Origin of the sequence: Micromonospora sp. CPCC 205546, assembly GCF_036902715.1 — a bacterium.
Lineage (GTDB): Bacteria > Actinomycetota > Actinomycetes > Mycobacteriales > Micromonosporaceae > Micromonospora.
On sequence record NZ_JBAKHL010000006.1, the window covers coordinates 1 to 57,671 of the forward strand.

Below are 57,671 nucleotides of genomic sequence, written 5' to 3' on the forward strand. Positions count from 1 at the left end.
TTGGCCGCGACGTCCGTGCCGGCCGCCGTCGGCGCCTGCCCCGCCCCCGTGCCGCCGGTGCCCGTACCCGCCGATCGTCCGCCGACCCGCGACGCCCGTGGGGCGCACCCGGCGCCGCTGCGGCGACTCGCCGCCGTGCCCCGGACCACCGCCGTACCCCCGCTCGCCGCCGTGGCGGCGGCGATTTCCACGCTCGGTCCGGCAACCGCTGTCCCCGCCGGACCCGTGGACGCCGGCCGGGCGCCCGGCTCGGGCGGGGCGTCCGGCCGTGGCCGCGTGTCGTCCGTGCCCGGGGCACGCGGGTCGGCGCGGCGGCGGGGGCGCGGGCAGCGACCGAGATGGGTCCTGCCGCGCGGCACGCCGATCGCGGCGTGAGCGGGCGTGTGCCGGAGGCGGCGGGGGTGTGGGGCGGACAGGCGGATCTCCCCCACGATCCAAGCTAACAGGCACCCGATCCGGGCGGTATCGGGCGGCCGACCGAGTGCGCGGGTCGGCGCCGACTGACTAGGTTCGCCCGATGCCTGTCGAACAGATCACCGCCCCGGCCGCCGGCACCTGGACGCTCGGCGACCGCACCGTGTACCGGATGGGCTTCGGCTCCATGCGGCTCACCGTCGACCCGGACCGGGCGCGCGCCGTCCGCGTCCTGCGCCGGGCCGTCGAGCTGGGCGTCAACCACATCGACACCGCCGTCTTCTACGTCTCGCCGGGTGGACCGCTCGGCGTCGGCACCGGCTCGCCCCGGTACGCCATCGACCTGATCCGGGAGGCCCTCGCGCCGTACCCGGACGACCTGGTCATCACGACCAAGGTCGGGCCGTCCATCGACGAGGCGAGCCGGCACCGCGAACTGAATCCGGCGGAGCTGCGCCGGGAGGTGGAGGAGAACCTGCGCCGGCTGGGCCGGGACCACCTGGACGTGGTGAACCTGCGGATCGTCCGGCGGCCCGGGCGGGACTCGGTGGCGGAGCGGTTCGCCGCCCTCGCCGAGCTGCGCGACGCCGGGCTGATCCGGCATCTCGGCCTGTCCAACGTGCGGGTGGACCACCTGGACGAGGCGCGGGACATCGCGCCGGTGGTGTGCGTGCAGAACGCGTACGCCCTCGAGGTGAACCGGTGGGCCGACGAGCTGCTGCGCGTCTGCGGCGAGCGGGGGATCGCCTTCGTGCCGTTCTTCGCGATCGCGGGCGCCGGGCGGGAGGCGGGTGCGGGCGACGAGCACGACGAGGCCCTACGGGAGGTGGCGCACGCCCACGGCGCGACCCCGCACCAGATCCGCCTGGCCTGGACGTTGCATCAGGGGCCGCACGTGCTGGCCATCCCCGGCACCGGCGACCCGGAGCACCTGGCGCAGAACGTGGCGGCCGGGGCGATCCGGCTCACCCCCGGGGACCTGGACCGCCTCCGCTGACGGCAGGGCGTCCCGGCCCGCGGCGGGCCGGGGCGCCGGGTCAGCGCAGCGACTCCAGTCGCCGCACCAGCTCGCTCGGCCCCGGCATGGCGGCGATCTCGGCGCTGACCCGCCGCGCCGCGTCGCGCAGCGCGGTGTCGGTGACGAGGCGGGTGAGGGTGTCGGCGGTGATGTCGCGGTTGCGGACCGCGATGCCGGCTCCGCGCGCCGCGACGAGTTCGGCGTTGTGCCGCCGGTCGCCGGCCCCGACGGTGGCCAGCTGCGGCACCCCGGCGATCAGCGCGCTGAGCACGCTGCCGGCGCCGCCGTGGTGGACCAGCGCCGCGCTCGCGGGCAGGGCCGCGGGGATCGGGATCCAGTCGACCGTACGCACGTTGCCGGGCAGCGCCCGGCGGGCCAGCCGCGTCTGCGGGCGGACCAGCACGAACTCGGCGTCGACCCGGTCGGCGACGGCGACGACGGCCCGCATCGGTCCGGCGCTGCCGGGGCCGACGAGGGTGCTGCGGCTGACCAGCACCCGTGGCCGCTCCCCCGGCTCGCGCAGCCAGTCCGGCAGCTCGCCACCGGCCTCGGTGGCGTAGCGCATCGGCCAGCCGTCCTGGCGCAGCACGCTGGGCGGGGCGACGGCGATCGCGGCGGCTGGCGGCGGCAGCTCGGTCAGGCCGTGCCGGCGCAGGGCCGGGCCAAGCCGCGCCAGGGTGGCCCGGGCCAGCTCGCGGCCGTCGAAGAGGGCGTTCTCCTGGCGTACGGCGGGCACGCCGAGCGTCGCGGCGGCGAGCGCCCCCGCCACCGCGAACGGCTCGTGGACGACGAGGTCGGGTCGCCACTGCCCGGCGACGGCGACCACCCCGTCGGCGAGCTGGTCGTTGACCGCGCCGAAGAGCAGCCCGGCGCCCCGGGTGCCGGCGGCACCGGCCAGCTCGGCCCGGGCGATCAGCGGGTGGCGCAGCAGCACCCGGCGGGCGACGCGTCCGAAGTCGAATCCGGGCGCGACGTCGCGCGCCGGCACCCCGGGCCCAGCCGCGCGCAGCCCGTCGGCGGCGGTGGCGACGAGCACCTCGTGCCCGGCGGCGCGCAGCGCGGCGACCAGCGGCAGCAGCGGGGCGACGTGCCCGATCAACGGCGCGGACACCACCAGTACTCGCACCGCGCCGATGCTAGCCGCAGCCGGACCCGTCATGGGGGCACCGGTCCGCGGGCCCGGACGGGCGACGGCTCCCCCGGCGGCGGAGCCCGGACGGCAGCGGGTTCAGCCGGCGGCCGGGGGCAGGGTGCGGCTGCGGCCCCGGAACTCCGCCACCACCGCGCCGTCGTCCCGGGTGACGGTGACGTCGTAGATGCCGCTGCGGCCGTACCGGGTGCGCTCGGTGGCGTGCGCCGTCAGCAGGTCACCCTCTCGGGCGGGACGGACGAAGGTGATCTCGCCGCCGGCGGCGACGGTGGCCGGGCCGTGGCTGTTGCAGGCCAGCGCGAAGGCGGTGTCGGCGAGCAGGAACACGAACCCGCCGTGGGCGATGGCATGGCCGTTGACCATCGCGGCGCTCACCCGCATCCGGGCCACCGCCGCGCCGCCGGCGGCCTCCACCAGCTCGATGCCGAGTCCCCGGGAGGCGACGTCGGCGGCGAACATGTCGTACGCGGCGTTGCGTCCGGCCACCTCAGCCGTCCCGCCGCTGCTCGCCGATCCGCCCCGTCCCGCCCATCGACCGCTCCACGCCCGTCCGGGGCGGCCCCCTCGACCGCCGACCCCGGTACCGTACGCCGGCGCGCACGCAGGGCTCCGACGGCACCCGTCACGGGTTCTCCGGGTCCAGGTCGCGCTCGCGCAGCAGCGCGTCCAGCTTCGCCTCGACCCGCTCGTCGGACTCGCGGGACTGCGAGGAACCCCAGTGGTAGAACAGTGCCAGGCCCGCCGCCTGCCAGATCAACTGGAGGAACTCGGACTGCCAGTTCTCGAAGGAGGCGGCGAGGAACTGCGGCAGGAAGTCGGCCCAGGCGAAGGTCTGGCCGTGCTGGCTCGCCTCGTTGCCCGCCGCGGCGGCCTGGAAGACGAACTGCGCGATCCAGGAGAGCAGGAACAGCGCCCCGGTCACCAGCGCGAAGGCGTACGCCCTGGGCCACCTCGGCCTGCGGAACGGCGGCCCCTGCTCCCGGCGGGACCGCCCGCCCCGGGACGTGGTCCCGGCCGGACGCGCTCCGGAGGTCGTCGTGTCGGACATCGCGCTCCCCTCTCGACGGATCCCCAGGCAGGGGGCCTATGCCCCCGGTCCGGCACGACAAAACGGCCGGGCCGGCGTGGCGCGGCGACGCGCCGCGCGTGCCCGGCCCGGGGTGGACCCCGCCGGTCTCCGGACACCTGTCCGCGCTGACCGCCGCGGGCTTCGCCGAGGTGGCACGGTGTGGCGGGACGACCCCGACGCCGCCGTCGCCGACGTCCCCCGGGACACCCCGACGACCGTCGCGCCGGACGCTAGGCTGACGCCGCGCACACCGGTTCCCCACCCGTGGCACCGGTGGGGAGGGCGAGGTGACCGGACCAAATCCGCGGGTCGACCCCGACGTCGACCTGCGCGTACCCGCCGACCGGGGCGAGCTGGCCGCCCGCCCCGGGGCGCTGCTCGGCGCCGTCGCGGCCGGCGGCGCGCTCGGCGCCCTGGCCAGGGCCGGCCTCCAGCACGCCGTCCCGCACGCCCCGACGGGCTTTCCGTGGGCCACCTTCGCCGTCAACCTGACCGGGTGCCTGCTGATCGGCGTCCTGATGGCGGCGCTGGAGCGCTCCGCTGACCGCCGACCGCTGCTGCGCCCGTTCCTCGGCGTGGGCGTCCTCGGCGGCTACACCACCTTCGCCACGTACGCGGTGGACGTCCGCCTGGCGCTCGACGCCGGCGCGCCGGAGGTGGCCCTGGGCCACCTGGCCGCGACCCTGCTCGGCGCGCTGGTCGCGGTCTGGCTCGGCGACACCGTCACCGGCCGGCTGCTCGACGCCGCCCGTCACGGCCGGCCGGGGCGCGGGGCCGCCCGGTGACCGTCCTGCTGATCGCGCTCGGCGCGGCCGTCGGCGCGCCCCTGCGCTACCTCACCGACCGGGCGGTACAGGCCCGGCTCGGCAGCGCCTACCCGTGGGGCACGCTGACCGTCAACGTGGCCGGGTCGCTGCTGCTCGGCCTGCTGGTCGGGCTGCCCGTCGGCCCGACCGCCGGCGCCCTGCTCGGCACCGGCTTCTGCGGCGCGCTGAGCACGTACTCCACCTTCGGGTACGAGACGCTGCGGCTGGCGCGCCGGGGCCGGCGGTTTCTCGCGCTGGTCAACGTGCTGTCCAGCGTGGCCGCCGGCCTCGGCGCCGCCGCCGCAGGCTTCGCCCTGGCCCGGGCCGTCACCGGCTGAGCCGCCGGCCGCACCACCCGGACCCCGGTCGGTCAGCGGTCCGGGTCCGACGGCCCGTCGGGCAGACGCAGGTCGACCACCGGGCCGAGGACGAAGACGGCCGGCGGGCCGATCCGCTCCCGGGTGGCCACCGCGCCGATCTCGTCCAGCCGGGTGGTCAGGGCGCGCTGGTCGGGATGCCCGGCGTCCTGCACCGCGAGGACCGGGGTGTCCGGGGCCCGGCCGTGCTCCACCAGCACCGCGGCGATCTTGTCTACGGTGTCCACGGCCATCAGCAGCACCAGCGTGCCCCGGGCCCGGCCCAGCGCCGCCCAGTCGACCAGCGAGTCGGGGTGCCCGGGCGGCAGGTGCCCGGAGACGACGGTGACGTCGTGCGCGACGCCCCGGTGGGTGACCGGCACCCCGGCCAGGGCCGCCGCGGCGAGGGCGCTGCTCACCCCGGGGACCACGGTCACGTCCACCCCGGCCGCGGCGCAGGCCTGCACCTCCTCGTGGCCGCGCCCGAAGACGTACGGGTCGCCGCCCTTGAGCCGGACCACCCGCCGCCCGGCGCGGGCGTGCGCGACGAGGGTGGCGTTGATCGCGTCCTGTCCCATGGAGGGTCCCCGGGGCACCTTCGCCGCGTCGATCACCTCCACCCCGGGGCGCAGCCCGGCGAGCAGTCCCCGCGGGGCGAGGCGGTCGACGACCACCACGTCCGCCGCGTCCAGCAGCGCCCTGCCCAGTACGGTGATCAGGTCGTCCGGCCCGGGCCCGCCACCGACCACGGCGACGTGGCCCCGGCGCGGACCGGGATCGTGGTGGTGGCCGTGGTCGCGCCCGTGGTGGTCATGATGGTGGTGACCGTGATGGTGGTGCCCGTGGTGGCCGTGGCCGCCGACCGGGTCGTCGGGGTGGTCGTGCGGGGTCTGCGGCCGGCCGACCTTGTCGGCGAAGCCCGGCATCAGCACCCGGTACGCGCAGGTGTCGCAGTTCATCCGGATGTCCCCGCGACGCGCCTCGGCGTGCCGTTCGAGGACCAGGTCGGCGAGCGCGTCGCAGTCGCCGATCAGGTCGGCCACCCGCACGTCCAGGTCGGGGTGGGCGGCGGCGAACGCGGCCGACTGCGCGACGATCCGGTCCGGCAGCACCCCGGCGAAGAGGAAGTACGGCGCGACGACGATCCGCCGGGCGCCGAGCCGCCGCAGCCGGTCCAGCACCGCCGGCACCGAGGGCTCGGCGAGCGAGACGAAGCCCGGCTCGACGCCGGCGTAGCCGCGCCCCTCCCAGAGCAGCCGGGCCACCTTGGCGACCTCGGCGTTGGCGTCCGGGTCGGTGGAGCCGCGACCGATCAGCGCCACCCAGGTGCCGGCCCGGTCGTCGCCGGCGAGGGCGTCGTCGACGCGCTGCTCCAGCGCGGTGTGCAGCAGCGGGTGCGGGCCCAGCGGCCGGCCGTAGACGTAGCTGAGGCCGGGATGGCGCTCCCGCTCGCGGGCCAGCGCGGCGGGGATGTCGCCCTTGCCGTGCCCGGCGGCGGTCAGCACCAGCGGCAGGGCGACCAGCGAGCGGTGCCCCCGGTCGACGAGCGCGCCGACCGCGTCGGTCAGCGGCGGCCGGGACAGCTCGATGAAGCCGCCCTCTACGTCGCCGAGGGTGCCGGCGGCGCGGCGACGCACCCGATCGACGAACGCGACGAACTGCTCGACCCCGGCCGCGCTGCGCGTGCCGTGCCCGACGATGACCAGAGCGGTCACTGCTCCTCCTCCACGTACAGCAGGGCGTTGAGGGCGGCGGCGGCGACCGCCGAGCCGCCCTTCTCGCCCCGGTTGGACACCCCCGGCAGGCCGCTGGCCCGCAGCGCCGCCTTCGACTCGGCGGCCCCGACGAAGCCGACCGGCAGCCCGACGACCAGCGCCGGCCGCGCGTCCAGGGTGATCAGTTGCTCCAGCGCGGTCGGCGCGCAGCCGACCACCCAGACCGCACCGGGGCCCACCCGCTCCAGGGCGATGCGCACCGCCGCCGCCGAGCGGGTGATGCCGGCCGCGCGGGCCAGCTCGGCGGCGGCGGGCTCGGCGACCGGGCAGACCGTGTCGCGGCCGGTGACGCCCGCCGCGACCATCGCCACGTCGGTGACCACCGGCGCGCCGGCGCGCAGGGCGGCCAGCCCGCCGGCCAGCGCGGCCTCGTCGCAGACCAGGTCGGTGACGTAGTCGAGGTCGGCGCTGGCGTGCACCACCCGCTCGGTGACGGCCCGGGTCAGCGGCGGCAGGTGCGCCAGGTCGACCCGGGAACGCAGGATCCGGTAGGACTCCCGCTCGATGGGGTGCACGACCCGGCTGGCGGCCGCACCCGCGTCGACGCGGCGCCGCGGCGCTGGTCGTAGCGAACTCATCGGGTTCCTCCACGTGCGTCGGTGTCCGTGGCGCGGATCGCGTCCACCGGGCAGATCTCCAGGCATTCCAGGCAGCCCGTGCAGCGGTCGGCGCGCACGGCGAGGCCGCCGGGCACCGGCCGGATCGCGTGCGTCGGGCAGGTGAGCAGGCAGGCGCCGCAGCCCTGGCAGGCGCCGATGGTCACGGCCGCCACCGGTACCCCCTCGGGGTGACCATCCGGCCGGCGACGATCCGGGTCTGGCTGCTGCCCACCACCACGACGCTGTACATGTCGACCAGCGCCGCGTCGAGGGTCGCCAGGGTGGCCAGGTGCACCCGCTCGCCGGGCCGGCTGGCGTTGCGCACCACCCCGACCGGGGTGTCGGGCGGCCGGTGCGCGGCGAAGACCTCCAGCGCCGCGCCGAGCTGCCAGTCGCGGGCCCGGCTGCGCGGGTTGTAGAGCAGCGCCACGAAGTCGCCCTCGGCGGCGGCGGCCACCCGGCGGGCGATGACCTCCCACGGCGTGTGCAGGTCGGACAGGCTCAGGTAGGCGTGGTCGTGGCCGAGCGGCGCGCCGAGCAGGGCCCCGGCGGCCAGCGCGGCGGTCACCCCGGGCACGCCGAGCACGTCGATCCGTTCGTCGGCGTACTCCAGGGCGGGGCTGGCCATCGCGTACACGCCGGCGTCACCGGAGCCCACCAGCGCCACGGCGTGACCGGCGGTGGCCTCGGCGACGGCGGCGCGGGCCCGTTCCTCCTCGGCGCCGAGCCCGCTGGCGAGCACCCGGGTGCCGGGGCGCAGCAGGTCGCGCACCTGGTCGACGTACTGGTCGAGGCCGACGACCACGGCGGCGCGGCGCAGCTCGGTCACCGCGCGGGCGGTGCGCAGGTCCGCCGCGCCGGGGCCGAGGCCGACGATCGCCAGCCGGCCGCGCGGGGCGTGCCGGGCGACGGCGACGGTGGCCATCGCCGTCGCGGTCTTCGGCACCAGCAGGTCGGCGTCGCCGCCGAGCAGCGCCGCCGCCTCGGCGACGCTGGGGGTGCCGACGGCGGCGCGCACCACCTCGCTGGGGTGCGGCACGTCGACCGCCGCCAGCTCCGCCGCCGGATGCGTCACCAGCGGTACGCCGAGCGCGTCGGCGGTCGCCCGGATGCCCGCCTCGTCGGCCTTGACGTCGGCGCTGGCCAGGTGCCGCAGGCTGGCCGGGCTGAGGCCGGCCTCGGCGAGCACCCGGTCCAGCAGGCCGCGCACCTGGGCGGCGGGCACGCCCCGGCTGGACCCGACGCCGACGACCAGCGACGGGGGCCGCAGCACGGCGGTCCGGTCGTCGAGCGGCACCACCCGGTCGGTGACCAGCAGCCGGTACCCGCCGCCGACCGCCGGCCCGGAACCGACGTCACCCCGGCCGGGGGCCGACGGACCGGCGGTCGCGGGGGCCGACGACCCGACGGGCGCAGGGGCCGACGACCCGACGGGCGCGAAGCGCACGTTGTCGGGCAGGGCGGGCAGCGGCCACGTGGCGTCGGCGACGAGGGTCACCGGCTCGCCGTCGAGGATGGCGCGGCTGACGGCGGCGAGGGCGCCCTCGACGGGCCACCCGAGGGTGTCCAGGCCGGGCAGGCCGGCGGCGTCGGTGGCGGTGGTGACCACCGGTTGCGCGTCGAGCAGCGCGCCGACCCGCCCGGCGAGGTCGTTGCCGCCCCCGGCGTGGCCGCCGAGCAGCGCGACCGCGTGCCGGGCCGCCTCGTCGACCACCACCACGGCCGGGTCGGTGCGCTTGTCGCCGAGCAGCGGCGCGAGGATGCGCACCACCGCGCCGGTGGCCAGGAACGCCACCACGGCGTCGCACCCGGTCCAGGCGGCGCGCAGCGCGTCCGCGACGGTGTCCGCCGTGACGAGGCGGGCGTGCGGCAAGGCGTCGGCGAGGGTGCGGGCGTGGCGCCGGCCGGCGGCGGTAGCGGCCACGAGCCCGATGCGGGTCGGCTGGTCCGTGGCGGCGGGCGGGTGGTTCACGGGCGCTCCCCGGTGAGGACGACCACCGGGTTGGTGGCCGCGAGTCGGACGGAACCGCCGGGCAGGTCGGCGAGGCGGGCGGCGGAGAGTTGGACGCCCTGCACGGCGTAGCCGGCGGCGCGCAGCAGCCCGACGGCGGGGGCGACCCGGTCGACGGCGGCGAGGGCGGCCACCACCCGGTCGGGCCGGCGGTGCGCCACGGCGGCGAGCACGTCGGTGCCGCCGCCGCCGACGAAGACGGCGTCGGGATCGGGCAGCGGACGCAGCGCCCCGGGGGCGGCGCCGGTCACCACCCGCACGTCGACGCCGTGCCGGGCGGCGTTGACGCCGACGGTGGCCCGAGGATCGTGGTCGACGGCGATCACGGCCGCGCCGAGCAGGGCGCACTCGATGCCGACCGAGCCGCTGCCCGCGCCGACGTCCCAGACCAGCCGGCCGAGGCGGGGACGCAGCCGGGCGACGGCGAGGGCGCGTACCTCCGACTTGGTGATCATCGAGTCGCGGTGCGCGTACGCGGACTCGGGCAGCGCCCAGCCGCCGGGCGGCGCGGCGGCCGGCTGGTTGTCCGCCCGCATCCCGCCCGCGCCGGGCTCGCCGGCGAGGCTGAGCAGCACGTGCGGGTCAGCCCAGACGCGGCCGGCGGCCTGCTCGGGAGTGGTCTCGGTGAGCCGCTCGGCGTCGGTGCCGAGGTGCTCGGCGACGATCAGGCGGCGCGTCCAGCCGACCAGCCCGGCGCCCAGCTCGGCGGCCCCGGCGCCCGGAGCGGTGAGCACCGCGACGGCGGGCAGCGCCCGGCAGGCGTTCAGCGCGGGCCCGGGGTCGCGGCCGTGCGCGGTGACCACGGCCGCGCCGTCCCAGGGCAGGCCCGCGCGGGCGAACGCGGCGGCCACGCTGGACACGGCCGGCAGCACCCGCAGCGGCAGCCCGGCCGCCCGCAACGCCCGCACCACCCCGAACAGCCCCGGATCGCCGCTGGCCAGGACGACGGCGGGACTCCCGGCGGCGACGGCGTCGGCCAGCCGCCCCAGGGCGGGCGCCAGCGGCCCGAGGGCGACGGTGCCGGCGTCGGCCGGCAGCCGTACGGCGGCCAGGTGCCGCGCCGCGCCGACCACCAGCCGGGCCCCGGCGAGCGCGGGCGCGGCGGCGGGGTGCGCGGGCCCGCCCGAGGCGTCGATCCCCACCACGGTCACCGCCGGCCCGCCGGCCCCGGCGGTCACGCCGCCCACCGGCCGGAGAACGCGACCACCCGGTCGCCGGCGAAGTCGACCATGGCGACGTCGGCGGTGACGGCGTGGCCGGCGAACCTGAGCAGCACCTGCCGCACCCGCTGGCAGAGCAGGTCGCCGGCGGGGCCGAGCAGCCCGGCGGCCTCCCACAGCTCGTACGCGTGCCGCCCGGTGTTGGCCGCGACGACCGCCGCCACCAGCGCGGGGTCGCCGCCCGCCTCGGCGGTGACCGTCCCGAGCAGCGACAGGTCGACCTTGGACCGGGTGTAGTGGGTCATCAGGATGCCGGCGGCGAGCTTGGCCAGCTTGCCGGCCATCCCGACGAAGACCACGCCGGGCATCCCGTCGCCCACGGCGGCGGTGACGGCCGCGCCGGTGAAGTCGCCGACCTCCACGAAGCAGACCTCGGGCAGCTCCGGCAGCAGCGCGCGGGCGGCCCGCTCGGTGCGCCCGCCGGTGCAGAGCACCACGGTCCGCTCCCCCTGGGCGGCCATCACGTGCACCGCCTGCACCACGCTGGCCCGCCAGGAGGCGGTGGAGAACGGGCGCACGACGCCGGTGGTGCCGAGGATGGAGATGCCGCCGAGGATGCCGAGCCGGCGGTTGGTGGTCTTGCGGGCCATGATCTCGCCGCGCGGCACGCTGACCACCACCCGCACGCCCACCTCGCTCAGGTCGACGACCTCGGCGACGGCCTGGCCGATCATGCGGCGCGGGGTGTCGTTGATGGCCGGCCCGCCGACGGCCAGGCCGAGGCCCGGCCGGGTGACCGTGCCGACGCCCGGCCCGCCGTCGAGGCACAGCCCGGGCACGTCCCGCCAGCTCACGGTGGCGGTCAGCTCGGCGCCGTGCGTGACGTCCGGGTCGTCGCCGGCGTCCTTGACCACCACCGCCTCCGCCCGCGCGCGGCCCTCGACCTCGCAGCGGGCCACCGGGAAGCTGACCCGCCGCCCGGCGGGCAGCCCGATCTCCACCTCCCGCTGCGGTACGCCGGTGACCAGGGCCGTCAGCGCCGCCTTGGTCGCCGCCGTCGCGCAGGCGCCGGTGGTCCACCCGGTGCGCAGCGCGGTCGGCCGGACCTTCGCCGTACGCGGCAGGTCCGGCTCGCGCAGCGGCGGCTCGGCGTACGTCATCAGGCGCGCCCGTCCCCCGGTGTCGCGCCGCCCGCGCGGGCGCGGCGCAGGTCGGCGCGGGCGGCCGGCTCGGCCCGGCGGAAGGTGTGGAAGTGCCCCGGGTGGTAGAGATACGAGCGGGTGCCGGCGGCGGCGAGCGCCGGGCCGACCAGGAAGAGGGTGTGCTTCCAGAGCTTGTGCTCCTTGACGGTGGCCTCCAGGTCGCCGAGCGCGCACCGCACCACCAGCTCGTCGGGCCAGGTCGCCTGGTACGCCACCACGACCGGCGTGTCGGCCGGGTACCCGCCGGCCAGCAGCTCGGCCTGCGCCTGCCCGGAGCGGGCGGCGGAGAGGAACAGCGCCATGGTGGTGCCGTGCCGGGCGAACTCGCGGACCCGCTCCCCCGGCGGCATCGGGGTCTTCCCGCCCTCCAACCGGGTGAGGATCACCGACTGGGCGACCTCGGGGATGGTGAGCTCCCGGCCGACGATCGCCGCGACGGCCGTGAACGACGAGACGCCGGGGACGATCTCCACGGCCAGGCCGAGCGCCCGGCACAGGTCGAGCTGCTCCTGCACCGCGCCCCACAGGGCCGGGTCGCCGGAGTGGATCCGCGCCACGGTCAGCCCGTCGGCGGCGGCCCGCTGGTAGAGCGGCAGCACGCCCTCGATCGGCAGCCGCGACGAGTCGACGATCTCCGCGTCGCCGCGGGCGTGGGCGAGCACGTCGGCGTGCACCAGGCTGGCCGCCCAGACCACCACGTCGGCCGCGCCGATCACCCGGGCGGCGCGCAGCGTCAGCAGGTCCGCCGCGCCGGGGCCGGCCCCGACGAACCACACCTTGCCCGTACCGGTCGGCGCATCCCCGTCTGCGTGCCCCGCGATCGGCGTGGTGCTCACAGTTTTCCTCCCCTTTCGCCCCGGCGGGCCGGGACGAGCAGCGTCGACAGGTACGGCAGGTCGTCGGCCGCGTCGGTGACCTGGCCGATCCGCTCGCCGGGCAACCCGAGGCCCCGGCCCAGCACGGCGTCGCCGAGGCGGCCCTGCCGGCGCAGCTCGGCGACCAGCTCGGCATGCCGCCGCCAGCCCTTGTAGGCCACGACGGTGCCCGGGCCGGCGAGCGCGTCGGCGAAGAGGGCCAGCCCGGCGGTGGCCGGCAGCAGGGTGAGCGGCTCCCGGCCCTCGCAGAGCGGCACGCCGCTGCGCGCCGCGAGGTCCTGCATGGCGGTGATCCCGGGGACCGTGCGCACCTCGACCGCCGGGCGCAGGGCGCGGACGCCCTGCGCGAGGTAGCCGAAGGTGGAGTAGACGTTGGGGTCGCCGATGGTGGCGAAGACGATCGCGCGGGCGCCGCGGTCGACCGCGTCGAGCACCGCCCGCGCGGCGTCGTCCCAGGCGCGTTCCCGGCGGGCGGTCACCCCGCCCCGGTCGTCGAGGGCGAACGGCAGCCGGCGCAGCCGGTCCGGCGCGACGTGCGCGGCCACTGTGGCCTCGGCCCGGCCCGGGGGCGCGGCGCCGGCCGCCGCGGGCCGGTCCAGCACGGGTACGAACACCACGTCGGCCTCGGCCAGCAACCGGGCCGCCCGCAGGGTGAGCAGCTCGGGGTCGCCGGGACCGACGCCGATCCCGGTCAGCGTCGCGGCGTCCTCGCGCCCGGCCACCGGGTCGCGACTCTCGTGCCCGGTCACCGGGTCGCGGCCCTCGGCCGCGGGCATGCCGCCGTCGTGCCCACTCGCCGGCACGCGGCCGTGGCGCCCGGTCACCGGCTCGCCGCCTCGACCAGTCGGCGGGCGGCGTGCGGGTGGCCGGCCCAGTGGGTGTGCAGGTAGGAGGCGTGCACTCCGCCGACCACGAAGCCGTGCTCGGCGCCGTCCCAGCGCCACGCCGGCCGGTCGCCGTGCCCCGGGTCGGTGGCGGTGCGGTGGAACTCGTGGCCGCGTACCGGGTCGCCGGGGCGGTGCAGCGGGGAGCCGGTGACGGCCACGGCGTCGCGGTAGCCGAGGGTCAGCCGGCCGGTCATCCGGGCGGTCAGGTCGAGCCGGCCGCACATGGGCACCCCGTCGAGGTGCCGGCCGAGGTAGAGCAGGCCGGCGCACTCGGCGACCACCGGGCCGTCGAAGTCGGCCAGCTCGGCGCGGAGCGTGGCGTTGTCGGCGAGCTGCGGCGCGTACGCCTCGGGGAAGCCGCCGCCGACGACCACCGCGCGGGTGCCGGCGGGCAGGGCGGGGTCGCGCAGCGGGTCGAAGGGGGCCACCGTGGCGCCGGCCGCCGCGAGCAGCTCGGCGGTCTCGGCGTACGAGAAGGTGAACGCCGGCCCGGCCGCGACCGCGACCACGGGACGACCGGCACCGGCCGGTCCGCCGACCGCGGCCACCGGATCCCAGGCCGGCGCACGCAGCGGGCCGGCGGTGCGGGCCAGATCGAGCACGGCGTCCAGGTCCACGGTGGCCGCGACGAGGTCGGCGAGGGCGGCCACGATCGCCACGGACTCCGGTGCCCGCTCGGCGACCGGCACCAGCCCGAGGTGACGCGCCGGGGCGGCGACCTCGACGGCGCGGGCGAGCGCCCCGAGCACCGGCACGCCCACCTCGGCGAGCGCGTCGCGCAGCAGCGCCTCGTGCCGGGGCGAGCCGACCCGGTTGAGGATCACCCCGCCGATCCGCACGCCCGGGTCGAACGCGGCCATGCCCAGGGCGAGCGCGGCGGCGGAGCGGCCCTGCCCGGTGGTGTCGAGCACCAGCAGGACCGGGGCGTCGAGCAGGCGGGCGACGTGCGCGGTGGAGGCGTACCCCCGACGGCCGACCGCGCCGTCGTGCAGCCCCATCACGCCCTCCACGACGGCGACGTCGGCGGGCGTCGGGGTGCCGGCGCCGTGCCGCAGCAGCGGCGCGATCCGCTCCTCGCCGACCAGCCACGGGTCGAGGTTGCGGCCGGGTCGGCCGGCGGCGAGCGCGTGGTAGCCGGGATCGATGTAGTCGGGGCCGACCTTGTGCGGGCTGACGACCAGGCCACGGCGGCGCAGCGCGGCGAGCAGCCCGGTGGCGACGGTGGTCTTGCCGTGCCCGCTGGCGGGCGCGGCGACCACCACGCGGGGCAGCGCCCACACGCCGCCGTCGTCGCCGGTCGCGTCTGCGCTCCGGACGCCGCCGGTCGGGTCGGCGTCGGTGGGCGGTGGGCCGCCGGTCGGGTGTCCGGCCGGCGCGGTGGGGCCGTCGGGACCGCGCGGGTCGGTACGGCGGCCGGGGCCGGTCACCATTCGATGCCCTTCTGGCCCTTCTGGCCGGCGTCCATCGGGTGCTTGACCTTGGTCAGCTCGGCGACCAGGTCGGCGGCCTCCACCAGACGCGGGTCGGCGTCCCGGCCGGTGATCACGACGTGCTGGAAGCCGGGGCGGTTCGCCAGGGTGTCGACCACCTCGGCCACGTCCACCCAGCCCCACTTCATCGGGTAGGTGAACTCGTCGAGCACGTAGAGGCCGTAGCGCTGCGCGGCCAGGTCGCGCTGGATCTGCCGCCAGCCCTCCAGGGCGTCGGCGGCGTGGTCGGCCTCGCCGCCGCGCTGGATCCAGGACCAGCCCTCGCCCATCTTGTGCCACGCGACCGGGGCGCCCTGCCCGGTGCGCTCGTGCACCTCGCCGAGGGCGCGGAAGGCGTTCTCCTCCCCCACCCGCCACTTGGCGCTCTTGACGAACTGGAACACCCCGACCGGCAGCCCGGCCGTCCAGGCGCGCAGGGCCAGTCCGAACGCTGCGGTCGACTTCCCCTTCATCTGTCCGGTATGGACGATCAGCAGCGGCCGGTGGCGCCGCTGCCGCGTGGTCAGCCCGTCGGCGGGCACGTGGGACGGCTTCCCCTGCGGCATCAGGCGACGCTCCTCTTCTGCACGACGGAGGTGGTGGCGGTGGCGGTGGCGGTGGCGATCTTGGAAGGGGAGGGCCCGCGTGGGGGCCGTTCCCTGCCAAGATCTGCGGCGGACCGGTCGTGCGGGCCGGGACGGGGCTTCGACGCGGGTGCCGTACGGCCTGCGGCGAGGGTGGTGAGGGGGGCGGTGGCCACCTCGTCGAGGCGGTGGTGGGTCGCGTCCAGTTGGGCGGCGAGGCGGCGGGCCAGGCCCAGGCGGACGGGGCCGCTCTCGCAGTCGACGACGACGCAGGGCGCGCCGGTGGCCGCGAGCACGCCCGCCGCGCGGGCCGCCCGGTCGAGCGGGCGCTCGCCGGCGGTGGCCCGACCGTCGGTGACGACCAGCACCAGGGGACGGCGGCGGGGGTCGCGCAGCCGCTCCAGCCGCAGCAGGTCGGCGGCGGCGAGCAGCCCCTCGGCCAGCGGGGTGCGCCCGCCGGTGGGCAGGTCCGCCAGCCGGACGGAGGCGGCGAGCACCGACGAGGTGGCCGGCAGCAGAAGCTGCGCGGCGGCGCCCCGGAAGGCGAGCACCGCGACCTTGTCCCGGCGCTGGTAGGCGTCGGTGAGCAGGGCGAGCACGGCGCCCTTGACGGCGGCCATCCGCTCCCGGGACCCCATCGAGCCGCTGGCGTCGACGACGAAGAGCACCAGGTTTCCCTCGCGTCCCTCGCGGACGGCCTCCCGGACGTCGTCCGGGCGTAGCCGCAGCGGGCCGGCGACCCGGCCACGGGCGGCCTGCTGCCCGGCGGCGGCCCGGATGGTCGCCGGCAGGTGCAGCACGCCGGGCCGCCCGGTCGGCACCCGCGCGCCGGTGGTCCGGCCACGTCCGGTGCGGGCCCGGGAGCGGCGGCCGGGGACGCCGTCGCCGACCCCGGGCGTGGTGAGCAGCCGGGCCTTGAGTCCCTGCCGGGGTACGGCCACGGCCTGCCCGCCACCGGGCCGGCCGTCCGCCGGCCGGGTCCGGCCGGGGGTGCCGTCGCCGCCCGGGTCGCCGTCGCCGGCGTCGGGCGGGCCGGTCGAGGCGTCGGTCGAGCGCCCGGTGGTGTCGTCGTCACCGCCGGCCCGCTCCGGCCACGTGCCCTCGCCGCCGTCCCGGCCGGTGTCGCCGTCGCGCCCGAGGTCCGGCGCGTCCCCGCCGGCCGGCGTTGTCCCGTCGGCGACGCCGGAGTCCGGGCCGCCGCCGGCCCCGGCCGGGCCACCGTACGGGCCACCGGGCCCTCGGCCACCGGGCCCGCCGCCGTCCGGGCCGGAGTCCGGGCCGTCGCCGGGACCGCCGGGGTCGTCGTCGGGGTCGTCGTCGCCGGCCCGGTCGAGCGCCTCGTCCAGGCGCTTCTCGTCGAGCCCGGGGGCATCGAACGGGTCCCGGCGACGCCGGTGCGGCAGGGCCAGCCGGGCGGCGACCCGCACGTCCTCCACCGTCACCGCGTCCCGGCCGTGCCAGGCGGCGTGCGCCAGCGCGGTACGGGCGGTGACGATGTCGGCGCGCATGCCGTCCACGTCGAACGCGGCACACACCTCGGCGATCCGGCGCAGCGCGGCATCGGGCAGCGACACGTGCGCCAGCCGCTGCCTGGCGGCGGCGACCCGGCGGGCGACCTGCGCGTCGGCGTCGGCCCAGCGGGCCGCGAACCCGGCCGGGTCGGCGTCGGCGGCGAGTCGCCGACGGACCACCTCGACGCGTACGGCCGGGTCGCGGCTCGCCCCGACCTCCACGGTCAGCCCGAACCGGTCCAGCAGCTGCGGACGCAGCTCCCCCTCCTCCGGGTTCATCGTGCCGACCAGCAGGAAGCGCGACGCGTGGCTGACCGAGACGCCCTCGCGCTCCACGTGGCAGCGGCCCATCGCGGCGGCGTCGAGAAGCAGGTCGACCAGGTGGTCGTGCAGCAGGTTGACCTCGTCGACGTAGAGCACCCCGCGGTGGGCGGCGGCGAGCAGGCCGGGCTCGAAGGCGCGTACGCCCTCGCCGAGCGCCTTCTCCAGGTCGAGCGAGCCGACCACCCGGTCCTCGGCCGCGCCGACCGGCAGTTCCACCAGCCGGGCGGGAGACCGCTCGGCGGGCGGGGCGGCCGGGTGCGGACCGTCCGGGCAGGACGGGTCGGGGGCGGCGGGATCGCAGGCGAAGCGGCAGCCGACGACCCGGTCGACCGGCGGCAGCAGTGCCGCCAGGGCGCGTACGGCCGTCGACTTGGCGGTGCCCTTCTCGCCGCGTACGAGCACCCCGCCGATCGCCGGGGAGACGGCGTTGAGCAGCAGGGCCAGCCGCATGTCGTCCATGCCCAGCACCGCGCTGAACGGGTAGGTGGTCACCGTGCCGCCTTCCGTTCGCGACTGCGGGGCTCGCAGGACCGGCTCACTCCTCGCGCTCACTGCCGCTCCTCCAGGTCGCCCTCGCTGGCCAGGTACGTCTCGCGGAGCCGGTCCAGGGTGGCCGGCTCGGGTTCGGCCCACAGGCCCCGGTCGGCCGCCTCCAGCAGCCGCTCGGTGATGCCGCGCAGCGCCCACGGGTTGGACCGCTCCAGGAACTCCCGGGTGGTGTCGTCGAAGACGTACGCGGCGGCCAGGTGCTCGTACATCCAGTCGTCCACCACGCCGGCGGTGGCGTCGTAGCCGAACAGGTAGTCGACGGTGGCGGCCAGCTCGAAGGCGCCCTTGTAGCCGTGCCGGCGCATCGCGGCGATCCACTTCGGGTTGACCACCCGGGCCCGGAACACCCGCCGGGTCTCCTCGCCGAGGGTGCGGGTGCGCACGTCGTGCGGCATCGCCGAGTCCCCCACGTACGCGGCCGGGGCGGCGCCGGTCAGGTGGCGGACCATCGCCACCATCCCGCCGTGGTACTGGAAGTAGTCGTCGGAGTCGACGATGTCGTGCTCGCGGGTGTCCTGGTTCTTCACGGCCACGGCGATCCGGGCGAAGGAGCGTTCCATGTCGGCGCGCGCCTCCCGCCCGTCCAGCCCCCGGCCGTAGGCGTAGCCGCCCCAGACGGCGTACACCTCGGCGAGGTCGGCGTCGCTGCGCCAGTTGCGGGCGTCGATCAGCGGCAGCAGCCCGGCACCGTACGCGCCCGGCTTCGAGCCGAAGACGCGGGCGGTGGCCCGCCGCTCGTCGCCGTGCTCGGCGAGGTCGGCGGCGACGTGCGCCCGCACGAAGTTCTCCTCGGCGGGCTCGTCGAGGGCGGCCACCAGCCGTACGGCGTCGTCGATGAGCGCGACCACGTGCGGGAAGGCGTCGCGGAAGAAGCCGGAGATACGCACGGTCACGTCGATGCGGGGCCGGCCCAGCTCCGCCGTCGGCACCACCTCGACGCCGGTGACCCGGCGGGACCGGTCGTCCCACGTCGGGCGGCAGCCGAGCAGGGCGAGCACCTCGGCGATGTCGTCGCCCTGGGTGCGCATGGCGCTGGTGCCCCAGACGGTGAGCCCCACCGAGCGCGGGTACTCCCCGGTGTCGGCGAGGTGCCGGGCGAGCAGCGAGTCGGCCAGGGCCACGCCGACGTCCCAGGCGTTGCGGCTCGGGACGGCCTTCGGGTCGACGGAGTAGAAGTTGCGGCCGGTGGGGAGCACGTTGACCAGCCCCCGGGTGGGCGAGCCGGACGGGCCGGGCGGCACGAACCGCCCGTCGAGCGCGCCCACCACCCGGTCGATCTCGTCGGTCGTACGGTCCAGCCGGGGCACCAGCTCGGTGGCGGCGAAGCGGAGCACCGCGGCGGCATCCGGCACGGCCCGCCCGGCCACCTCCTCGACCACCGCGTCGACCGCGTCGGCGTCCCAGCCGAGGGTCTCCATGCCGACGACCAGCCGACGGGCCAGGGCCTCGATCAGGTCGACCGCGTCGGCGGCGGTCACGCCCGGCCCGTCCACGGTCTCGGTCAGCGCCTCGGGCACGGTGAGCCGCCGGCCCGGCTCGGCGAGCAGCGCCTGCTCGTCCAGCCCGTACGCGCCGGCCAGCGCCTGCCGCAGGCCGGGCAGCGCGCGGGCGCCGCCCCAGACCTGCGGGGCGCGCAGCACGGCGAGCACGAGGTTGACCCGGGCCTCGCCGGTGGGCGCGGCGGCGAGCACGTGCAGGCCGTCGCGGATCTGCACGTCCTTGACCTCGCACAGGTAGCCGTCGAGGTGCAGCACGAAGTCGTCGAAGTCGTCGGCGTCGGGCATCCGCTCGGCGTGCAGGTCGTGGTGCAGCTCGGCGGCGCGTACCAGCTCCCAGATCTGGGCCCGCAGGGTCGGCACCTTGGCCGGGTCGAGGGCCTGCACGGTGGCGTACTCGTCGAGCAGCTGCTCCAGCTTCGCCAGCTCGCCGTACGTCTCGGCGCGGGCCATCGGCGGCACCAGGTGGTCGACGACCACGGCGTGCGCGCGCCGCTTGGCCTGCGTGCCCTCCCCGGGGTCGTTGACGATGAACGGGTAGACCAGCGGCAGGTCGCCGAGGACGGCGTCGGGGGCGCAGCCGGCGGCCAGCCCGAGGCCCTTGCCGGGCAGCCACTCCAGGGTGCCGTGCTTGCCCAGGTGCACCACGGCGTCCGCGCCGAACCCGCCGTCGTCCACGGGCGCGGCCAGCCAGCGGTACGCGGCCAGGTAGTGATGGCTGGGCGGCAGGTCCGGGTCGTGGTAGATCGCGATCGGGTTCTCCCCGAAGCCGCGTGGCGGCTGGATCAGCAGCACCACGTTGCCGAAGCGCAGCCCGGCGAGCACGATGTCGCCGCCGTCGGTGTAGAGCCCGCCGGGCGGCTCGCCCCAGTGGGCGAGCATCCGTTCCCGCAGCTCCGCCGGCACCTGCGCGAACCAGCGCCGGTACGTCTCGCCCGGCACCCGCGCCTCGGCGGCGCCGAGCTGTTCCTGGGTGAGCCACTCGACGTCGTGGCCGCCGGCGGCGATGAGGGCGTGGATGAGCGCGTCGCCGTCGTCGGGTGCCGGGGCGTCGCCGAGGTCGTAGCCGGCCTTCGCGAGGGCGGCGAGCAGCCGCACCGCCGAGGCGGGGGTGTCCAGGCCGACGGCGTTGCCGACCCGGGAGTGCTTCGTCGGGTAGGAGCTGAGCACCACGGCGAGCCGCTTGTCGGCCTGCGGCACGTGCCGCAGCCGGGCGTGCCGCACGGCGATGCCGGCCACCCGGGCGGCCCGCTCCGGGTCGGCCGCGTAGGTGGAGAGCCCGTCGGCGTCGATCTTCTTGAACGAGAACGGCACGGTGACGATCCGGCCGTCGAACTCGGGGATCGCCACCTGCATCGCGGCGTCCAGCGGGGAGAGCCCGGCGTCGCTGCCGGCCCACTGCTCCCGGGTGCTGGTCAGGCAGAGCGCCTGGATCACCGGCACGTCCAGGGCGGCGAGCGCGCCCACGTCCCAGGCGTCCTCGTCGCCTCCGCCGGAGGCGTCGGCGGCGACCGTGCCGCCGGCGGCGAGCACGGTGACCAGCAGGGCGTCGCAGCGGGCGAAGAGCCCGAGCGGCCCCGCGCCGGCGGTCAGGCCGCGCAGCGAGCCGCAGTAGATGGGCAGCGGGTCGCCGCCGGCCGCGTCGACCGCGTCGGCGAGGACGTCGACGAACCCGGTGTTCCCGGCCAGGGCGTGCGCCCGGTAGAAGACGATGCCGACGGTCGGCCGGTCCGGCCGCGCGGTTCGCTCCCCGTGGATGCCGTACGTCGGGGTGCGCGTGGGCGCGTCGAATCCCTCACCGGTGAGCAGCACCGTGTCGGAGAGGAACCGGGCGAGCTGGGCGAGGTTCTCCGGCCCGCCCTCGACCAGGTAGGTCAGGGCCTGGGTCGCCACCCCGGAGGCCACGGTGGAGGCCGCCATCAGCTCCGCGTCCGGCACGTTCTCGCCGCCGAGCACGACCGTCGGCACGCCGGAGGCCAGCACCGCGGCCAGCCCGTCCGGCCACGCCTGCCGGCCGCCGAGCAGGCGTACGACGGCGAGGTCGACGCCGTCGAGCAGGCCCGGCACGGCGTCAGCGGCGACGCGGGCGGGGTTCGCCAGCCGGTAGTCGGCGTCGCTGGCGCGGGCGGCCAGCAGGTCGGTGTCGGCGGTGGAGAGCAGCAGGATGCGCACGGACGGCTCCGGAGAGTGACGCCCGGGTCGACGCGGGGACGACCGGGCGATGCGGGGATGGGCGCGGTTCAGCGGGTACGACGCGCCGGTGGCCGGCTCACCGGCTCACCGGCGGGGTCGGGCGGCGCGGCGCTGGCGTCAGCGGCAGGCGGCGAGGGCGCGCCCGGGAGCGACCCGGCCGGTCACGGTGCGGGAGCGCCCGGGTGCCGGGCGACCGACGGCGGGCGCGGTTCGGGCCGTGGGGTGCGTGGCGGGCCGGCCGACCGGCGGTGCGGGGATGCGGCCGCCTGCGGAGCGGCCGCCGGGCGCGCAGCCGCCGTCACGGCCGGGCACGATGCGACGATGATCGTCGATGGGGGAGACGCGGTGCGTCATCGGGTCCTCCTCGGGTGTCCACGCCCTGGGGTCACTCCGACGGCCGAAGTATCCTGGCTCCCGGATCGACGCTCTCCCCCGGCCTTCCAACCGCGCACGCACGGTCGTGACTCACGAGGGGGGATCGCTCCCCGGTGACAGTGGCGGGACCGCGCCGGAATCGCACCGGCTTCCTTCACTGCCGTCAGGCCGCGAATGCTGCCACACCCCGGGCCGCCGGTCAACGCCACCCCACCCCGACCCACGACGCCTCGCATCGATCGACGAGGAACGATCAGGCCGTTCATTCGGGAACGCCTTTCACATTGTCGTCGGCCAATGTCATGTCCGGGCCGCCGAATACGGCGACGGTGGCCCCGGAACGCGCACGCGCCGGGCGTCCCGGCACGTGCGCGCACCCCGGCGCCCGCGCGCCGTTCCGCTCCCCAGCAGGCAGGCTACGGCGGCCGGGAACCGTCCCCGCCCGCCCGACGTGATGACGGGGACCTCGACCACGGTCGACGTCGGCTCACCGGTCGGCGAGCCCCGATTCGTAGCCCGCGGTGACCAGTTGCGCCCGGTCGGGGGCGGCCAGCTTCGTCAGCAACCGGCCGATGTGCGTCCTCACGGTGCCCCCGGCTGAGGTGCGGGTGCCGCTCGATCTCGGCGCTGGACATCCCCCGGGTGATCAACGTCAACACCTCCCGCTCCCGCCGGGTCACCCCGTCGACGCTGGGGTCCACCGCCGTGCTCGTGGCGCGGCTCGTCCGACTCGGGCGCCGCGAGCGCGCCTGACGGCGGGCGTCCTCCCCCTGTCAGGCCGGGTCACCCGACGCGGCGGGGCGGGACGCGACGTACCAGGCGGCGGTCGCGGCGACCGCCACCGTCGCGCTGAACAGGAAGGGTGCCCGCATGCCCAGGCCGGCGGCCAGCGCCCCGCCGGCGAGCGCCCCGAGCGCGGCGCAGCCGTAGGAGAGCATCCGGGAGGCGGCGACCACCCGACCGAGCAGGTCGCCGGGCACGAGGCGTTGCCGGACCGACAGCGCGGCCACGTTGAGGACCGCGAACGACGCGCTGGTGGTGACGACGACCGCCACCGCGGCGATCCGGTGCGGCGCGACGGCCAGGAGGGCCGGCGTCCCGGCCGTGACCGCCATCGACCAGGTCAGCACGGCACGGTGCCGGAGCCGGCCGATCAGCCGGTCGGCGACGAGGGAGCCGGCGAGCCCGCCGGCCGCGCCGGTCGCCAGCAGCAGGCCGAAGCCGAGCGCGCCGAGACCGAGGCTCTGCCGCGCGTACAGCACGAAGATCGCGAACCAGGCGCTGTCCGCGGCGGCGACCGCCGCGCCGACGACCACCAGCGTACGGAGCACGGGCTGCCGGGCCAGCCACCGCAGCCCGGCGAGCGCCCCGCGCCTGGCCGGGTCGACGGCGGCGCTCCTCCCGTCCCTGTCGGCGCCCGACCGTCCCGGGCCCGGGCCAGGGCGGGCCAGACTCAGCGGCAGGGACAGCACGAGCATGACGGCCAGCGCGAGCGAGGCGCCGTTGACGGCGAAGGGCAGCGCCGCGCCGACGACGAACAGCATCGCCCCGACCGGCGGACCGACGAACTCGTTGCCCACGATCTCACCCGCCACCAGCCGGCCGTTGGCTCGCTCCAGCTGCGCGTCGTCCACCAGTCGGGGGATCGCGGTCTGGGCGGCGGTGTCGCGCAGGGTCTCGCCGACACCGAGCAGGAAGGCGGCGGCGACCACGAGCGCCACCGAGGCCACGCCTGTCACCACGGCCACGGCCACCACCGCCAGCACCACGACGCGGCCGGCGTCGGCGGCGGCGATCAGCGCACGGGCCGCCCGACGGTCGGCCAGCGCGCCGGCCAGCAGGCCGGTGACCAGCCACGGCAGGAACTGCGCCGCGGCCACCGCGGCCACCGCCACCGGGTTGTCGCTCAGCGCGGCGGCGAGCAGTGGAAAGGCGGCCACCCGGATGCCGTCGCCCAGGTTGGCCAGCGCCGCGGCGGTCCAGAAGGTCCAGAAGGGACGGCCCAGCGACCGGGACCGATCAGCCATCGGGGCACCTTACCGCGCCGGGTCCGACGGAGCGGCCCCGTGACGCCCGGCGGGCCGCGGGCCGGAGTGCTCTCGGGCGGTACCGGTCGAGGGGGCGTGACGCCCCGGCAGGTCAGCGGGCATGACGCTTTGCCCGGTCAGCGGGCATGACGCCCCGGCAGGTCAGCGGGCGTGTGCCCGGCCGGTCAGCGGGCGTGGCGCTCCGGGTGGGCCCGGTTCCAGGCCCCGGCGGACCGCCGACCGGGCGGCGGCGCCCAGCGGACCGGCGGACGGACGGGGGTGGCGCCCAGCGCGTCGACGGGCGGCTGGCGCTCAGCGGGCCGGCGGACGGGTGGCCGGCACCAGGGCGAGGGTGGGCAGGAGCAGCAGCGGCACCACGAGCAGGGCGTGCAGCGTACCGACCCGGTCGCCGAGCAGACCGAGCAGCGGCGGACCGGCGAGGAAGGCGGTGTAGCCGATCACGGCGACCACACTGACCCGGGCCGGCGCCCGGTGCTCCTCGTCGGCCGCCGCGCTCATCCCGACCGGGAAGCCCAGCGACGCGCCGATCCCCCACAGCGCCACGCCGGCGATCGCCACCGGCCCGGAGCCGGCGAGCACCGCCACGCCCGCACCGAGCGTGGCGAGCAGGATCGTGCCGGACAGCACGGGCACCCGACCCCACCGGTCGAGCGCGACGGTGCCCACCGTGCGGCCCAGGGTCATGCCGACGACGAAGACGCCGAAGACGGCTGCGCCGGCCGCCTCGCTGAGGTCGTACCCGTCGATGAAGGCGACGGCCAGCCAGTCGTTGGCGCTGCCCTCGGCGAACGCCGCCACCAGCACCAGCAGCCCGATGAGCAGGGTGCGCGGCTCCCGCCAGGCGGCGAGCAGGTCGCGGCGCCGGTCGGCCGGGGCGGCCGACGCCGAGGAGGTGCCGCCCTCGGCCGCCGGCAGGAACGACCGGACGGCCAGCAGCGTGCCGAGCAGCACCACCACGGCCAGGGCGGCGAGGTGCGCGGCGACCGGCACGCCGAGGCGGGCGGAGCCGGCACCGAGCCCGGCGCCGGCCACGGAACCGAGGCTCCACGCCGCGTGGAAGCGGGGCATGACCGTACGTCCCAGCCGCCGCTCGACCACCGCGCCCTCGACGTTCATCGCCACGTCGCAGATGCCGGAGCCGTAGCCGAGGGCGCACAGCCCGACCGCGACCCCCGGCAGGGAGCCGGCCGGGGCGGCGACCCCGGCCACGGTCAGCCCGGCCGCGACGAGCGCGCTGCCGAGGGCCACCGTGCGGGCCGTGCCGAGGCGCTGCGCCACGAGCCCGGCGGTGGGCATCGCCAGCAGCGAGCCGACGGACATGGCGAGCAGGAGCAGCCCGAGCCGGCCCGCGCTGAGCCCGAGCGCGTCGCGGACGGCGGGCACCCGGGAGAACCAGGTGGCCACGGCCAGGCCGTTGAGCGCGAAGACCACGGCCACGGCGGTGCGGGCGGCCAGCACCACCCGGGGTACGGCCGGGGGCGGCGCGGTGGGCGGGGCGGCGGTGCGGCTCACGGTGGCGGTCCTCTCGCCTCGGGTGCTCTGCCGCCCGATCCCACACCCGAGAGCGCTCTCGGGACAACCCGGGTGCGCCCCTTGCCGTCGACGCTCCGGGACGGGATGATCCGGTCGACCGTCCACGCCACGAGGACCGGTCCCGGGGAGGACCGGGATGACGAGGACGCACCCGCCGTGCCGGTGGGACTGACCGTCGGGCTGGCGGGTAACCGCCTGCGCATGGCCGCCGACGACGAACAGCGGTGATCGACGTGGTCGAGCCCGCGCCCCCGCACCGGCAGCCGGAGGAGAGCCCCCGGCACGGCCGGCTCACCGCGCGTCCGGCGCCGCCGACCGCCCTGGCCGCCGCCGGGCCCGCGTCGCTGGCCGGCCCCGGGGGCGCCCCGCCGGCGCTGCTGTACGCCCCGGAACCGGTCGACGGTCCGCCGTACCGGCTGGTGCTGCTCCTGCACGGCGCCGGCGGCTCGGCCCGGCAGGGGCTGGACCTGCTGCTGCCCGTGGCCGACGCGCACCGGCTGCTGCTGGTGGCCCCGCAGTCGGTGGCGAGCAGTTGGGACCTGATCGGCGGCGAGGGCTTCGGGACCGACGTACGGCGCATCGACGACCTGCTCGCCACGGCCTTCGCCGGCTATCCCGTGGCGGGGGTCGCGTTCGGCGGGTTCTCCGACGGCGCCTCGTACGCCCTCTCCCTGGGCCTGACCAACGGCGACCTGGTCGACGCGGTGGTGGCCTTCTCCCCCGGCTTCGCCGCGCCGCTGGTCACCCGCGGCCGGCCCCGGCTATACGTCTCGCACGGCACGCGGGACCCCGTCCTGCCGGTCGACGTGTGCAGCCGCCGGCTGGTCCCCCGCCTGCGCGCCCTCGGCTACGACGTCACCTACGACGAGTTCCCGGGCCCCCACGAGATCCCGCCGCCCATCCGCACCCGCGCCACCACCTGGCTCACCACCTAACCCCCTCCCCGCCCCCGGCGATCATGCAGTTCCGGTGGCCGGTACGGGGCGGTCCGCGGCCTTTGCGGGGCACCACGACTGCATGATCGACCACGGGACGACGGCGGGGGTGCCGGGCGCGGCGCGAAGGTCCTCCGGAGTGCGGGTCGGGTCACGTCGATGGACGGTTCAAGCGGTGGCCGGTAGGGAAAGTGATCCCGGCGGGACGATGAGGGGCAGGGCTCGGCGGCTGCTTGCGACCCGGAAACCAGCGCGGTGACAGGGGGCCGGGACGTGGATTCGAAGCAGCGCGTCGGACCGGCGGGCGCCGGGACGGCCGTTGACGACCTCTTCTCCGGCGACGACCCGACCAGCGCCGCGCACCGGGTGACCGACTGGGCGGCCACCCCCCTGGGCCCGGTGGAGACCTGGCCACCGGAGCTGTGCGCGGCGGTGCGTACGGTGCTGCCGTCGAAGATCCCGATGCTGCTGTGGTGGGGCACCGAACTGGTGCAGATCTTCAACCACGCGTACACCCCGGTGCTCGGCGACAAGTACCCGGCCGCGGTCGGCCAGCCGGGAGCGCAGTGCTGGGCGGAGGTCTGGACCGAACTGGGCCCGCTCACCGACCAGGTGCTCGCCGGCCGGGGCGCCACCTACGCGGAGAACCAACTGCTCCTGCTCGACCGGCACGGCTACCTGGAGGAGACGTACTGGACCTTCTCCTACAGCCCGGTGCGCGCCGGGCACGGGCGGGTTCCCGGCGTCTTCGTGGCCACCACCGACGTCACCGCCCGGGTGCTGGGTGACCGGCGGCTGGAGACGCTGCGCGAGCTGGGTTCGATCTCCATCGCGGCGGCGGACACCACCCGCGACGCCGTCCGGGCGGCGGCCCGGGTGCTCACCGGCAGCCCGGCCGACCTGCCCGTCGCCATGATCTACCTGCGCCCGGAGGGGACGACGCCGGGTGACGACAGCTACCCGACCGGCCCCGGAGCGGGCGGTGACGCGTCATCCGACGCGGACGAGCTGGTGCTGGCCGCCTCGGTCGGCGTGGCCGACGACGCCGTCGCGAGCCCCGACTGGCTGACCCGCATCGCCGAGGTGGCGCGCACCGGCCGCCCCGCGCGGGTCCGGGGAGTGGCCCTGCCCGGCGACCCCCGCGCCGGGGCCGGGGCGGTCGTCGGGGTGCCGGTGGACGAGGTGGTGGTGCTGCCCCTGCTGGCGACCGGGCAGGCCCGGCCGGCCGGCGTGCTGGTCGCCGGCGTCAGCCCCTTCCGCGAACTGGACGAGGCGTACCGCGGCTTCCTCGACCTGGTGGCCAACCGGGTCTCGACGGCGCTGGGCGACGTGCTGGCGTACGAGGCGCAGCGGCGCCGGGCCGCGGCGCTGGCCGAACTGGACGCGGCGAAGACGGAGTTCTTCACCGACGTCAGCCACGAGCTGCGCACCCCGCTGACGCTGATCGCCGGTCCGGTGCGGGAGAGCCTCGCCGACCGGCGGGAACCGCTCCCGCCGGGCCAGCGCGAACGCCTGGAGCTGGTGCACCGCAACACCGGCCGGCTACGCAAGCTGGTCAACGACATGCTCGACTTCGCCCGGATGGAGAGCGGCCGGCTGGCGCCGGAGCGGGTGGAGACCGACCTGCCGGCGCTCACCACCGGCATCGCGGAGTCCTTCGCGTACGCCATGCGCCAGGCCGGGCTGGCCTACGAGGTCGACGTCGAGGCGCTGCCACGCACCGCGTACGTGGACCGCGACATGTGGGAGAAGGTGGTCGTCAACCTGCTCTCCAACGCCCTGAAGTACACCCTCACCGGCACGGTGCGGCTGCGGCTGGCGGGCGACGACGGGCGGGTGACGCTCAGCGTCGACGACACCGGCGTCGGCGTCCCGGCCGACCAGCAGCCGCTGCTGTTCCGCCGCTTCCACCGGGTACGCGGCGCCGGGGGCCGCTCGCACGAGGGCACCGGCATCGGGTTGGCGCTGGTGCAGGAGATGGTCCAGCGCCACGGCGGCGAGGTCAGCGTGCGCTCGGTCGAGGGCGAGGGCTCCACGTTCACCGTCCGCCTGCCGTACGGCCGGCCCACCGCCACGAGCAGGCACCGCGAGCGGGTCGACGAGCCGGCCCACGAGGCGTACGTCGCGGAGGCCCTGCGCTGGCTGCCGGAGGCCGCGCCCGCCCGCCCGGAGCGGGCGGACGACGACGCCCGGGACGTCGCGACGGTGCTGGTGGTGGACGACAACGCCGACCTGCGCGCCTTCCTGGCGAGCCTGCTGGCGCCGCAGCACCGGGTCGTCGTCGCGGCCGACGGCCGGGAGGCGCTCGACCGGATCGCCGAACGGATGCCGGACCTGGTGCTGACCGATGTGATGATGCCCCGCCTGGACGGCTTCGGGCTGGTCCGGGCGCTACGCGCCGACCGGCGTACGGCCGGGATGCCGATCATCGTGCTCTCCGCCCGCGCCGGCGAGGAGGCGGCGGTGGAGGGGCTGCGGACCGGGGCCGACGACTACCTGGCCAAGCCGTTCTCGTCCGAGGAGCTGCTGGCCCGGGTCGGCGCGCACCTGGAGCTGGCGCGGTTGCGCAACGAGGAGGCGACCTGGCGGGCGGCGCTGATCGAGTCGTTGCAGGACGCGTTCGCCGTGGTCGACGCCGAGGGGGCACTGATCGAGGCGAACGAGGCGTTCTGCCGCCTGATCGGCGCCGCCCGGCTGGCGGCGCCGGTCGCGCCGCCGCACCCGTGGTGGCCGGAGGCCGACGCGGCACCCGCCGACCGGCGGCTGCTGGTCGACCTGCTGTGTGCCGCGCGCGGCTCCGACCGGGGACGGGTCACCCTGCCGCTGCGGCACGCCGACGGGCACCGGATCTGGGCCGAGGCGGTCTACAACTCGCTGCGGGAACCGCGGACCGGCCGTCGCCTCTACGTCGCCACGCTGCGCGACGTGACCGCCGAGGTCCGGGCCGCCGCGCGGCAGTCCGCCCTGGCCGCGCTCTCCGGCCGGCTCGCCCGCGCCACCGACGTGGCCGAGGTGCTCGACGCCGGCCTGTCCGAGCTGTGCACCCTGCTGGACGGCACCCGCGGCCTGGCGGTCTGCGCCGACGCCGCCGGCACGCCGCTGGTGGTGACCCAGGGCCTGACGCTGACCGGGCGGGTGCAGCGGGCACTCGACGGGCTGCCCGCCGATGGTGATCCGCAGCTGGTCGTCGACGACGCGGGCCGGGTCACCGCGATCGGGGCGCGCGTCGAGCCGGGCGGGACCTCCGGCGGGGTGTGGCTGGAGCTGGAGCCGCCCCGGTCGGTGCCGACGGTGGACCGGCCGCTGGTGCGCCAGCTCTGCGCGGCGCTGGCCCAGGCGCTCGTGCGCGCGCGGGCCTTCGAGACCCAGCGGACGGTGGCCCTGGCCATGCAGCGGGCGATGCTCGGCCCGGTCGACCTGCCGGCCGGGTTCGCCACCCGCTACCAGCCGGCGGTGGCGCCCCTGGAGGTGGGCGGCGACTGGTACGACGTGGTCCAGCTCCCCGGCGACCTCGTCGGCGTGGTGGTGGGCGACGTGGTGGGGCGGGGCCTGCCCGCCGCCACCGTGATGGGTCAGCTGCGCAGCGCCTCGCGGGCCCTGCTCCTGCAGGCCAAGAGCCCCGCCGAGGTGCTCAGCGCGCTGGACGACTTCGCCCGCATGGTGCCCGGCGGCGCCTGCACCACCGTCTTCTGCGCCATCATCGACCGCTCGCTGGGCCTGCTGCGCTACTCGTCGGCCGGCCACCCGCCGGGCATCCTGGTGCACCCGGACGGCTCCGCCGAGTTGCTGACCCGCGCCGGTTCGGTGCCGCTGGCCAGCGTCACGGTGCCCGGCCGGCCGGAGGCCGGGGCCCGGCTGCGGCCCGGCTCGACGCTGCTGCTCTACACCGACGGGCTGATCGAGCGCCGCCGGGAACTGATCGACGCCGGCATCTCCCGGGCGGTCGCCGCGCTCACCCAGGGCCGCGAGCTGCCCGAGGGGGCGCTGGCCGACCGGATGGTCCGGGACCTGCTGCCCGACACCCGCAACGACGACGTGGCGGTGCTGGTCTACCGGCACCGCGAGCCGGCGGTCTTCGCCGCGACGCTGACCGCCGACCCGGGGCAGCTCAGGCCGACGCGGGAGGCGCTGCGGGAGTGGCTCACCGGCCTCGGCATCGGCGAGGCCGACGTCGACGCGGCGCTGATCGCGGCCGGCGAGGCGTGCGCCAACGCGATCGAGCACGGCTACCGGTTCGCCCCGGAGGCGTCCGTCACCGTCCGGGGGCGGCTGCGCGCCGACCGGCTGGAGATCGTGGTCGCCGACACCGGCGGGTGGCGGGAGGCGACCCCCGACGACAGCGAGCGCGGCCGGGGCCGGCTGATCATGACGCGGTTGATGGACGAGGCCAGCGTCGACGGCGATGTCGACGGCACGACCGTACGCCTGGCCAAGCGCGTCTCCGGCGCCTGACCGGGCCGTCCTGACGGCCGTTGCGATGACCGCCGGCCGCGGGTACCGGCGTCGGGTGGCCGACGACAGGGGCCCCCGGAAGGGTGAAGATCGGCTATAAGTGGCGCATGGAGTTTCCCGCCTACCTGGCCACCATGCCGATGCACGCGATCACCGAGATCCACGGCGAGCCCGGCCTGCTGGCCCGGTTCCGGCTGGAGCTGCGCGCGTTCGACGAGGCCGCCCGGGCGCGACTCACCGAGGCCCTCGACCTGGCCGCCGAGCTGCACCACGACGACCGGCGGGTACGCGAGCCCTACCTGAACCACCTGCTGCGGGTGGCGATCCGGATGATGCACCACTACCAGGTCCGCGATGTCGACGTGATCGTCGCCGGCCTGCTGCACGACGCGGTCGAGGACCACCCCGGCGAGCTGGCCGCCATGCCTGGCGGCGAACCCACCGGGGCGCACGACGGCGGGGACGCCACGGCCGCCGCCCTGGCCGTGCTCGCGGCCCGCTTCGGCCCGCGGGTGGCCCGCCTGGTCGGCGCGGTGACCAATCCGGCGTACGACCCGGGGCGCGACAAGCACGTGCAGTACCGGGAGCACGTGGCGGCCAGCCTCGACCGGGAGCCGTGGGCGCGGGTCATCAAGATCTCCGACTTCACGGACAACGGGGTGGGCGTCATCCACACCGTCGGGCCGAAGGTGACCTCCTCGGCCCGCAAGTACCGGCCGCTCGTGCCGGTCTACCGCGACCTCGTCACCCGGGCGGACACTCCCCTGTCGGCGCCGGTCAAGGAGCACATCCTCGGCCAGCTCGACCTGGCCGAGGAGCGTTTCAGCGCCATCCTCGACGAGCCACCCCACCCGAACTGACGGCGCCTCCCGACCAATCCGGCTGCGAGGGTCAGGCCGCCTTGTAGACGGTGTCGAGGTGCCATTCCAGGAACTCCGCGTTCGGTCGGTCGGCCCGGCGATCCGGAACAGCGATCTGCTCACCCGCCTTGGCGTAGAACTGGTCGCCGTTGCCGAACTCGCTGCGCAGCCGGGGGCTGACCACGAGCCGGTGCTTGGGATCCACGCCCAGGTAGCCCCTGTCGAAGAGGATGTGCACGTCCGACTTCAGGAGCAGGCCGTTGTCCAGGCGGTGCTCGCCGCCCTTCGGCAGCGGTCGGATGTGCGCCGCCTGCAACACCGGCTGGACCCTGTTGCCGGTGATCGCGCAGCGGCGGCCGTACGCCCCGAGCACCACGGCCTTGAACGACTGCTGGCCCAGCCGCTGGGGCACCAACCGTGGATCTCCGTAGACCGGGCCGGGGCGATGCCAGGGCTCGCTGAGGTCCAGTTCGACCGTCGTGCCGATCAGGCGGTGGATCAGCAGTTCGAAATACTCGCCCCAGGCGGCGTCCGCGAGGTCGTACGTCTTGCCCTGCACCACGTTCGGCTTGAACTCCGGCGGCGGGCCGACGGTGGACTCGTCCGGGAAGAAGCGGGCGTCACGCACGAAGATGCAGCCGATGACCGGATCCTCGTCGGGCGCGATCGGCTGCCTTCGGTAGTGGCCGACGCTGCGACGCATCTCGTCGATGCTCGCGGCGCCGTTGGCCTGCCCGAACAACTCCCACGCCTCGGAGATCCGCAGCTGCGTGAAGCCGCTGAAGAAGCCGCCACCGACGACACGGTTGAGGGGGTGGTGAGCCTTGAAGAAGAATGGCTCGCCGGCCGTGAGCGCCCGAAAGCCACCGCCCGAAGGTCGCCAGAAGTTGACCTCGTTCAGCTCGGGACGCGCCGCCAGGAAGCGGTACCACTTCTCATCCGTGACCCCCACGAAGGCCTTCACGCCGACAAGCGTGCCGCTACGTTGATCTCCGCGCCACCCCCCGAACAGTCGACGCCTCCACTGACGCCACCTGACCTCCTGTGTGGGGCCACACCGGATCATTCCCGTGATCAGTTGATGGCCAACCGGAGGGTGGGGATCAGGCTCACCGGTTCCTCATCAAATGATCGTGGTCGGCAGAGCCGTGCCGGGAGCGGCCACCTTCTGCACGGCTCATTCGATCAGGAGTCGCCGCCTCAACCCGGGGTCGGGCGCGAAGTCCTGCCTCCGGCGGGCCGCGAGGACGGCGAGCGTCTCACGACGCACCTCGTCGGGCTCGTGCAGCAGCCGGCGGTGGCTGAAGCGGACGACGAGAACGCCCCTGGCCGCCAACAGTGCGTCGCGTCGCAGGTCGATCTCGCGTTCCCGCAGGTCGGCGTGGGTGGTCGCGCCGTCCAGCTCGATGTCGACCAGCTCCGTCTCGGCGAACAGGTCGAGGTACGCGATCCGTCCGCCCAGGCGCACCCGCACCTGCCGTTGGAACGGCGGCATTCCCGGCCCGACGAAGACATGGTCGTGCCCCCATATCTCCAGCGGACTGCGGCAGCCGGCGGCGAGCCGGTCCAGCAGCCGGCGTAGCGCGGCGCGATCCGGCAGCTTCGGCGCGGTCGTCAACTCAGCGACGATCCGCTGCGGGGTGGTCAGACGGTCGTTGACCGCCCTGATGAGGGTCGCCGGTCGGTCCACCGGAGACAGCAGCGGCCACGCGTCGACGAGCGTCCGGTCCAATCGGGTGACCGGCACGCCGTCGCGTATCAGCGCGTGAGGTGGCTCCGGAGCGAAGGACCGGCGATAGTGTACGACCAGGTGCGGCCCGCTGCGCAGCCCCGCACCGGTCGGCACGTTGAGATGTACGGGTTCGCCGGGCGGCTGACGGCGCAGCCTCCACACGTCCAGGGCGCTGAGGTGGCTCAGCGCGCCACGCCCGCCCGCATAGGCCACCGCTGCCCGCCGGGCCAGGACCGGGGCGACCCGGGCCAGCGGCGGCGCGCCCTCCGCGCCGTCGACCAGGGCGGCGTCCACGTAGACCCCGGGCAGAAGCCGGAGCAGGCGTCCGGAGCGCGACGCGTCCTCCAGCACCCAGCGCGGGAGCACCTGCGACGCGTCGCGTCGGGAAACGAGCCCGCCGTTGCGGTCGACCAGGGCACGCAGCACAGAGTTCACGCCGCCGACCGTGCGGGACACGGCCACCACCTGCCACATGCCCCCGCGAGCGCTGTGGACGACCGCTCCGCTGTGGACAACACCCACCCGCGTCGGCGACCGTGCTATGGCGTCGATGATCGTTTGTCGGTCACCCGGAAGCCACCCACCACTTCGGCCGGGTTTTCAGCAGATGATCGAGCGCCATTCACCGCTGGACCGCGCGGCACCCGACGGAGAGCGGTGCCCCGATCAGGGCTCCCGCATCCAGAGCGCGGGATCATTCACGAAGACTCCCTTGCCCTGATGGCGACGGATGACGCGCAACGCCTCCAGCCGGGCATACGCCATCTGCACGGTCCCGTGACTGACGCCGTAGGTCTGACGCAGTTCGGCGATCGAGGGCAGCCTGTCCTCCGGCTTCAACTTCTTGGATCTGACGTCGGCGATCACATCATCGGCGATGCGCCAATAGTCCGGCACTTCTCGCATGGCACTCCTCGCGTGGCAATCCGATTCGATCACACCGCGACGCGCCTAACAAGCAACGTTGACTCATCTGACATGTCTAGTTATGTTGGTTCGGAGCCGCTCCTCGCGTGGCAACGAGTTCGGCTCACCCCCTGGTCGGGGCGGGTGTGCGTGCCCGTCCCGGCCCCGTCCGGCTGCTCTGCCGTCGTACCGCCGAATCGGGCTGCGGCGGCCGAGCGGGCGGGTCGTCCGCGGCCCCCTCGCGGACGACCCGCCCTTCCAGACCCCACCGCGCGGAGCCTGCGCTCCCGCCTGCCCTGGAGAGAGGATCGTCGTGGCCCAGGTCTATCGAGGTGCTCAGCCCCATCCCACCGGATACCCGGGCCGGTTGACGCCACACGAGGTGCGGACCCGCGAGTTCGCCGCGCGCCGGCGGGGCGTCGACCCCGTGGAGGTACGCGAGTTCCAGGCCCGGGTCTCCGACGAGCTGGCCATGCTCAACGAGACGGTACGGCTACTCAGCCAGGAGAACGACCGGATCAGGCGGGCGCTGCGCGACTGGCAGACCATGCACGCGCGGGAGTGCCGGCCGCCGGAGGAGCACCACCGCAACTCCGGCCACTGGTGACCGCGCGCCCCTCCCCCGGCGACCTGCTCGTCGTCGACGGCCGGGCCTCGGTGCAGTTCGCCGGGGACCGCGCCCTGACCTTCCGCGTCGTCTCGGTAGCCGACCAACCGACGTACGCCGGCTGGATCTGGCTGACCGGCTACGTCCTGAACCGACGCGGCGACGCGACCGACAAGCGCGAGATCTACGTTCAGCTCGCCGGCCTCCGCCCCGTCGTCAGCCCGCCGACCCCGCAACGCCCGTGTGCCACCCGCTCCTATGCTTCTCAGGGTGACCAAGGTGACGGCAGAGCAGCTCGCGACCGCTCGGGGCTGCGTGCTCGGGCTGATGCTCGGTGACGCGATCGGCGCGACGGGCGGCAAGGTGCCGGCGGGCGGAACCCTGCCGGTCACCAGCGCCGGCCAGCTCGCCTGCTTCACCATCGAGGGCATCATCCGGGCCAACATCCGGGGCACCCACAAGGGCATCTGCCATCCTCCCGGCGTGGTGCACCATGCCTACACGAGGTGGGCCGCGCTGCAGGGCATCCCTGGCATCAAGCGCTGGCAGGAGCAGGACTGGCCGGACGGCTGGCTCGCTCGGGTGCCGACGCTGGCGGCCCGGCGTGGGTCCGCTCCCGCCACCGTCTCCGCGTTGCAGAGCCAAGCCACGTACGCGCCAGGGAAAGCTGCCTGGAGCAGCGTCGGGGCCCATGGGCTCACCCGGAGCCTGCCCGCCGGGCTCATCCCGGGGTGGGGGCCGCAACCCGGGCGCTTCGCGGCGGAGATCGCAGCCACCACCCACGGCCCGGCAGCGGCCGACGCCGCCGCACTGGGTGCCACGGTGATCGCCAACGTCGTCAAGCGTCAGGACGTCGAGAAGGCGGCGGAACTCGCGCAGCGGGAGTGCCAGTCGATCGTGACGGTCCTGACCGGGCTGCCTCTCGCCCCGGCCCTGCACGCCGGACGGACGCGCCCGCGCCAGGCAGAGGTCCTGGCGCAGCTCGCGCCGGACGCTCGTGCGGCATCGGCACTGGCCGGAGCCGTCTACGTCGCGCTCTCCTATCCCGACCGCTCGCAGCTACGCGACGCCCTGCTCTTTGCCGCAGCCGTTCCGCACGGCAAGCACGTGGCCGCGACCGCCGGCGCGTTCCTCGGTGCCGCGCACGGCGTCGACGCGCTCCCTGTCGACGTGGTCTCCCGGGTCGAGTTGGCGTGGGTCGCCGACGTCCTGGCCCGGGATCTCCTCACCGAGTTCGCGGACGGCCCGTCCGGCAGCGGCTACGGCGACGAGACCGATCCGCACTGGTGGGAGCGTTACCCGGGCTGGTAGCCCATTCGCGCTGTCCGCATCCGGGGGCGTGGCTGGACAACGGCGACAACCGTCAGCTTCGCTGCTGAAGCCATCGGCGCGCGGTTCTGATCGTCGGCACAACCGTCCCGTGCAGGTACGGCACGCTGGTCAGCCGCCCCCAGTGGTCCGTCAGCCGCATGGCGGACGGGTGGGTGAAGGCGGCGACGAGCGTGTCGACGCCGGCGATACTCGCCTGTACGAGGTGTGGTGCGATCTCCCGACGGCGGCTCATGATCGCGGTAAGCGACTTGCGCACCTCGACGCCCTGGACGATGCAGAGGGTCGGCTGGAGGATCGCGATCGTCGCCGCCAGATGCGGGGCGCAGTTGCGACTCATCGTGGCGTTACCGAGCGACCTGGTCGTGCCGCTGACCACGGCCGAGCAGAGCCGCATGTTGGCCATGGCGTAGGCGTCGAAGAGGTGCACCGGGGAACGGACGCCGTCCAGGTGGAGCAGCTCACCGGCCCGGTCGGGCCCGGGTTCACGCCCCACGGCGAGCCGCAGCGCGCTCGTGACACCGCGCATGTGCGGATTCCGGGCGGTGAACGCCAGGCCGGCGGACTGCATCACCTCGGCATGACGTTGTTTGAGGGTCACGCCCTCGCGCGCCCGCCCGGTCTCCATGGCGATGACGAGGGTTCGCGCCGGCACCCCGTCGAGGACCAGGTCGTAGTGGTGGCCGACGTGCGAGAGTTGCCCCGCGGCGAAAGCCGCCTCGGGTCGGGAGGCCGATCGGCGTCCGCCCAGGGCGCTCTCACGGCAGCTGCCGAGCCTGCGGCAGACGCAGGCCCCGGAAGGCGCCAGGACGTGCTCGGCCATGTACTGATCGAGCTGCGCGATCCGGCTGGCGGTGACGACAGGGTCGCTGGCGTGGGTCACGAGGACGGACCGATCGGGGTCGGAGCAGGGGTCGAGTCGACGGAGACTCCCGCCCTGGGAATGGGCGTCGTCCGGATGCCGTCACTCCCGGCGTCGACGAGCGCTTTCCGCAGCAGGGCCGTCTCCTTGACGTTCGGCGGTCCGGCCGATCCTCGGTGCCACTCGACAACCAGCCGCTGCCCCGACGGCAGCCCGTACGTCCGCACCGCCCGGCCGGGCACCTTCGACCCGTAGTCCGTGCCGCCGGATCCCAGCTCGCCCGTCAGCGGCAGCTTGAGCGCCTGAGCGATCCCGTCCCAGGGACGGCCGAAGGCGAACACGTCCCGCACGGGCAGCTCCGCGACCGGCTGCCACACGAACTCCTCGATGATCTCCGGTGGTGGCCGCAGCGGGGCCGTGATGGACTTCGAGTGCCAGGGATAGCACTCGAATATCAGCAGGTCACGATGGTCGGCGCTCGGATCCTGTAGCCACCGGCGGGTGAACGCAAGCCGCGCCTCGTAGTACCTGTTCTTCCCCATCTCCTGCGGCAACGTCCACGGCGGCCGGTTGTAGGGGCACGTCGTGGCCCACCTGCTGTACGAACCGTGCTCGGCGATCTCCTTGGCGAAGACACCGCCACGCGCCTGGAAGCGGGAACGGAACTCGCCGGGGTTCAGGCCGAGCACCACCATCCGTGGCGTGCGCTCCAGCCCGAGGAGGTCACCGTGGTAAGGCTCGGGAAAGCCCTCGCGGGTCACCGCGCCGGGGCCGACGCCCACATAGGAGTCGAACCAGCACTGCAACGGTCGCGGTAGTTGATCCTCGCCGCTGAGCCAGGATTCGACGTGGGCGTCCCAGAAGGCCGCGACGCGCTGCCGAGCGGAGGTCGTCATGACAGGAAGTTAGCGACGCGTGACTGGTGAAGCCAGAGCGCAACGCGAAGAATCAACCTCGTGACCGAGACCTTGCGCCAGTTGGCCGCGTTGCTGCGCACCCGCGACGAGTTGGACGCCCGGATCGCGGCGCTCACCGGGCGATCGGCGCGGCCGGGTGACGTCGGCGAGTTCATCGCCGCGCAGGTGTTCGACATCGAGCTGGCCCACACGGCGGTCCAGGCCGGCTACGACGGTGTCTTCCGCTCCGGTCCGCTCGCCGGCAAGACCGTGAACGTCAAGATTTACGGCGACGCCTTCACCGGCATCGACATCAGCCCGCATCCCTGCGACTTCTACCTGGTGTTGAGTGGTCCGCCCCGGCCGCCCGGTGCGGTACGCCACCACCAGTGGCGGATCTCTGCGGCATACCTCTTCGACGCCCGCGCCCTGCTAGACACCCTGACCTCCAGGGGCGTCAAGATCGGCGTCGCGACGAGCCTGCGCAGAGCCGACGTCGAGGCCGCCCAGGTCTTCCCGCCGGCCGGCCGGGACGCGCCGTGGCGCCTCACCCCGGCGCAGACGGCGTTGCTGTCGGAGTTCGCCTAGATCGTTCGTCGCTCACTCCGGCGACACGGTGGTTGCGCGGGCTCAGGCGGTCGCGCCCGACCGGCGATTCGTCAGGATGGCCAGAGTTTCCCGGCGTACGTCGTCGGCCTCGTGAAACAGGCGGCGATGGGCGAAGCGGACCACCATGATCCCGACCGTCGCCAGCAGCGCGTCCCGTCGCAGGTCGATCTCCCGCTGACGGGGGTCGCCGTGTGTCGTGGCGCCGTCGAGTTCGATGTCGACCCGTTCCCGCTCGGCGAACAGGTCGAGATACATGGTCCGTGGCCCGACGCGTACCCGCACCTGGCGGCGGAACGCCGGCATCCCGGGACCGGTGAAGACGTTCTCGTGCCCCCAGATCTCCAACGGGCTACGACAGCCCTCGGCGAGCCTCGTCAGCAGCGTCCGAAACGCTGCCCGGTCGGGCAGCTTCGGCGCATTCCCCAGGGCCACCGCCAGCCGCTCAGGCGTGGTGAGCCGGTCGTTGACCGCCCGGATCACCGGCGCCCGCCGCTCGGCCGACGGCAGGATCGGCCACGAGTCGACCAGGGTCTGCTCGAGCCGGGTCACCGGCCATCCCCTCCGGAGCACCACCTGCGGTGGCTCAAGGATAAGGTTCTGACGTCGGTGCACGGCCACACCGGGTCGGCTACGCAGGCCGGCACCGGCCGGTGCGCTCAGGTGCAGCACGTCGCCGGTGTTCTGCCCACGCAGCCCCCACACGTCAAGGGCGCTGAGGTGGCTGAGTGCGCCGCGCCCCTCGGCCCACGCGCACACCGCGCGGCGAGCCAGGTCGAGGTCGAGTCGGCTCAGCGCAGGGGCACCAGGGCGGGTTTCCCGTCGACCGTCCAGCAGGTGCGCCGCCACGAACACCTCGGGCAGCACCCGAACCAGACCACCACTGCGACATGCCTGCCACAGCGTCCACTCCGGAACTACCTGCACGGCCGCCACGCGGGTCACCAGCCCGCCCGCCCGCTCCACCAGCTCCCCAAGCACCGAGTTCACGCCGTCGACGGTGGCTACCCGGCCCACCCTCCCGCAACCGCCCCAACCCCGCCCTGTGGACACCCGCCCCGCTGTGGACATTCCCCACCGACAGCCCGCACCTGCTATGGCAGCGCCTCGACCGTTGGCGGTTCGCCTGCGACGTGGTCGGCGTGTCGAGTCGCCCAGCCGTCAACGATCACGGCCAACCGGCGGCGCCCGGCGGCGGCGAACATGGGTGGCGCGAGGCAGGGCTGACTCGGGTGGCGTGAGGCTGCCAGGTGGGCGGCTCGGGTGCAGGGGCGGGTGTCGCAGTCAGACGGGGGCTGCGCTGCGGTGGGCGTTGACGACCCAGGCGTCCGGTAGGGCGATCCACTCGTTGTCGCCCACCCGCACGACCGCACCGTCCAGCTTGGGCAGCAGCGCCGGGTCCTCCATCGGGCAGAGCAGCCACACGTCGCCTGCCCCGCCCCGCGCCGCGTCGGCCAGCTCGTAGAGCCGGTCCACAGCCCGGTAGCGCGCCAGCACCGCCGCGTCGTGCAGCAGCACCGGCCCGTCCCCGGCGCGCAGCTCCGCGCGCAGCTCGGGCACGGCTAGCTGCCACGCCTGTTCGGCGTACTCGCCCAGCTTGATCGCCGGCCGGGAGCCGGGCTCCGCGACATCGGCCCTCAGCACCGTCTCCCAGGTCGGCTTCGGGCGGGCGTCGACCAGGGCGTGCAGGTGGTCCAGGAAGCGGGCCGCCACGTTGACCGGCCGGGCGTCGAAGCGCCGGATCAGTTCCTCGCGGGCCGGGGCGTACCGGTTGAGGCGTACCGTCAGGGCCCGGAACCCACCGGCGGTCCTGGCGCCCGTCAGGCGCTCCTCTGCCCGCATCGCCGCCGCCAGCTCCGGCGACTCCGCCGTCCACCGGCTCGGCGCGGCCGTAGCCGACGGACGACGCTGCACGTACGACATCGAGGACGACGCGTTGCGGGGCGGCGGCGGGACGTACCGGTCGCGGTCCCAGCGCAGCTCGAAACCGGCCTCGCCGAGCAGCCGGTCCAGCTTCGGATGCCCCGGCAACGGCTCCAACTCGGGGAACCGCGCGGCCACCCGGTCGGCGACCTGCGTGGGGGTCAGGCCGCGCCGCTTGTCGGGCCCGGCCGCCGGGGGCACCACACCGGCCTGGGCCAGCCGCAGCGCCCGCACCGGGTCGAGGTCGCGAGGATAGAGCTCCAGCCGCGCGGTCGCGGCGGCCCGCTCCGAGGCCACCGCCGCGAGCAGCACCCGTCGCCGCTCGTCGATCGCGTCGGCCGCCCCGCCGGGCGCGGTCACGGCCGCGAGGGTACGCAGCACCGTCGCCGGGCTCGGCAGCACCTCGCTGGCGGCGAGCCGGTCGGCGGCCTTGCCGAGCGCGTCGGCGTAGTCGAGCAGGGCCGGCGCGGCCGGGGTGTCGGGGCCGTCGTCCTCGCCCGCCTCCAGGGCCACCAGCAGTCGCTCGCCGTGGCGGCGCAGCAGCAGCCGCGGCTCGTCGGCCAGGGCGTCGACCTCCACGGCGGCCCGCACCGCGGCAAGTGCCACCGCCCGGCGCAACGCGTCGCCCGTACGCACCGAGCCCCGGCTGCCGAGCAGCGCCGTGGCCAGCTCGCCGACACCCATCACCCGGCCGCCGTCGCGCAACAGCTCGATGATCTGCGTACGGACACTGCCGACCACGGGGAGGTCGTGCCAGCGCTTGCGCTGCTTGCCGAGGATCTGCGCGATACGGGCAGAGCTGACGCCCAGCGCGGTGGCGACCTGCGGCTGCTGCGGCCAGGGCGGCAGCGCCGGCAGCGTGCCGGAGGAGTCGGGCAGGTGCAGCAGCAGCCGGGTGCCCTCGATCTCGGTGTCGTTACGGCCGTTCTTCGCCGGCAGCAGCAGCGTGGCGATCGCGTCCACGCCGACGCGTACCAGATCGGCGTCGCCATGTCCGGCGTCGGTCTCGGTGGCCGCCTCGGCGGTGGCGGCCTTACGGGCGGCGGGGGTGGTGGGGATGGTCTCCCGCTCCCCCAGCCGGCCGCGCCACTCCTTGACCCGGCGCTGCAGCTCCTTACGGGTCCGCGCGCCGAGGCCGGGGAGGGTGGCGAGCTTGTTCGCCACGGTGAGCAGCTCGCCGACGGTGGTGGCCTCCAGCCGGTGGGCGGCGGAGACGGCCCGCGGGGTGAGGCCGGCGGCCTCCAGCGCGGTGGCCCGGGTCGCCCTGGTCGCGGCCTCGTCGCGGGCCGCCTCGGCGGCCTGCTCGTCCGGCTCGTCGGCCTCGATCTCCGGGTGGTCGGTGCCGACCGGGGCGCTCGCGTCGGAGCGACGGAACACCTGGTGCCAGGCGTCGCGCATGTCCTTCAGCGAGGCGAAGCGCTGCCGGTGGTCGCGGTGCAGGGCCTGCCGGAAGAAGTCGACCAGGTCGTCGCGGATCGCCGGGTCGAACGCCTCCACGGCCAGCACCGGCGGGCCCTCGGTGAGCTGCGGTTCGGTGCCGCCGTCGCCCCACACCGGCAGTTCGCCCGAGGCCATCTCGTGCAGGGTGACCGCGAGGGCGTACCACTCGGCGTGCTTGTCGTAGACCTGCCGGTTGGCGGTGCCGAGGAACGGGTCCAGGTAGCGGGGAGTGCCGGCGGCGGTCTCCTTGACCGAGACGCCGGCCAGGGAGAAGTCGAAGAGCACCAGCTGCCGAGTGCGGTTGGGACGGATCCGGATGGCGATGTTGTCGGGCTTGATGTCGCGGTGGTAGACGCCCTCGCCCTCCAGGTAGTCGAGCGCCCCGAAGAGGTAGTGGCTGTAGGTCTCCAACTCGTCGACGGTGAGCCGGCCGTCGTCGCGTAGCTTGCGTGCCAGCGTCAGCTCGCCGGCGTGCTCCAGCACCACGACGGTGCGGTTGCCGAGCTGCAGGGGCTCGGGCCGGGCCAGCCGGATCACCCGGGAGTCGGTGAGCGGGCCGAGCACCCGGGCCTCGTGCGCGAGCCGGGCACCCTTCTCGTCGGAGAGGCCGACCTTGAGCACCTCGTCCTTGCCGGTGCGCTCGTTGTGCGCGAGGAACGCCCGGCACGTCGAGCCGGTGCCGAGGCTCTTCCTGATCGTCCACTCGCCGACCCGGTCGCCGCCGCGCGCCTCCAGCGGGTCGACCTGCTCGGGCTCCGGTTCCTCCGGGTGCACCGAGGCGGGGGGCGGGGCGGTCAGCTCGTCCTCGACCTCCTGCAGCATCTCGACGAACTCGGCGACGGTGGTGAGTCGCTGCGTCGGCACCGGGGCGGTGGCCGCCTGGATCAGCTCGTCGGCGAAGAGGCTGATCCCGTCGGCCACGGCGGTGGCGCGCAACCCGTTGTCGCGGGCCAGCCGCGAGAGCAGCTCGGGGCGTTTCGCCGCCGGCGGCTCGCCGGTCAGGATCAGATACGCCAGCGCGCCCAGCCCGAAGACGTCCATCGCCACCGCGTCGGGCTTCGGGGCGGTCAGCTCCGGCGCGAGGTACGCCTCGGCGGAGTGCTCGATGTGCGAGGCGGCGTGCGAGGAGTGGGTCACCGGGTCACCGCTGCTGCCGCCGGCGGTGTCGGCGCCCCTGGTCGCCGCCTGCCAGTCGCTGACCTGCAACTGTGGCACCAGCCAGGCTTCGTCCTCGCTGCCACCCCGACGCCGCCGGCCCGGGCTGACCAGCACGCTGCGGGCCGACAGGGCGCGGTGATGCAGCCGCCGACGGTGCGCGTAGGCCACCGTCTCGGCGAGCTGACGGATCATGGCGAGCCGGCTCAGCGCGTCGAGGCGGTCGCCGTACTGGGCCATGTAGTGGTCCAGCCGGATGGAGCGGGGGTCGTACCGGAAGATCAGCGCGGGCCCGGCCTCGTGCGACTCCATCGAGTCGACCCGCACGATGCCCGGGTGGTTGATGCCGTGCAGCACGGTCATCTCGCGCTTGGCGGCACGTTCGATGCTAGCCCGCTCGGACTGCACCGCGTTGCGCTCAACAAGGTAGATCCGGATCCGCCGGTGCTCCCGCTCCAGCTCCCGGTGCCGGGCGTGGTGGTCCTGCCAAGTCGGGCCCAGGTCGAACGGGCGGGTGTCCAGCTCCCAGGCCCCGATCTGGTAGTGCTTGCGGCTGCGGGCGATGCCGACAGCCTTGAGCAGCTCCGGCAGCGCTGCGGACACCTCCTTGGTGACCCGCTGCCGCTCGTCCTGCGGTGGGCGCTGCAACAGCGAGCCGATCGTCGGCAGCGGGCCCGGCTGGTGGCCGGGAGCCGGCTCGGGACCGTGGATGCCGTGCAGGTGGTGCTCGGCGAGGTTGACGATCAGACCCGGCTTGGACAGGAAGACCGCCGCCTGCACGAACGGGATCCTGAGCGGCGGACCCTTGCGCTGACTCGCCGCCACCTGGAGCAGGGACTTGATCTTCTTGGCCTTGGCGTCGGCGAGGTGCAGCGGGTTGTCGAACGTACGGGTGCCGCTGGGGCCGCGCAGGATCCAGTTGGAGCCGCTGGAGGTGAGCTGGCCGTTGAGGCTCTTAATCTCGATGAGGTAGAGCCCGCCCGGGCCCGCCACCAGCAGGTCGACCTCGTAGGGGTGGCCGGTCTGCGCGGTGAAGGTGAAGTTCGACCAGGCGCGGTAGGGCTCGGTGTCGGGCAGCAGCGCCTGGACGTGCGCCAGCGCCTCCCGTTCGTGTGCGAACTGCGACGGCGTGATCGTCGTCCACCGGCCCTCCTGCATGCCGACGATCCTAGGGGCAGGTCAGCGGGTGGCGGTGACCGCCGTTCCGGTGGTCGCCACGGCGCCGTTCCGCCCGCCGGCCCCTACCCGCAGGAGTCGCAGTCACCGTTCCTGGGGAGCTGGACGAAGCAGGTGGGGCACACCGGCCGGCGGGGCTCGGGGGCCTGATCGCGTCGGCGTTTCAGGGTCTCCCGTAGCTTCGGCGCCAGCGCAGGTACGCCGCCACCCACCGGCAGAACCGCCCCAAAGTGGCGGTAGCAGGCCAGCCGGGCCTGGGCGGCATGCTCCTCCCGGGCGATCTCGTCCGCCGGCTGTGGTTCCCCGGTGATCCGGAGGACCTCGTCGTATCCGGGGCCGACCATCCCGTCGTCGGCCCGCACGACCAGCGCGCTAAGCGGCGGATCACCCCGGCGGTGGGCCTCGCGGATGACCCGGTTGAGGACGTTGCCGATCCAGTTCTGCAGCAGGGCGGTCGTCCGAATGCCCGTGGCGGCTTGAAATCTGTCTCTCAATTCGCCATAGGTGATGACCGCGTGGTAGCCCCGGGCCACCTCGACCAGGATGTCGTACGCGTGCTCGGCCCAGATGTCCCAGGCCTCCTGCGCGCTGATCTGGTCGCCGTTCTCCCGCCAGTACCCACGCTGTCGCAGCACGCTTCCTCCTACTCGGACGGTGCGGCCAGCTCCGCAGGAAAAGCGTAGGCGCAGAGGCACGATCCGGGGGCCCTGCCGTACGAGCCACATCGCTGGCGCAGTGGCGGGGCACGGCCCGTCTGCGGTCCCGGCAGGGTAGGACGACGCACGACCGGTACGACCAGGCGTGACATCGGATGAATATGCTTCACGGCGTGACCAAGGTGACGGCGGAGCAGCTCGCGACCGCTCGGGGCTGCGTGCTCGGGCTGATGCTCGGCGACGCGATCGGCGCGACGGGCGGCAAGGTGCCCGCGACCGGGCCGCTGGCGGCGACCAGCGCCGGGCAGCTCGCCTGCTTCACCGTCGACGGCTTGATCCGCGCCCACGTCCGGCACCGGCACCGGGGCATCTGTCACCCGCCGAGCGTGGTGTGGGAGTCGTACCGGAACTGGGCCTTGATCCAGGGCGTCCCCGGCTTCACGGTCGGCGGCGAGGGCCACCGGCCGGGAGGCTGGCTGGCGAAGGTGCCGGCGCTGGCAGAGCGGCGCGGATCGGCGCCGGCGACCGTGGCGGCACTCCAGCGGCGGAAGATCGGCACGATCGACGAACCCAACGGTACGAGCACCGGGGCGCACGCGCTCACCCGCACCCTGCCGGTCAGCCTCTACCCGTGCGACCCGGCGGAGATGGCCGCCCTCACGCACGCTGGTGACGCTGTCGGTGCCGCCGGGCTGGGTGGTGCGGTGGTCCGTCTCCTCGCCGCGGGACGCCCGCTCGTCGAGGCCCTGGAGAGCGTGGCGGCGGACCTGGCAGGCTTCGCCGAGGTGTCGCAGCGGTCCCTGGTTCCGGCCCTGTCCGCGGCCCGGTCGGGCGCGCCCTCGACGGGTGAGCTGAACCGCCTCGCTCCCGACGCCAGGGCGGTTTCCGCGCTGGCAGGCGGCGTCTACGCCGTCGCCTGCTTCCCGGGGCGGGAGACGGTACGCGAGGCACTCCTCTTCGCCGCCTCGGCCGGCGACGGCGGCCACGCCGTGACGGTCGCCGGCGCCCTGCTGGGTACGGCGCACGGGCCGGACGCGCTCCCGGTCGATTGGCTGTCCCGGCTGGAGTTGGCGTGGACGGCCGACACGCTGGCCCGCGACCTCGTCACCGAGCTGCACGACAGCCCGTCGGGAGGCGAGTACTTCCCCCCGACCGATCCTCACTGGAGGACCCGCTACCCCGGCTGACGCCAACAGCGAAGCGCCGCCCCGCTCGCTGCGCCACGGCGCCTGCACCCACGCCAGCGCCTTCCGCTCGTGCGTGAACCGCGACGGCTGAGCCTCCTCCACCGGCCCGCCGTCGGCCACGGGAACTCCCCAGGTGCGGGGCTTGACCCTCGAGTCGGTCGAGCCCCGAGCATGTGCCGCGAAGACCCGTCGGCCGGCCGACGGGTCCCGACCGCGGGGAGCACAGTGGACACGAACGACGGCGACGACGTCATGGCGCACATCGGCCGCGCCCTGGAACTGGGTGGAGCTGGCGACCGGGCCGCCGCACGCGAGGCCCTCACCCAGCTCTGGGACCGGATCGGCGGCACCGGGGACGCCCTGCACCGCTGCACCGTCGCGCACCACCTGGCCGACCTCCAGGAATCGGTCGAGGACGAGGTGGCGTGGGACCGCCGCGCGCTGGCGGCCGTCGCCGACCTCAGCGACGAGCGCGTCCAGCGGCACGACGCTTCGCTGCGGGTACGCGCCCTCCTGCCGTCCCTGCACCTCAACCTCGCCGACGGGTACCGCCGCGCCGGCGACCTCGCCCGCGCCCGGGAGCACCTGACGGTCGCGGCGCCTCTCGCCGTCGAGTTGCCGGACGACGGGTACGGCACGATGATCCGCGAGGCGATCGCACGGGTGGGCGCGCTTCTCGACGCCGGGTCCCGGAAACCCCTCGCCGCACAGTGACGCCGCGTCGGCAGAGGCCCGTCAGCTCGGCACGTCGCGGCGGCGGAAACCGGCCATCCCGGCCGCCAGCAGCGCGGCCCCCACCGCCGTCAGCACGACCAGCGGCAGCGCCGCCGCCTCGACCGCCGGGGCCGACGGCACGTGGGTGTACGGCGACAGGTTCAGCGCCGCCTGCGGCAGGTCGAGCACCGCGCCGAGCTGCCCGAGCAGCAGGAACACGATCAGCGCCGCCCAGGACAGCGCCGCCGACCAGCGGGGCAGCAGCCCGAACAGCGCCGTCACCACCCCGACGACCACCAGCAGGGCCGGCAGCCGCACCAGCGCCGCCCCGCCCAGCTCGACTGCCTGCCCGAGCGGATCGCCGGCGACGAGGCCGTAGCCGAGCCCGGTGGTGAGCCCGCCCACCAGCACCAGGGCGAGCGCGCCCAGCGTCGCGGCGGCAACCTGGGTGCCCAGCCAGCGGGTGCGCCCGACCGCCGTGGCGAGCACCGCCTCCAGCAGCCCGTCGGTCTCGTCGGCGCGCGTGCGCAGCAGCGCCTGCACGACGTACGCGCCGATGGTCAGCGCGAACAGCCCCAGCATCGCCGCCAGGTAGGCGTCGATGAGTTTCGCGCCGCCGCCCATCGCGCTGATCGCCTCGGCGGCGGCCGGGTTCTCCTCGATCATCGCGTTGAACTCGTCGCCGGCGATGCCCATCGAGAACCCGAGCACCGCCACCCCGACCGCCCAGCCGAGCAGCGCGCCGCGCTGCAACCGCCAGGCCAGCCCGGCGGGGCTGAGCAGCCCGGGTGCGGCCGTGGCCGGCCCGCGCCGGGGCGCGACGAGCCCGGCGCCGATGTCCCGCCGCTCGGCCAGCGCGTAGGCCGACGCCACCGCCGCGACCAGCAGCGCGACGGGCAGCGCCAGCACCCACCAGCGTTCGCCGCCGAAGGCGCGCACCTGGTTGCCCCAGCCGAGCGGGGAGAGCCAGGACGGCCAGGCGCTGACCACGCGCAGGCCGCCGTCGGTCTGCTCGCCCAGCACGTCGCCGGCAGCGCGGAGCAGGAAGGCGATCCCGACGGCGGCGGCGGCGAGCGCATTGGCGCCCCGGGAGGTGACCGACAGTTGGGCGGTGACGGCGGCGACGCCGGTGAACGCCACCCCGACGCCACCGATGGCGGCGGCCGCGGCGACGGATCCGGCCGACGGCAGACCGGCGCCGGCCAGGGCGGCGGCGAGCAGGACGGTGGCGGCCCCGTTCGCGGCGACGACCACGAGCAGGGCGGCGGTGAGCAGCGCGTACCGGCCGACGACGGAGGCGCCGAGCAGCTCCGCCCGGCCGGTCTCCTCGTTCTGCCGGGTGTGCCGGACGACCGCGAAGGTGCTCAGCAGCGCGGCGAGCAGGGCCAGCGTCACGTACGTCTCGGCGACCACCACCGCGCCGAGGTCGGTGCCGGCGACCGGCCCGTTGAACGCGCGGGCGACCAGGCTGGACGCCGACGTGCTGGCGTAGCCGACCCGGGCCGCCTCGTCCGGATAGAACTCCTTGACGCTGCCGGCGAGGGCGTAGCCGAGCAGGGGCGTGCCGAGCACCCAGATCGCCAGCCGGAGCCGGTCCCGGCGCAGCACGAGCCGGGCGAGCCGTCCGGTGCCGGTGAACGCGCTCACCGGGCACCCGCCGGCCGGTCGGCGCCGGTCGGGTCGGCCGCCGGAGCTCCGGCGGCCACGGCGGCGCGCTCGTCGCCGTAGTGGCGCAGGAACAGCTCCTCCAGGGTGGGCGGGGCGCTGGTCAACGCGCGGACGCCGAAGCGCACGAGGTGCCCGAGCAGCTCGTCGAGGTGGGCGGGCTCGACCTCCAGGTGGATGCGCCCGTCGACCTCGCGCACCTCGTGCACGCCGGGCAGCGCGGACAGCCCCGTCGCCGGCCGCGCGGTCTCGACCGTGACGGCGGTACGCGTGAGGTGCCGCAGCTCGGTGAGGGTGCCGGACTCGACGGTGCGGCCCTCGCGGATGATGCTGACCCGGTCGCAGAGCGCCTCGACCTCGGCCAGCACGTGGCTGGAGAGCAGCACGGTGGCGCCGTCGCGCTTGAGTTGGCGGACCTCGTCCTGGAACACGGCCTCCATGAGCGGGTCGAGCCCCGAGGTCGGCTCGTCGAGCACGTAGAGCTCGACGTTCGAGGCGAAGGCGGCGACGATGGCGACCTTCTGCCGGTTGCCCTTGGAGTAGGTGCGGCACTTGCGCGTCGGGTCGAGGTCGAAGCGCTCCAGCAGAGCGTCGCGGCGGCGCCGGTCGAGGCCGCCGCGCAGCCGGCCGAAGAGGTCGATCGCCTCGCCGCCGGAGAGGTTGGGCCACAGGTTCACGTCGCCGGGCACGTACGCCAGGCGGCGGTGCAGCGTCACCGCGTCGCGCCACGGGTCGGCGTCGAAGACCCGTACGTCGCCCGCGTCGCGGCGCAGCAGGCCGAGCAGGACCCGGATGGTGGTGGACTTGCCGGAGCCGTTGGGACCGAGGAAGCCGTGCACCTCCCCCGCCCCGACCTTCAGGTCGAGCCCGTCGAGCGCGCGGACGCTGCCGAACGTCTTGACCAGGTCGTCGATGGAGATGACGGGCATGGGCCCTCCTGCCGCTGGCGGTGCCGACGACCACACTGTACTGACCGACGGTCAGTCGAATCAACAGTGCCGCCTCCCACCGGTCAGACGCCGCTACGCTTGCCGCCATGACCGTCGAGGCGCCCGACGACACGCGTACCCGGATCCTGCGCGCCGCGCTCGACCTGTTCGCCGAGCACGGCTACCAGCGCACCCCGCTGCGGCAGATCGCCGAGCGGCTGCGGCTGACCAAGGCCGCGATCCTCTACCACTTCCCCACCAAGGAACACCTGCTCACCGCCCTGGTCGAGCCGCTGGTGGCGGATCTGGAGGCGCTGCTCGACGACGCCGAGGCGGGGCCGGCGGAGCGGGCCCGCTGGGCGGTGCTGGAGGGCTGGGTGGACGTCATGCTGGCCCACCGCCGTCCGCTCGGCATGCTCTTCCACGACATCGCGCTGATCACCCGGGGCGACACCTTCCACCGGCTGATGCGGATCGCCATGCGCGCCAACGACCTGATCGCGGGGCCCGACGCCGGGCGGCGGGAGCGGGTGCGGGCGGTGCAGGCGGTGGCCGGGTGCAGCGACCCGATCGTCTTCTTCTCCGACGTGCCGGACGAGGTGCTGCGGGCGGACATGCTGGACGGCGTGCGCCGGCTGCTCGGCGACCCGGGCGAGCCCGCCCGAGCCGGCGACGCGGACGCGGCCAGGTCCGCCCAGGCCGGCCAGGCGGGCGGGGCGGGGGTTCGGCGGCGGCCCGGGCGGCCACGGGCGATGAGCCCGGAGCAGGTCGAAAGGGCCCGGCGGATGTACGCCGGGGGCGGCCACTCGGCGGACGAGATCGCCGCCGCACTCGGCGTCTCGCGGGCCACCGTCTACCGCCACCTCGACCCGGCAGCCGCGAAATAGTGAGACGATATTGCGACGGTTTTGAGAACGGAGCGGCAGCCCGTCAGGCGGCGAGGGTGGCGTAGCGGCCGGCGCGCTCCAGCAGGCCGTCGTGGCTGCCGGACTCGACGATCCGGCCGTGGTCGAGCACGGCGATCCGGTCCGCGTCGCGCACCGTGGAGAGCCGGTGGGCGATGGTGATGGTGGTGCGACCCCGGGCCACCTCGTCGAACGCCCGCTGCACGGCGCGTTCGGTCTCGGTGTCCAGCGCGCTGGTGGCCTCGTCGAGGATCAGGATGCGCGGGTCGCGCAGCAGCGTACGGGCGATCGCGAGGCGCTGCTTCTCGCCGCCGGAGAAGCGGTGCCCCCGCGAGCCGACCATGGTGTCGTAGCCGTCCGGCAGCCCGGCGATCAGGTCGTGGATCTGGGCGGCGCGGGCGGCGGCCTCGATCTCGGCGTCGGTGGCGTCGGGGCGGGCGTAGCGCAGGTTCTCCCGCACGGTGGTGTGCAGCAGGTACGTCTCCTGGCTGACCACGCCGACGATCGCGGCCAGGTCGGCCAGGCGCAGGTCGCGCAGGTCGATGCCGTCGACGGTGATCCGGCCGCTCGTCGGGTCGTGCAGCCGGCTGACGAGCGCGGCCAGGGTGCTCTTGCCGGAGCCGGTCTCGCCGACCAGGGCCAGGCCGGTGCCGGCCGGCACGTCGAGGGTGATCCCGGCGACGGCGGCGGTGTCGCTGCCCGGGTAGCGGAAGGTGACGTCGCGCAGGCGCAGCTCGCCCCGGATCCGGCGCGGGTCGACGGCGACCGGCTCGGCGGGGTCGTCCACCTCGACCGGCAGGTCCAGGTACTCGAAGATCCGGGCGAACAGCGCCAGCGAGGCGGTCACCGACACGCCCACGTTGAGCAGGCCCATCAACGGTCGGAACAGCCCGCCCTGCAACGCGGTGAAGGCGACCAGGGTGCCGATGCTGAGCGTGCCGGCGGCGCCGGGCAGGCCGGCGCTGAGGTAGATGACCGCCGGGATGGCGGCGAAGACGACGCTCATGGTGGCCATCCGCCAGCGACCGGCGAGCTCGGAGCGCAGTTCCAGGTCGACCAGGCGGTCGGACGAGGTGGCGAAGCGCGCGGCCAGGGCGGGGCCGGTGCCGAGGGTCTTGGCCAGGTGCACGCCGCTGACCGAGAGTCCCTCCTCGACGGTGACGTTCAGGTCGGCGAGTTCGCGCTGACGCTCGGCGGTGATCTCGCGGCGCAGCTGGGCGACCCGGCGGGTCAGCCAGATGGCCGGCGGCAGCACGACGAGGGAGACCAGGGAGAGCCGCCAGGAGAGCGCGAGCATCGCCGCCGCCGTGGCGACCACGGTGGTCAGGTTGGCCGCGATGGAGGTGGCGGTCGAGGTGACCACGCTCTGCATCCCGCCGATGTCGTTGGTGATGCGCGACTGCACCTCGCCGGTGCGGGTGCGGGTGAAGAACGACAGCGACTGCCGTTGCAGGTGGGTGAAGACGTCGGTGCGCAGCCGGTGCATGACCTGCTGGCCGACCCGGGTGGAGATCCAGGTCTGCGCCACGCCGAGCACCGAGGTCACGGCGGCCACGGCGACCATGCCGGCCACCAGCGCGACGAGCAGGGTCAGGTCGCGCTCCGGCAGGGCCCTGTCGATCACGGCGCGCAGCAGGAAGGGCGAGGCCATGGCGAGCACCGAGGAGACCACGATGATCACGGTGACGGTGCCGAGCGCCGCCTTGTGCCGAGCGAACAGGGCGCCGATGCGCCGCAGGGACACCTGGCGGGCCTGCGCCTTCTCGGCGGCGCTGACCTTGCGGGGGCCGCGGTCGCGGCCGGAGGGGACGGGTTCCAAGGGATACTTCCTCACGTCGGATATGCTGAGGTTACCTCAACATGAGGGAGCAACAGCTTCCGCTGCTACGGTATTCCCCGTGACGGCAGACACCGACGGCAGCGACGACAGCAGCGAGGACGGCCTGGCCGAGGCGTTCCGGGCGGTGACCCGGCGGCTGCGCCGCCGCACCGGCGAGGCGCTCGCCCCCTGGGACGTGACGCCCGGCCAGTCCCGGGCCCTCGGCGTGCTGCTCCGGCACGGTCCGCTGCGGCTCAGCGCGCTCGCCGAGCACCTGCGCATCGCCCCGCGCTCGGCCACCGAGGTCGTGGACGACCTCGAGGCACGCGGGCTCGTGCGGCGCCGGCCCGATCCGGCGGACCGGCGCGCCACCCTGGTCGCGCCGACCGGGGAGGGCACCCGCGCCGGCACCGCCATCCGCGCCGCCCGCCGGGCCGCCGCCGAGGAGCTGTTCGGCCGCCTCGCACCCGCCGACCGGGACCAGCTCGCCCGCATCCTGCGTACGCTGCGCGACTGACCCGCCGCCACCGGCACGTCGCGGCCCGTTGCGGCAGACGGTCGCTCCGGGCCCGGGCGCCCGGAGCCCGCCGATGGCCGCCCACCCGGGCACAGTCCCGGGGTTTGCGCCCCTCGGCGGCGGGTAGCTCAGCCGCCCGTCCTGCCGACGGGACCGGGCCCCCGCGAACGGCGGCCCGACACAGCCGCGACGCCGACAGGAGTGGTGACGGTGGGTCCGATGCCCCGGAAGTCCGGTGACCGCTGACGATGTGCGGTATCAGCGGCGAGGCGAGGTTCGACGGGTCGACGCCGGACGCCGGCGCGGTGACCCGGATGAGCGAGGCGATGCGGTCCCGCGGCCCCGACGGCGAGGGCCTCTTCAGCGACGGCTGGGTGACCCTCGGGCACCGTCGGCTCACCGTCATCGACCTTACCGAGGCCGGCTCCCAGCCGATGGTCCGCGAGGACCTGGGGCTGGCGCTGGTCTTCAACGGCTGCGTCTACAACTACCCCGAGCTGCGCGCGGAGCTGCGGTCGGCCGGGCACACCTTCCACTCCACCAGCGACACCGAGGTCGTCATGGTGGCGTACGCGCAGTGGGGCGAACACTTCGTCGACCACCTGGTCGGCATGTTCGCCGTCGTGCTGGTGGACCGGCGGCGACGCCGGCTGGTGCTGGCCCGCGACCGGCTCGGCATCAAGCCGCTCTACCTCGCCGAGTCGCCCGGCCGGCTGCGGTTCGCCTCCACCCTGCCGGCGCTGCTGCGCGCCGGCGACGTGGACACCACGATCGACCCGGTGGCGCTGCACCACTACCTCTCCTGGCACTCCATCGTGCCGGCGCCCCGGACCATCCTGCGCGGGGTGCGCAAGCTCCCCCCGGCCACCGTGCGCGTCGTCGAGGCCGACGGGCGCGGCCACCAGCACGTCTACTGGCGGCCCGACTACGTTCGGGACCCCGCGCACGCCGGCATGGACGCCGAGGACTGGCGGGCCGCCGTCGGGGACGCGCTGCGCACGGCGGTACGACGGCGGCTGGTCGCCGACGTCCCCGTCGGCGTGCTGCTCTCCGGCGGCCTGGACTCCAGCATGATCGTCGCGCTGCTCGCCGAGGCGGGACAGCAGCACCTGCGGACCTTCAGCATCGGCTTCGACAGCCGTGGCGGCGAGGCCGGCGACGAGTTCCACTACTCCGACCTGATCGCCCGCACCTACGGCACCGACCACCAGCGCATCCGGCTCGCCGACGACGACCTCGTCCCGGCGGTACGCAGGACCGTGCACGCGATGACCGAGCCGATGGGCAGCCACGACGTCGTCGCCTTCCACCTGCTCTCCGAGCAGGTCGCCCGGCACGTGAAGGTGGCCCAGTCCGGCCAGGGCGCCGACGAGGTCTTCGCCGGCTACGGCTACCACCAGCCCCTCGCCGAGGTGCCCCGCGACGGCGCGGCGACGGTCTTCGCCGACGCGTTCTTCGACCGGGACCACGCCGAGCTGAACCGGGTGGTCGACCCCGCGTACGCCTGCGACCGCGACGCCAGTCGCGAGCTGCTCGCGGCGGACCTGGCCGCGCCGGGCGCACAGACGGCACTGGACGCGGTGCTGCGCCTGGACACCCACCTGATGCTGCCCGACGACCCGGTCAAGCGGGTGGACAGCATGAGCATGGCGTGGGGGCTGGAGGTGCGCACCCCGTTCCTGGACCAGGACCTGGTCGCCCTCGCGGCGGCCTGCCCACCCGAGCACAAGGTAGCCGACGGCGGCAAGGGCGTGCTCAAGGAGGTCGCCCGCCAGGTGCTGCCGGCGGAGGTGGTCGACCGGCCGAAGGGCTACTTCCCGGTGCCGGCGCTGCGCAACGTCGACGGCCCGGTACGGCAGCTCGTCGCCGAGGCCCTCGCCGCGCCCGCCGCCCGCGAGCGCGGCCTGTTCCGCCGCGAGTACGTCGCCGAGCTGCTGGCCGAGCCGGACCGGGCGCAGGCCGCCGCCGGCAGCAACAAGCTGTGGCAGCTCGGCCTGCTGGAACTCTGGCTCCAGTCCCACGACATCCGCTGACCGCCCCGGTCCCACCCCGTCGGGCGCGGGTCAGGCGGCGCGGGTCTCGGCGGCCAGGTGGTCCAGGACGGCGCGCACGTCGTCGCCGGTGCGGGCCATGACGCGGCGCTGCCGGGTGGCGCCGTTGCCGTCGCGGCGCAGCCGGGCCAACTGGTCGCGTACGTAGTCGAGGTCCCCGTGGCGGGTCAGCGCCGGCGCGACCGTGTCGACGAGCTCGCCGACCAGGTCCCAGGCGGGACGGGCGACGCCGGCGCGCAGGTCGATCAGGTCGCCCTCCAGCCCGTCGTGGGCGGCCCGCCAGTGGGCGGCGGAGACCAGGCAGTCCCGGATCCGTCGGGCGGGGACCCGGGCGCGGACGTCGTCGGCCATCGTCGCCACGAGGGCGCGGACCAGCCCGGCGACCAGCACGGTGTCGTCCACGGCCGGGCAGACGTCGCCCACCCGCACCTCCACCGTGGGGTACGCGGCGGACGGGCGCGCGTACCAGTAGACCATCGCCGCGTCGAGCATGATCCCGGCGTTGATCAGCTCCGCCACGGTCGCGTCGTAGTCGGCGACCGACTCGAAGTGCGGCGTCGGCCCGATGCTGGGCCAGCGTTCCAGCTGCATGGAGCGCCAACTGGCGTGCCCCGTGTCGCGGCCGTCGTGCAACGGCGAGTTGGCGGTGATCGCCTGCACCACCGGCAGCCACGGCCGCAGGTGGTTGCAGACCTGCACGGCCAGTTCGCGGTCGGACATCCCCACGTGCACGTGGCAGCCGCAGACGGCCGGGTCGTGCGCAACCGGCCCGAACCGCCGGGACATGGCGTGGTAGCGGGGTTCGTCCGGCACCGTCCGGTGCGGTTCGTGCACGGGCGTGGCGCCGACCGCGACGAGGCGGGCCCCGGCGGCCTCGGCCGCGTCGCCGACCGAGCGGCGCAGCGCCACGAGGTGGGTGCGCAGCTCGGTCAGGTCGGCGGTGACGGGGGTGACCATCTCCACCATGCTGTGCCGGAACTCCTGCCGGCTCTGCTCCCGCGCGCTGCCGGACAGGGCGGTGAGCACCCGGTCGGCGACCGGCAGGCTCTCCCCGGTGCGCGGGTCGAGCAGGAGGTACTCCTCCTCGACCCCGAGCGTCAGCGTCGCCGCGTCGGAGGCGGTGGCACGTGCCGGACGGTACGTCATGAGCGCTCGGCGTCCGTTCGTCGGGCGGCGCGCCGGGCGCCGCGCTGCCGGACGACCCGGGTTCCCGGCCCACCGACCGGGAAACGCGCGGGGCAGGACGCAGACCCCTCCGGGCGGCGGCGCTATCCGCCCGACGCGGAAGCCGCCCGGGCGGCCAGGAAGGCGCGTTCGGCCGCGTTGTCCGTCCGCTCGGCGGCCGTCCGGTACGCCCGCGCCGCCTCCCGCGCCCGGCCCAGCCGCCGCAGCAGGTCCGCCCGGACGGCGTGGAACACGTGATAGCCGGCCAGGTCGAGCCGCTCGACGGCGGCCAGCCCCGCCGCCGCCCCGGCCACCTCGGCGAGCGCGACGGCCCGGTTCAGCGCCACCACCGGCCCCGGGGCGTACGCGGCGAGCTGGTCGTACAGCGTGAGGATCTGCGCCCAGTCGGTGCGGGCGGCGTCGGGTGCGTCGCTGTGCACGGCGGCGATCGCGGCCTGGATCTGGTACGGCCCCGGCCGGTCGCGGCGCAGGCAGCGGCGCACCAGGGCCTGCCCCTCGCCGACGAGCCCGGCGTCCCACCGGCGGCGGTCCTGCTCGGGCAGCGGCACCAGCGCGCCGTCGGCCGTGGTGCGGGCGGGGCGGCGCGCCTCGGTGAGCAGCATCAGCGCCAGCAGCCCCAGCGCCTCCGGCTCTTCCGGCATCAGCTGCACCAGCAGCCGGCCCAGCCGGATCGCCTCGGCGCACAGGTCGTCGCGGACCAACCGCTCGCCGGAGCTGGCCGTGTGCCCCTCGGTGAAGATCAGGTAGAGCACGGCCAGCACGGCGGGGAGCCGGTCCGGCAGGTCGGCGTCGCCGGGCACCCGGTACGGGATCCCGGCATCGCGGATCTTGGCCTTGGCGCGGACGATCCGCTGGGCCATGGTCGCCTCCGCCACCAGGAACGCCCGGGCGATCCCGGCGGTGCTCAACCCGCCCAGCAGCCGCAGGGTCAGCGCGACCCGGGCGGCCGGGGCGAGCGCCGGATGGCAGCAGGTGAAGATCAGGCGCAGCCGGTCGTCGCGCACGGGTCCCTCCTCGGCCGGTACGTCGCGGACGTGCAGCAGGGCGGCCTGGGCGTGCCGGTCGGCGCGGGAGGCCTCCCGCCGCAGCCGGTCGACGGCCCGGTTCCGGGCGGTGGTGATGATCCAGCCGGCCGGGCTGGGCGGCGGCCCGGTCTCGGGCCACCGCGCCACCGCCACCGTGAACGCCTCCTGCACCGCCTCCTCGGCGAGGTCGATGTCGCCGAGAAGGCGGACCAGGACGGCGACCGCGCGGCCGTACTCCGCGCGGAACACCGCCTCCACGTCGGCCATGGTGCTCACGTCGGTCACGATCACCCCGCCGGCGGTCAACCCGTCAGTCCTCGCCCTGGAAGGGGCGCACCTCGATCGGCAGAGTGGTGGCCAGCGCGTACCGGCGGCCCCACGCCAGCGCGGCGTCGAGGTCGGGTGCCCGCAGGATGGTGAAGCCGCCGAGATATTCCTTGCCCTCGACGAACGGCCCGTCGGTGACCAGCACCTCCCCGTCGGACGGCCGCAGCACGGTCGCCGTGTCGGGGGCGTGCAGCCCCTGACCGAACACCCAGCAACCGGACGCCTCCAGCTCCTGCCGGATGGCGCCCAGCTCACGCATCACCCCGGCCAGGAACTCCGGGTCGGGCATCCCCTCGCCGTCGGGGTGGTAGATGCTGAGCAGGTACTGCTTCACGGCCCCTCCTCGCGTCGACGGCCGGCGGTGCCGCCGGCCTCTCATCCTCCACACGAACGGACCGGGCCCGGATC

44 protein-coding genes, 2 pseudogenes and 1 riboswitch are annotated in these 57,671 nt (G+C 75.6%); of the genes and pseudogenes, 15 read left to right on the forward strand and 31 right to left on the reverse strand.

What is annotated here, in order from left to right:
• Positions 1-517: 517 nt before the first annotated feature.
• Positions 518-1,411 carry an aldo/keto reductase gene (locus V6U77_RS04905; protein WP_334604965.1) on the forward strand — a complete coding sequence of 298 codons (894 nt, stop codon included), beginning with the start codon at positions 518-520 and terminating at the stop codon, positions 1,409-1,411.
• A 40-nt stretch (positions 1,412-1,451) separates the two neighbouring features.
• On the opposite strand, the gene V6U77_RS04910 is transcribed toward V6U77_RS04905, so the two are convergent.
• The 3 genes from V6U77_RS04910 to V6U77_RS04920 form a co-directional block, all read right to left on the reverse strand.
• On the reverse strand, positions 1,452-2,558 hold the full coding sequence (locus tag V6U77_RS04910) for a nucleotide disphospho-sugar-binding domain-containing protein (RefSeq protein ID WP_334604966.1): 1,107 nt from the start codon (positions 2,556-2,558) through the stop codon (positions 1,452-1,454).
• A 102-nt stretch (positions 2,559-2,660) separates the two neighbouring features.
• Positions 2,661-3,041 carry a hydroxyphenylacetyl-CoA thioesterase PaaI gene (gene paaI / locus V6U77_RS04915; protein WP_334605142.1) on the reverse strand — a complete coding sequence of 127 codons (381 nt, stop codon included), beginning with the start codon at positions 3,039-3,041 and terminating at the stop codon, positions 2,661-2,663.
• A 163-nt stretch (positions 3,042-3,204) separates the two neighbouring features.
• Entirely contained in the window at positions 3,205-3,630 is a 426-nt protein-coding gene (locus V6U77_RS04920) for a DUF6766 family protein (protein WP_334604967.1), read from the reverse strand.
• A gap of 308 nt (positions 3,631-3,938) precedes the next feature.
• Here V6U77_RS04920 and V6U77_RS04925 point away from each other — a divergent pair, with 308 nt between their 5' ends.
• Complete coding sequence (locus V6U77_RS04925; protein ID WP_334604968.1) at positions 3,939-4,436, forward strand: fluoride efflux transporter FluC; 498 nt, start codon at positions 3,939-3,941, stop codon at positions 4,434-4,436.
• Positions 4,433-4,795: a fluoride efflux transporter CrcB gene (gene crcB / locus V6U77_RS04930; protein WP_334604969.1), complete on the forward strand. Its 363-nt coding sequence runs from the start codon at positions 4,433-4,435 to the stop codon at positions 4,793-4,795. The genes V6U77_RS04925 and crcB overlap by 4 nt, the downstream gene beginning before the upstream one ends.
• Before the next feature lie 32 nt (positions 4,796-4,827).
• Here crcB and cobA read toward each other — a convergent pair whose 3' ends face one another.
• From cobA to V6U77_RS05000, 14 genes and pseudogenes are all read right to left on the reverse strand, one after another.
• A complete protein-coding gene (cobA, locus tag V6U77_RS04935; protein WP_334605143.1) occupies positions 4,828-6,528 on the reverse strand; it encodes a uroporphyrinogen-III C-methyltransferase in 1,701 nt (566 codons plus the stop codon).
• Positions 6,525-7,166, reverse strand: a complete 642-nt coding sequence (locus V6U77_RS04940) for a precorrin-8X methylmutase (RefSeq protein ID WP_334605144.1) — start codon at positions 7,164-7,166, stop codon at positions 6,525-6,527. Before V6U77_RS04940 ends, cobA begins: the two co-directional genes overlap by 4 nt.
• Positions 7,123-7,360, reverse strand: a pseudogene (locus V6U77_RS04945) (DUF362 domain-containing protein); the annotation flags it as partial. The pseudogene V6U77_RS04945 and the gene V6U77_RS04940, both read right to left, overlap by 44 nt.
• On the reverse strand, positions 7,348-9,159 hold the full coding sequence (gene cobJ, locus V6U77_RS04950; protein WP_334604970.1) for a precorrin-3B C(17)-methyltransferase: 1,812 nt from the start codon (positions 9,157-9,159) through the stop codon (positions 7,348-7,350). The gene cobJ and the pseudogene V6U77_RS04945, both read right to left, overlap by 13 nt.
• Positions 9,156-10,385, reverse strand: coding sequence for a precorrin-6y C5,15-methyltransferase (decarboxylating) subunit CbiE (gene cbiE, locus V6U77_RS04955; protein WP_334604971.1), 1,230 nt, complete (start codon positions 10,383-10,385; stop codon positions 9,156-9,158). The genes cobJ and cbiE overlap by 4 nt, the downstream gene beginning before the upstream one ends.
• The gene (locus V6U77_RS04960; RefSeq protein WP_334604972.1) at positions 10,373-11,518 is read right to left on the reverse strand and encodes a cobalt-precorrin-5B (C(1))-methyltransferase; all 1,146 of its coding nucleotides are present in this window, start codon (positions 11,516-11,518) and stop codon (positions 10,373-10,375) included. The genes cbiE and V6U77_RS04960 overlap by 13 nt, the downstream gene beginning before the upstream one ends.
• The gene (gene cobM / locus V6U77_RS04965) at positions 11,518-12,396 is read right to left on the reverse strand and encodes a precorrin-4 C(11)-methyltransferase (RefSeq protein WP_334604973.1); all 879 of its coding nucleotides are present in this window, start codon (positions 12,394-12,396) and stop codon (positions 11,518-11,520) included. Before cobM ends, V6U77_RS04960 begins: the two co-directional genes overlap by 1 nt.
• Entirely contained in the window at positions 12,393-13,211 is an 819-nt protein-coding gene (gene cobI, locus V6U77_RS04970; protein WP_334604974.1) for a precorrin-2 C(20)-methyltransferase, read from the reverse strand. Before cobI ends, cobM begins: the two co-directional genes overlap by 4 nt.
• A 44-nt stretch (positions 13,212-13,255) precedes the next feature.
• A complete protein-coding gene (locus tag V6U77_RS04975; RefSeq protein WP_334604975.1) occupies positions 13,256-14,752 on the reverse strand; it encodes a cobyrinate a,c-diamide synthase in 1,497 nt (498 codons plus the stop codon).
• The gene (cobO, locus tag V6U77_RS04980; RefSeq protein ID WP_334604976.1) at positions 14,746-15,357 is read right to left on the reverse strand and encodes a cob(I)yrinic acid a,c-diamide adenosyltransferase; all 612 of its coding nucleotides are present in this window, start codon (positions 15,355-15,357) and stop codon (positions 14,746-14,748) included. The genes V6U77_RS04975 and cobO overlap by 7 nt, the downstream gene beginning before the upstream one ends.
• Before the next feature lie 164 nt (positions 15,358-15,521).
• Positions 15,522-17,762: pseudogene (locus V6U77_RS04985) on the reverse strand (VWA domain-containing protein); the annotation flags it as partial.
• Complete coding sequence (gene cobN / locus V6U77_RS04990) at positions 17,759-21,427, reverse strand: cobaltochelatase subunit CobN (RefSeq protein ID WP_334604977.1); 3,669 nt, start codon at positions 21,425-21,427, stop codon at positions 17,759-17,761. The gene cobN and the pseudogene V6U77_RS04985, both read right to left, overlap by 4 nt.
• Positions 21,428-21,848: 421 nt before the next feature.
• A riboswitch (cobalamin riboswitch) is annotated at positions 21,849-21,978 on the reverse strand.
• A 618-nt stretch (positions 21,979-22,596) separates the two neighbouring features.
• Positions 22,597-23,850, reverse strand: a complete 1,254-nt coding sequence (locus V6U77_RS04995; RefSeq protein WP_334604978.1) for an MFS transporter — start codon at positions 23,848-23,850, stop codon at positions 22,597-22,599.
• A 312-nt stretch (positions 23,851-24,162) separates the two neighbouring features.
• A complete protein-coding gene (locus tag V6U77_RS05000) occupies positions 24,163-25,383 on the reverse strand; it encodes an MFS transporter (protein WP_334604979.1) in 1,221 nt (406 codons plus the stop codon).
• Between the two features lie 81 nt (positions 25,384-25,464).
• Here V6U77_RS05000 and V6U77_RS05005 point away from each other — a divergent pair, with 81 nt between their 5' ends.
• From V6U77_RS05005 to V6U77_RS05020, 4 genes are all read left to right on the forward strand, one after another.
• On the forward strand, positions 25,465-25,632 hold the full coding sequence (locus V6U77_RS05005) for a hypothetical protein (protein WP_334604980.1): 168 nt from the start codon (positions 25,465-25,467) through the stop codon (positions 25,630-25,632).
• Positions 25,629-26,339, forward strand: a complete 711-nt coding sequence (locus V6U77_RS05010; RefSeq protein WP_334604981.1) for an alpha/beta hydrolase — start codon at positions 25,629-25,631, stop codon at positions 26,337-26,339. The genes V6U77_RS05005 and V6U77_RS05010 overlap by 4 nt, the downstream gene beginning before the upstream one ends.
• A gap of 273 nt (positions 26,340-26,612) precedes the next feature.
• Positions 26,613-30,791, forward strand: a complete 4,179-nt coding sequence (locus tag V6U77_RS05015) for a SpoIIE family protein phosphatase (RefSeq protein WP_334604982.1) — start codon at positions 26,613-26,615, stop codon at positions 30,789-30,791.
• A gap of 107 nt (positions 30,792-30,898) precedes the next feature.
• A complete protein-coding gene (locus V6U77_RS05020) occupies positions 30,899-31,651 on the forward strand; it encodes an HD domain-containing protein (RefSeq protein WP_334604983.1) in 753 nt (250 codons plus the stop codon).
• Between the two features lie 31 nt (positions 31,652-31,682).
• Here V6U77_RS05020 and V6U77_RS05025 read toward each other — a convergent pair whose 3' ends face one another.
• The 3 genes from V6U77_RS05025 to V6U77_RS05035 all read right to left on the reverse strand — a co-directional run bounded on the left by V6U77_RS05025 (position 31,683) and on the right by V6U77_RS05035 (position 34,289).
• Positions 31,683-32,615 (reverse strand): HNH endonuclease, encoded by a 933-nt coding sequence (locus V6U77_RS05025; protein WP_334604984.1) that lies wholly within the window; start codon positions 32,613-32,615, stop codon positions 31,683-31,685.
• Positions 32,616-32,828: 213 nt separating this feature from the next.
• A complete protein-coding gene (locus V6U77_RS05030; protein WP_334604985.1) occupies positions 32,829-33,818 on the reverse strand; it encodes a DUF559 domain-containing protein in 990 nt (329 codons plus the stop codon).
• 231 nt (positions 33,819-34,049) lie between these two features.
• Positions 34,050-34,289 carry a winged helix-turn-helix domain-containing protein gene (locus V6U77_RS05035; protein ID WP_334604986.1) on the reverse strand — a complete coding sequence of 80 codons (240 nt, stop codon included), beginning with the start codon at positions 34,287-34,289 and terminating at the stop codon, positions 34,050-34,052.
• A gap of 367 nt (positions 34,290-34,656) precedes the next feature.
• Here V6U77_RS05035 and V6U77_RS05040 point away from each other — a divergent pair, with 367 nt between their 5' ends.
• Entirely contained in the window at positions 34,657-34,896 is a 240-nt protein-coding gene (locus V6U77_RS05040; protein ID WP_334604987.1) for a DivIVA domain-containing protein, read from the forward strand.
• Positions 34,897-35,166: 270 nt separating this feature from the next.
• On the forward strand, positions 35,167-36,207 hold the full coding sequence (locus V6U77_RS05045; RefSeq protein ID WP_334604988.1) for an ADP-ribosylglycohydrolase family protein: 1,041 nt from the start codon (positions 35,167-35,169) through the stop codon (positions 36,205-36,207).
• A gap of 52 nt (positions 36,208-36,259) precedes the next feature.
• Here V6U77_RS05045 and V6U77_RS05050 read toward each other — a convergent pair whose 3' ends face one another.
• Positions 36,260-37,108, reverse strand: coding sequence for a hypothetical protein (locus V6U77_RS05050; RefSeq protein ID WP_334604989.1), 849 nt, complete (start codon positions 37,106-37,108; stop codon positions 36,260-36,262).
• Positions 37,105-37,983 (reverse strand): anti-phage DNA glycosylase Brig1, encoded by an 879-nt coding sequence (gene brig1 / locus V6U77_RS05055; RefSeq protein ID WP_334604990.1) that lies wholly within the window; start codon positions 37,981-37,983, stop codon positions 37,105-37,107. Before brig1 ends, V6U77_RS05050 begins: the two co-directional genes overlap by 4 nt.
• Positions 37,984-38,043: 60 nt before the next feature.
• Here brig1 and V6U77_RS05060 point away from each other — a divergent pair, with 60 nt between their 5' ends.
• Complete coding sequence (locus V6U77_RS05060) at positions 38,044-38,571, forward strand: hypothetical protein (RefSeq protein WP_334604991.1); 528 nt, start codon at positions 38,044-38,046, stop codon at positions 38,569-38,571.
• A gap of 42 nt (positions 38,572-38,613) precedes the next feature.
• On the opposite strand, the gene V6U77_RS05065 is transcribed toward V6U77_RS05060, so the two are convergent.
• From V6U77_RS05065 to V6U77_RS05075, 3 genes are all read right to left on the reverse strand, one after another.
• Positions 38,614-39,579: an endonuclease domain-containing protein gene (locus V6U77_RS05065; protein ID WP_334604992.1), complete on the reverse strand. Its 966-nt coding sequence runs from the start codon at positions 39,577-39,579 to the stop codon at positions 38,614-38,616.
• Between the two features lie 294 nt (positions 39,580-39,873).
• On the reverse strand, positions 39,874-44,265 hold the full coding sequence (pglW, locus tag V6U77_RS05070; RefSeq protein WP_334604993.1) for a BREX system serine/threonine kinase PglW: 4,392 nt from the start codon (positions 44,263-44,265) through the stop codon (positions 39,874-39,876).
• Positions 44,266-44,348: 83 nt separating this feature from the next.
• Positions 44,349-44,918: a hypothetical protein gene (locus V6U77_RS05075; RefSeq protein ID WP_334604994.1), complete on the reverse strand. Its 570-nt coding sequence runs from the start codon at positions 44,916-44,918 to the stop codon at positions 44,349-44,351.
• A gap of 194 nt (positions 44,919-45,112) precedes the next feature.
• Here V6U77_RS05075 and V6U77_RS05080 point away from each other — a divergent pair, with 194 nt between their 5' ends.
• Together V6U77_RS05080 and V6U77_RS05085 are read left to right on the forward strand one after the other, a co-directional pair.
• A complete protein-coding gene (locus V6U77_RS05080; RefSeq protein ID WP_334604995.1) occupies positions 45,113-46,126 on the forward strand; it encodes an ADP-ribosylglycohydrolase family protein in 1,014 nt (337 codons plus the stop codon).
• Positions 46,127-46,378: 252 nt separating this feature from the next.
• Positions 46,379-46,840 (forward strand): hypothetical protein, encoded by a 462-nt coding sequence (locus V6U77_RS05085; RefSeq protein ID WP_334605145.1) that lies wholly within the window; start codon positions 46,379-46,381, stop codon positions 46,838-46,840.
• A 21-nt stretch (positions 46,841-46,861) separates the two neighbouring features.
• Here V6U77_RS05085 and V6U77_RS05090 read toward each other — a convergent pair whose 3' ends face one another.
• Together V6U77_RS05090 and V6U77_RS05095 are read right to left on the reverse strand one after the other, a co-directional pair.
• The gene (locus tag V6U77_RS05090; RefSeq protein ID WP_334604996.1) at positions 46,862-48,487 is read right to left on the reverse strand and encodes an ABC transporter permease; all 1,626 of its coding nucleotides are present in this window, start codon (positions 48,485-48,487) and stop codon (positions 46,862-46,864) included.
• Entirely contained in the window at positions 48,484-49,434 is a 951-nt protein-coding gene (locus V6U77_RS05095; protein WP_334604997.1) for an ABC transporter ATP-binding protein, read from the reverse strand. The genes V6U77_RS05090 and V6U77_RS05095 overlap by 4 nt, the downstream gene beginning before the upstream one ends.
• Before the next feature lie 107 nt (positions 49,435-49,541).
• Here V6U77_RS05095 and V6U77_RS05100 point away from each other — a divergent pair, with 107 nt between their 5' ends.
• On the forward strand, positions 49,542-50,321 hold the full coding sequence (locus V6U77_RS05100) for a TetR family transcriptional regulator (RefSeq protein ID WP_334604998.1): 780 nt from the start codon (positions 49,542-49,544) through the stop codon (positions 50,319-50,321).
• Between the two features lie 43 nt (positions 50,322-50,364).
• Here V6U77_RS05100 and V6U77_RS05105 read toward each other — a convergent pair whose 3' ends face one another.
• On the reverse strand, positions 50,365-52,158 hold the full coding sequence (locus V6U77_RS05105) for an ABC transporter ATP-binding protein (protein WP_334605146.1): 1,794 nt from the start codon (positions 52,156-52,158) through the stop codon (positions 50,365-50,367).
• Positions 52,159-52,237: 79 nt separating this feature from the next.
• Between V6U77_RS05105 and V6U77_RS05110 the strand changes: the two genes are divergently transcribed.
• Positions 52,238-52,675 (forward strand): MarR family winged helix-turn-helix transcriptional regulator, encoded by a 438-nt coding sequence (locus tag V6U77_RS05110; RefSeq protein ID WP_334604999.1) that lies wholly within the window; start codon positions 52,238-52,240, stop codon positions 52,673-52,675.
• A 248-nt stretch (positions 52,676-52,923) separates the two neighbouring features.
• On the forward strand, positions 52,924-54,708 hold the full coding sequence (locus V6U77_RS05115) for an N-acetylglutaminylglutamine amidotransferase (RefSeq protein ID WP_334605000.1): 1,785 nt from the start codon (positions 52,924-52,926) through the stop codon (positions 54,706-54,708).
• A 30-nt stretch (positions 54,709-54,738) separates the two neighbouring features.
• On the opposite strand, the gene V6U77_RS05120 is transcribed toward V6U77_RS05115, so the two are convergent.
• From V6U77_RS05120 to V6U77_RS05130, 3 genes are all read right to left on the reverse strand, one after another.
• A complete protein-coding gene (locus V6U77_RS05120) occupies positions 54,739-55,872 on the reverse strand; it encodes a carboxylate-amine ligase (RefSeq protein WP_334605001.1) in 1,134 nt (377 codons plus the stop codon).
• 122 nt (positions 55,873-55,994) lie between these two features.
• Positions 55,995-57,203 carry an RNA polymerase sigma factor gene (locus tag V6U77_RS05125; protein ID WP_334605147.1) on the reverse strand — a complete coding sequence of 403 codons (1,209 nt, stop codon included), beginning with the start codon at positions 57,201-57,203 and terminating at the stop codon, positions 55,995-55,997.
• Positions 57,204-57,246: 43 nt separating this feature from the next.
• Entirely contained in the window at positions 57,247-57,597 is a 351-nt protein-coding gene (locus V6U77_RS05130; protein WP_334605002.1) for a YciI family protein, read from the reverse strand.
• Positions 57,598-57,671: the final 74 nt, after the last annotated feature.

What these genes read in the sequence shown, in the direction of transcription:
- pglW (WP_334604993.1), bottom strand. Translation starts at nt 44,265, where the DNA reads ATGCAGGAGGGCCGGTGGACGACGATCACGCCGTCGCAGTTCGCACAC.
- V6U77_RS05100 (WP_334604998.1), top strand. Translation starts at nt 49,542, where the DNA reads ATGACCGTCGAGGCGCCCGACGACACGCGTACCCGGATCCTGCGCGCC.
- paaI (WP_334605142.1), bottom strand. Translation starts at nt 3,041, where the DNA reads ATGTTCGCCGCCGACGTCGCCTCCCGGGGACTCGGCATCGAGCTGGTG.
- cobI (WP_334604974.1), bottom strand. Translation starts at nt 13,211, where the DNA reads ATGCCCGCGGCCGAGGGCCGCGACCCGGTGACCGGGCACGAGAGTCGC.
- V6U77_RS04940 (WP_334605144.1), bottom strand. Translation starts at nt 7,166, where the DNA reads ATGAGTTCGCTACGACCAGCGCCGCGGCGCCGCGTCGACGCGGGTGCG.
- V6U77_RS04975 (WP_334604975.1), bottom strand. Translation starts at nt 14,752, where the DNA reads ATGGTGACCGGCCCCGGCCGCCGTACCGACCCGCGCGGTCCCGACGGC.
- V6U77_RS05035 (WP_334604986.1), bottom strand. Translation starts at nt 34,289, where the DNA reads ATGCGAGAAGTGCCGGACTATTGGCGCATCGCCGATGATGTGATCGCC.
- V6U77_RS04960 (WP_334604972.1), bottom strand. Translation starts at nt 11,518, where the DNA reads ATGACGTACGCCGAGCCGCCGCTGCGCGAGCCGGACCTGCCGCGTACG.
- V6U77_RS04905 (WP_334604965.1), top strand. Translation starts at nt 518, where the DNA reads ATGCCTGTCGAACAGATCACCGCCCCGGCCGCCGGCACCTGGACGCTC.
- V6U77_RS05020 (WP_334604983.1), top strand. Translation starts at nt 30,899, where the DNA reads ATGGAGTTTCCCGCCTACCTGGCCACCATGCCGATGCACGCGATCACC.
- V6U77_RS05115 (WP_334605000.1), top strand. Translation starts at nt 52,924, where the DNA reads ATGTGCGGTATCAGCGGCGAGGCGAGGTTCGACGGGTCGACGCCGGAC.
- V6U77_RS05085 (WP_334605145.1), top strand. Translation starts at nt 46,379, where the DNA reads ATGGCGCACATCGGCCGCGCCCTGGAACTGGGTGGAGCTGGCGACCGG.
- V6U77_RS05125 (WP_334605147.1), bottom strand. Translation starts at nt 57,203, where the DNA reads ATGGCCGACGTGGAGGCGGTGTTCCGCGCGGAGTACGGCCGCGCGGTC.
- cobO (WP_334604976.1), bottom strand. Translation starts at nt 15,357, where the DNA reads ATGCCGCAGGGGAAGCCGTCCCACGTGCCCGCCGACGGGCTGACCACG.
- V6U77_RS04995 (WP_334604978.1), bottom strand. Translation starts at nt 23,850, where the DNA reads ATGGCTGATCGGTCCCGGTCGCTGGGCCGTCCCTTCTGGACCTTCTGG.
- brig1 (WP_334604990.1), bottom strand. Translation starts at nt 37,983, where the DNA reads ATGACGACCTCCGCTCGGCAGCGCGTCGCGGCCTTCTGGGACGCCCAC.
- V6U77_RS04920 (WP_334604967.1), bottom strand. Translation starts at nt 3,630, where the DNA reads ATGTCCGACACGACGACCTCCGGAGCGCGTCCGGCCGGGACCACGTCC.
- V6U77_RS05095 (WP_334604997.1), bottom strand. Translation starts at nt 49,434, where the DNA reads ATGCCCGTCATCTCCATCGACGACCTGGTCAAGACGTTCGGCAGCGTC.
- V6U77_RS05120 (WP_334605001.1), bottom strand. Translation starts at nt 55,872, where the DNA reads ATGACGTACCGTCCGGCACGTGCCACCGCCTCCGACGCGGCGACGCTG.